Consider the following 57,671-nt stretch of genomic DNA (forward strand, 5'->3'; position numbering starts at 1 on the left):
GCGTCATCAACTCCTCCGGCGACAAGTGCACATAGCGCAGCATGTCTTCGATGGTGTCGTGGGTCTCGATCCCGGCGCTGTACACCGAACCGTCTTCACGCTGGTAGATGTTCACCGAGTCGGTGTCACCGAACAGGTTGTGCATGTCGCCCAGGATCTCCTGATACGCGCCGACCAGGAAGATACCCAGCAGGTAGTCTTCACCTTCGTTCAAGCCGTGCACCGGCAGGCTGGTCTCGATGCTCTGCTCGTCGACGTACTGCTTGATCTTGCCGTCGGAGTCGCAGGTCAGGTCTTGCAGCACGGCACGGCGCAGCGGCTCTTCGTCGAGGCGGTGCAGCGGCAGGATCGGCAGGACCTGGCCGATGGCCCAGGTGTCCGGCAGGCTCTGGAACACCGAGAAGTTGCAGATGTACTTGTCGGCCAACTTGTCGTTGAGCTCGTCCAGCACCTGGCGATGCGAACGCTGGCGGGCTTTCAACGAGTTGTGCAGGCGGCGGCACACGGCGAAGTAGCACTGTTCGGCCAGGGCTTTTTCGGCCAGGGTCAGTTTGCCGTCGGCGTACTGGGTGGCCACGTCGCTCATGTAGTGGGTGGCGCGCCAGTAGGTTTCGGTGACCATTTCGATGTCGGTCGGACCGAGCAGGTCCACCAGCCATTGCACGGTTTCCGGCAGGCTTTCCTTGTTTTCAATGGTCGGGATTTCGTCGTTGTGCTTCTCGACATCAGTGACTTGCACCACCAGCATGGCGTGGTGGGCGGTCAGGGAGCGACCGCTTTCAGAGAAGATGTTCGGGTGCGGCAGGCTCTGCGCATCGCAGAATTCCTTGAGCATGCCCACGACCACGCCGGCGTAGTCGTCCATGTCGTAGTTGATCGAGCTGGCGTTACGCGAGTGGGTACCGTCGTAGTCCACGCCCAGGCCGCCGCCGACGTCGATGTGGTCCACCGGCAGGCCGAGGTTGCGCAGTTCGCCGTAGTAACGAATAGCTTCCTTGAACCCGTGCTGGTAGTCGGCCAGGTTGGCGATCTGCGAACCCATGTGGAAGTGCAGCAGGCGGATGCCCTGGTCCAGGCCGGCCGCGCGGAAACGCTCGACCACCGACAGCAACTGCGCCGCCGACAAGCCGAACTTGGATTTCTCGCCACCGGTGTCCGCCCACTTGCTCGATGCCAGGGAAGACAGGCGCACACGCAGACCCACCTGAGGCTTGACCTTGAGGCTGGCGGCCTCTTCGATCACCAGCCCGACCTCGGATTCTTTCTCGATCACGATAAATACGTTGTGACCAAGCTTCTGACCCATCAACGCCAGGCGGATGAACTCGCGGTCCTTGTAACCGTTGCAGACGATCGTGCCACCCTTCGGCGCCAGGGCCAACACGGCCAGCAGCTCGGGCTTGGAGCCCGCTTCCAGGCCGATGGAAACGTTCTGGGTGGCGATGATGTTCTCGATCACCGCTTCCTGCTGGTTCACCTTGATCGGGTACAACGCGGTGTACTTGCTCTGGTATTCCAGGCGTTCGATATTCGAATCGAAGGCGCCGGTGAGTTGGCGTACACGGTCTTGCAGTATGTCGGGGAAACGCACCAGCAGCGGCAACGACAGGCCGCTTTTACGCAGTTGATCGACCTGCTCGTACAAATCGACCGGCGTGCTGTTCGGACCGTTGGGGCGGACTTCTACGCGACCGGCTTCATTGATCGCGAAATAACCGGCCCCCCAATGGCGGATCCCGTAAACACTGCGGCTGTCCGCAACTGTCCATTGGCTGCCATCGTCTTTGCGTGTGCGTCGTACGGACATCGAAGTCCCCTATAAATGAAGGCGAAGGCGCCACCTCAAGCGGAGGCTGGCGCAGTCTAAAGAATGAAAATGACGATTTGCCTGCAAGAAGGTCAGACCCCACTCGCAGGACAGAGTTTAGCCACAGGTTGGGAAGAGGCTTTCAGCCACCGGACTTCTTGGCCTTGTAACCGAGCTTGATCAACTCGGCCAACAGCAGTTCGACGTGATCACCCTGAATCTCGATGACCCCGTCTTTCAACGCACCACCGGTGCCGCAGCGCTTTTTCAGCGTGGTGGCCAGCTCCTTGAGGGCATCTTCGGCCAGGGGCACGCCGGTGATGATAGTCACCGTTTTGCCGCCACGGCCTTTGCTCTCGCGGCGTACGCGGGCAATGCCATCGCCTTCGGGGATCAGGGTCTGTTTGCAGGTACACGAATCCACGGGCTGACGACAGTCCGGGCAGTGTCGACCTGCGTCGGTGGAAAATACCAGGCCACCAAGGGCGGCGAAGGATGCGGCTTTTTTGGCCACCGGCAATCCTCTTGGGAGGATGAAGACTGATCGGCGCCGCAAAGGGCGGTGACCGACCGCGAAGCCCCACTCAGGCAGGGGCAGCGCTACCGAACCGCTAATGTGGTTCGGGTGAAAAGGCGCGCAGTGTAACGGCAAAAAGCGAAGTTGCTAAGAGCCAAATGGCGCCAATTTATGCAACTTTAGCGACGTGAGGCGAGATAGCGCCGCAGACCTTCTTGAGCATCCGGGCAATAGGGCTTTTGCTCGGCCTCGGCAAGCACCGTTTCGAGGGGCAGAAAGCGTGCATCCATGACCTCTTCAGGCTGCAAACACAACGGGCCGTCCCATACGGCAGAGTAGGAAGTGCACCACAGGCGGCTGTCACCATCTTCAAAGTAAAAATGATCGTGCTCGACCAACTCCACTCCACTTACGCCCAGCTCTTCGGCCAATTCTCGCTGTGCCGACAGGGCATAGCTTTCCCCCGCCGCCACCATGCCGCCAGCCGCCGTATCCCAGAACCCCGGATACAGGGCCTTGCTCAAGGTGCGCCGATGCACACACAGCTCGCCCTTGGAATTGAACAGAAAGATAAAGGTGCAACGGCCAATCAGGCCGCGCTGGCGCAGGTCGGACCTGACCAGGTGGCCGAGCAGCTTGTCCTGCTCGTCGACCCAGCAGATCAGTTCAGCATCGGAGGCCGCACGGTGTTCGGCCTCCTTTTGAGTAGCGTCCATCATCAACCCTGGTTGAGGAGCTGACGCAAGTCGATCACTGCAGCGTTTGCCCGGGAAATATAGTTGGCCATCACCAACGAATGGTTCGCCAGTACCCCGAAGCCACTGCCGTTAAGAATCATGGGACTCCACACCGGCTCCTGCGAGGCCTCCAGCTCACGAATGATCTGGCGCACGCTGACGGTGGCGTTTTTCTTGGCCAGCACGTCGGCAAAGTCGACTTCGATGGCGCGCAGCAGATGGGACAAGGCCCATGCCTGGCCACGGGCTTCGTAGAACACGTTATCGATCTGCATCCATGGGGTTTCCACCACTTCTTCATCGACTTGCGGCACTTCGCCCGGCGCCAGCGCCTCGGTTTTGAGCGCGGTGTTCAGTTTGACGCGGCCGACGCTGGCCGACAGGCGCTGGGACAGCGAGCCCAGACGGGTCGCCACATCGCCCAGCCAGTTGTTCAGGTTGTCGGCACGCGCGTAAAACAGTGCGCCGCGCTGGTTCGGGTCAGACAGGCGCGCTTCGTAGCGGCTCAGGGAGTTGATGCCTTCCTGGTATTCCGACTCGCTCGAAGGCAGCACCCAGCTCTTGTTATCGAAGTTAAACCGCGGTTCGGCCTTGGCCAGGTCCGCGTCTTCAGCCGACTGCGACTGGGAGCGAGCGAAGTCTTTGCGCAGTGCGCGGGTCAGGTCACGCACCTGCACCAGCACGCCATATTCCCAGCTCGGCATGTTGTCCATCCACAAGCCCGGCGGGAAACGGTCGTTGGAGATGTAGCCGCCAGGCTTGTTCAGCAAGGTGCCGACCACGGTCTTGAGGGTTTCGACCGTGGTGTAGCCCACGACCATCTGCTTGCCTTCCTTCTCGGCGGCAAGCTGGGCGTTCTGCTGGACCGGAAACAGCGCCGGCTCCTGGCTCCAGTACCAACCCAGGCCACCGGTGACCAGCAGGTACAGGCCGATAATGCTGAGCAAAGCCCGGCTCATCAGCAAGTTGCGAAAATAGCTGCGGTTGGCCGACTTGGGCTCAGGGGCGGGGCCTTTGGCACTGCCTTCACGGTTTTTCCAGTCCAGCATGGCGATATCCTTTCAATCACTTGAGTTCATGCACGTCAATTGTCCGGGTGCGTTCAGACACTCCGACCACAACCCTACCCCATCGTGCCCATCGTTGCGGGGCTTTTACGCGAAAGTGGCGCACAAGCAAGGTTGGACTATAAAGGATGCACGCTTTTTACGCTGCGCGACCCGCGGGTCAATAACTGAATATCCGGCACGCAGACTTAATTGACGTATGACACTCATGCAACAGAAAAGAGGTGCTAGCATAGAGCCATCAGTCGACCTCAGCATGCACCCTCACAGTAGTCAGGATATGACCGAGTCAGAAGACCCTAGCCGCGAGCGTCTCAAGCAGCATTTTGCCCAGCGGGTAATTCATCAGGCACGTCAAATTCTTGAGATCTGGCAGCGCCTGCAGCGCGGCGAATGGTCGAACGCCGACTTTTCCGAACTCAGCGAAGCCAACCTGCGCCTGCAGCGCTTCGCCGAGCGTTTTGAACAGCCCGAACACCGCCAACTGGCCCAGCATATTGGCCAAACCCTCCAGGCGGTGGACGAAAACCGTGGCCGTTTGAGCAGCCAACTGATCACCGAACTCAACCGCTTGATGCAGCGCCTGTCGCGCACCGGCCTGCGTCAGGGTGACCAGCTTGAGCAAACCCTGCTGCCACCGATGCGCAAACCGATCTACGTGATGCTGGCCGACCACGACCGCGCCGAGCGCCTGGCCAAGCAGCTGGAATTCTTTGGCCTGAGTGCCCAATCCCTGGACAGCGTCGCGGCTTTTCACACGGCCATGGCCGAGCGCCTGCCGTCAGCCATCGTCATGGACGTGGACTTTTGCGGCCCCGGCCTGGGCCTCACCCTCGCCGCGCAAGCCCAGGAGGGCCTGGAGCAAAAGCTGCCGCTGTTGTTTTTCAGCCTGCACGAAACCGACACGCCCACGCGCCTGGCCGCCGTGCGCGCCGGAGGTGAGGAGTTCCTGACCGGCACGCTGGAGGCTTCGAGCCTGCTGGAAAAGATCGAAGTGCTGACCTGCGTTGCCCAGTACGAACCGTACAAAGTGCTGATCATTGACGACTCGCGGGCCCAGGCGCTGCACACCGAGCGCCTGCTCAACAGCGCCGGGATTGTCACGCGCACCTTGATCGAACCGATCCAGGCCATGGCCGAACTGGCGGATTTCCAGCCCGACCTGATCATCCTCGACATGTATATGCCCGCCTGTACCGGCACCGAACTGGCCAAGGTGATTCGCCACAACGACCGTTACGTCAGCGTGCCGATCATCTACCTGTCGGCCGAAGACGACCTGGACAAACAGCTGGACGCGATGAGCGAAGGCGGCGATGACTTCCTGACCAAACCGATCAAGCCGCGCCACCTGATCACCACCGTGCGCAACCGCGCAGCGCGTGCGCGCAACTTGAAGGCGCGGATGGTGCGCGACAGCCTGACCGGGCTGTACAACCATACGCATATCCTGCAATTGCTCGAAGACTGCAGCTTTCGCGCCCGCCGCGAGAACAAGCCATTGAGCTTTGCGATGCTGGATATCGACCACTTCAAACGAGTCAATGACAGCCACGGCCACCCCATGGGCGACCGGGTGATCAAGAGCCTGGCGCTGTTTCTCAAGCAGCGCCTGCGCAAGACCGACTACATCGGCCGTTATGGCGGTGAAGAGTTTGCCATCGTGATGCCCGACACCGACGTGGAATCGGCCTGCAAGGTACTGGACGACATTCGGCGGCGCTTTGCAGAAATCCACTACCCCGCCCAACCGCAGGATTTGTGGTGCACCTTCAGTGCCGGCCTGGTGGAGTTGTGTGACGGGTGCGACAGCCTGACGATGGCCGCCCAGGCTGACGAAGCGCTATACCTTGCCAAGGACGCCGGACGCAACCGCGTGCAAGCCGCGCGCGCATCAAAGCAAAGTGCCATCTTTTCACCGGAATCCACCGAATCGGTCATAACTCTGTAACGCAAGCGCAATAACTTCAGGCACTTATCTTTTGCCGTCGGTTGAAACCCCGCATGCGCCTCAAGCTGCTGACCAATTTCAATACCCTTCTGCTGGTGGCCGTATGCCTGGCCCTCGGGGCGACGCTGTGGTGGTCGCAACGGGCGCTGGAGCGGCCTTATTTATTGATGGAGCGCTACCTGGGCCTGTCCCAGGGTTTTCAAAACCAGGCAGCGCGCAATATCGACGACTACCTGGCCAGCGGCGATGCCCTGCGCCTGAGCAGCGCCAGTCAAAGCCTGGAGAGCCTGTTGCAGCAACTCGCGCAATTGCCGGCCGAGTTAGCGCAAACCCTGCACCCCAGCCTTGCGGACCTGGAAACCTTCAGTAAGACCGACCTGCTGGCGGCAGGCAAGCTGGCCGGCGACCCGCAAGCACTGTTGGTTCAGGCCGAGCGCGAACTGGGCGCAAACCTGGAGCAACTGAGCCAGTACGCCAGCGGCGTCAACTCCACAGACGCAGCACGCTACCTGCCTCCCCTGCTGACCGCCTCGCAGCATCTGGGCAAATTGTCCCTGGCCCGCGACAAGCTGGTGAGCAGCGGCCGCGCCGAGCTGGCCGACGAGGTGGAGCGCGAGATTGCCACCATGCGCACCCAGGCCGACCTGTTGGCGCAGTTGCCATTGCTTGGGGTAAAGGCCAGCGCCGAATCCAACGTTGACGATTTCTCCGCGTTGATGGGCCTGGAAAACACCGAAAAAACCGCAGCCCAGGACACCGGCGTCGACCTCAAGCGCGAGCTCAACAGCCTGTTGACCCGCTACCCCGCCGAACTCCAGCGCACCCGCGAGCAGATCCAGCAGCGCGCCGACCTCGCCGCTGCCACCCACCTGAAGATCGCCAACGTGCAACAGGCCATCGCCGGCCTGGAGCCGGTAGTGCGTGCACAGCACGCCAGAATCCAGGGCGAGGTGCGTGTGCTGCAAGGCGTAATGATCGGCCTGATCCTGTTGATCGCACTGCTGATCGACACGCTGCAACGGCGCCTGGCACGGGTGCTGACCAATCTGGCACCGGCCTTGTCGACCTGGGCCGAAGGTAATTTCAGCCAGCCGATAGCCCTGGGCAAGACCAACCATGAACTGCACGCTATCGAAGCCTCCCTGAACCGCCTGCGCGCCTATCTGGTGGGCCTGGTAGGCACTATTCGCGGGAATGCCGAAGCAGTGGCCGGCAGCAGCCGCGCCCTCGCCGAACTGAGCAGCGGCCTGCACGACGGCGCCGAGCGTCAGGCCGGCGACACCGCGCAAATCCGTGACTCCCTGGGTGAACTGGAAGCCACCATCCAGCAAGTGGCCGGGGATGCCAGCCAGGCTGCCGGCGCCAGTCGCAGTGCAGGCTTTGCTGTGGAGCAAGGCCAGCGCGTAATCGGCCTGAGCCTGACCGGGTTGCACGCCTTGGTGGGCGAAGTGCAGCAAAATGCGCAGATGATCGAGAAACTCGCGGAAGAATCCGCCACCATCGGCGGCGTGCTGACCGTGATTCGCTCGATTGCCGAGCAGACCAACTTGCTGGCGCTCAATGCCGCTATCGAGGCGGCTCGCGCCGGTGAAGCCGGGCGCGGCTTCGCGGTGGTGGCCGATGAAGTACGTTCCCTGGCCCAGCGCACCGCTGGCGCTACTGCCGAAATCCAGGGCCTGATCGCCGGCCTGCAAACCGCCGCCCATCAATCGGTACAAGGCATGCGCGCCCAGGTTGAACACGCCGAAGCCACCGCCCAGCAAGCCCAGGCAGCAGATGGTGCGCTGGATGAAATCGTCGGCGCGATCCAGACGATTTCCGAGACGGCGGTACGCATTGCCGATGTGACTGCGCAGCAAAGTGGGGCCGTGAGTGAGATTCGCGATAACAGTGAGCGGATTCACCAGCTGGGTGAGGATAACTTGCTGCGCATAGGCCAGGGCCGTAGCCAGGGTGAGCACCTGTTGGTGCTCGGAGGGCAACTCAACACTGCCGTACAAGCCTTCCGCGTCTGACCCGCTCTCCCGCCCTATGGAGATCAAATGTGGGAGGGGGCTTGCTCCCGATTACAGTGTGTCAGTCTCAATACCTGTAGCTGATCCACCGCTATCGGGAGCAAGCCCCCTCCCACATTTGATCTTCAGTGGATTCAAGACCGTGTTCAGCATGACCGGATTCCGGGCCACAGTCACAAATTTCGCGCAATCCTCGCTAATCGTGCCGCCTACTGCATAGAACTGGACAGTCACAAAGCCTTTGCGGCATAGTCGCCGGGTTCTGCCGCACCCCTACCAATAACAAGGAACAGCCGATGGCGACCTTACTGGTTCTTCATGGACCCAACCTGAACCTGCTTGGCACCCGCGAACCGGGCGTCTACGGGGCAGTGACCCTCGACCAGATCAACCTCGACCTGGAAAGACGGGCCCGTGAAGCCGGCCACCATCTGCTCTACCTGCAAAGCAATGCCGAGTATGAATTGATTGATCGCATCCACGCCGCGCGTAACGAAGGCGTGGACTTTATCCTGATCAATCCCGCCGCTTTTACGCATACAAGCGTTGCATTACGTGACGCGCTGCTGGCGGTGAGCATCCCATTCATCGAAGTGCATTTATCGAACGTGCACAAACGCGAAGCTTTCCGCCATCACTCTTACTTCTCCGATGTAGCGGTAGGAGTGATCTGCGGCCTTGGCGCCAGCGGTTACCGACTGGCCCTGGAGGCCGCCCTGGAACACGTTGAAGAACAGGCTAAACGCCCCTGACCGACCCTTGGGAGTTGATGATTCATGGATATCCGTAAAGTTAAGAAACTGATCGAACTGCTGGAAGAATCCGGTATCGACGAGCTGGAAATCAAGGAAGGCGAAGAGTCCGTACGGATCAGCCGTCACAGCAAGACCCCGGCCCAACAGTTCTACGCACCGCAGATGCAAGCACCGGCTCCTGCCGCTGCTCCGGTCGCCGCCCCTGCTGTCGCTGCTCCTTCTGCGCCAGCCGCGCCTGTTCTGGAAGGTACAGTCATAAGGTCGCCAATGGTTGGCACCTTCTACCGTACCCCAGCACCGACTTCGCCAGCATTTGTTGAAGTGGGCAAGGTCGTCAAGAAAGGTGACACCCTTTGCATCGTTGAAGCGATGAAGATGATGAACCACATTGAGGCTGAACAAAGCGGCACTATCACAGCCATCCTGGTAGAAAACGGTCAGCCGGTTGAGTTCGACCAGCCGCTGTTCACCATCGTTTGAACCGCGGAGCGCCTTCGATGTTGAAACCTGCGAAGAAACTGCAAAAAGTCCTGATCGCCAACCGCGGCGAGATCGCGCTGCGTATCCTGCGCGCCTGTAAGGAAGAGGGCATCAAGACCGTCGCTGTTTACTCGACGGCCGATACCGAATTGATGCACGTGAAACTGGCGGACGAAAGCATCTGCATCGGCCCGCCACTGGCCACGAACTCGTACCTGAAAGTCTCGAACATCATCGCTGCCGCAGAAGTGACCGGCGCTGATGGCATCCACCCGGGCTACGGCTTCCTCGCGGAAAACGCCGACTTCGCCGAACAGGTGGAAAAATCCGGGTTTGCCTTCATCGGCCCCAAAGCCGAAACCATTCGCCTGATGGGCGACAAGGTCTCGGCCAAGGACGCCATGATTGCAGCGGGCGTGCCGACCGTTCCAGGCTCCGACGGCCCACTGCCTGAAGACGAGGAAACCGCTCTGCGCATTGGTCGCGAAGTCGGTTACCCGGTGATCATCAAGGCCGCCGGTGGCGGTGGTGGTCGCGGTATGCGCGTGGTGCACAAGGAAGAAGACCTGATCGAAGCCGCCAAGCAGACCCGCTCCGAAGCGGGCGCCTGGTTCGGCAACCCGATGGTCTACCTGGAGAAGTACCTGACCAACCCACGTCACGTGGAAGTCCAGGTGCTGTCCGACGGCCAGGGCCACGCCATCCACCTGGGCGACCGCGATTGCTCGCTGCAACGTCGTCACCAGAAAGTGTTGGAAGAAGCCCCGGCACCGGGCCTCGACGAAAAAGCCCGCCAGGAAGTCCTGGCACGCTGCGTCAAGGCGTGCATCGACATCAACTACCGTGGCGCCGGTACCTTCGAGTTCCTCTACGAGAACGGTCGCTTCTACTTCATCGAGATGAACACTCGTGTGCAGGTAGAGCATCCGGTTTCGGAGATGGTCACCGGTATCGACATCGTCAAGGAGATGCTGAGCATCGCCGCCGGTAACGTGCTGTCCTTCACCCAGGACGACGTGAAGATGCACGGCCACTCCCTGGAGTGCCGCATCAACGCCGAAGACCCGAAAACCTTTATCCCAAGCCCTGGCCTGGTCAAGCATTTCCACGCGCCCGGCGGCAACGGCGTACGTGTGGATTCGCACCTGTACAGCGGCTACAAGGTTCCGTCCAACTACGACTCGCTGATCGGCAAGCTGATCACCTGGGGCGCGACCCGCGACGAGGCCATGGCCCGTATGCGCAACGCCCTGGACGAAATCGTGGTCGACGGCATCAAGACCAACATCCCGCTGCATCGGGACCTGGTTCGCGATGAGGGCTTCTGCGAGGGTGGTGTGAACATTCACTACCTGGAACACAAGCTGGCCAACCAGTAAGTGCTCCACCCAACAAAGCCGCCTTCGGGCGGCTTTGTTGTTTCTGCCCCCCAGCTTTCAGGCCATACACAGTACAAATGTGGGAGGGGGCTTGCCCCCGATTGCAGTGTGTCAGCCTCAGTATCTGTAATTGATCCACCGCTATCGGGGGCAAGCCCCCTCCCACATTTGGTCCGCATTCATTCAGTAATGTCGTCTTATGCTGCCCGCTCGCGTAAACTTGCGCGCTTTCGCGGCCTACTCGCTGCACATTCATTTTTTCAAAGGTGCCCGCCATGCCTTGGCTGCAAGTCCGTCTCGCCATCAGCCCAGAACAAGCCGAAACCTACGAAGACGCTTTCCTCGAAGTGGGCGCTGTGTCGGTGACCTTCATGGACGCCGAAGACCAGCCGATCTTCGAGCCGGAACTCAACACCACGCCGCTGTGGTCCCACACCCACCTGCTGGCCCTGTTCGAAGACGGCACCGATGCCGCCGCCGTACTGGCCCATATGGAACTGCTCACCGGCGGCCCGCTGCCCGAGCATCACAGCGAAGTCATCGAAGACCAGGACTGGGAACGCAGCTGGATGGATAACTTCCAGCCCATGCGCTTCGGCCAGCGCCTGTGGATCGTGCCAAGCTGGCACGCTGCTCCCGAGCCAGACGCCGTCAACCTGCTGCTGGACCCGGGCCTGGCGTTCGGCACCGGCACCCACCCCACCACCGCCCTGTGCCTGGAATGGCTGGACGGCCAGGACCTGACCGACAGCAACGTACTGGACTTCGGCTGCGGCTCCGGGATCCTGGCGATTGCCGCGCTGCTGCTGGGCGCCAAGGAGGCCGTGGGCACCGATATCGACGTGCAGGCCCTGGAAGCCTCCCGCGATAACGCCGGGCGTAATAACATCGCTGAAGGCAAATTCCCACTCTATCTGCCTGAAGATCTGCCCCAGGTACAGGCCGATGTGCTGGTCGCCAATATCCTCGCCGGGCCGCTGGTGTCGCTGGCACCGCAACTGTCGAGCCTGGTCAAGCCGGGTGGGCGCCTGGCGCTGTCGGGTATCCTCGCCGAGCAAGGTGAAGAAGTGGCTGCGGCCTACGCCAGGGATTTCGAGCTGGACCCGATCGCCAACCGTGATGGCTGGGTACGCATCAGCGGTCGTCGGCGCTAGAATGAGCGCTTGTCTGAATCGGATGGCCGCATGACCGACAGTTTCGTCACCCAGTGCCCGCATTGCCAAGCCCGCTTCCGTGTCAACCACGCTCAGTTGAGCGTGGCCCGTGGCGTGGTGCGCTGCGGCTCGTGCCTGCAAGTGTTCAACGCCGCTCGCCAGTTGCTGGAGCAGCGCGCCCAAGTGTCGGCAGCCGAACCTGAACTGGCCGCTGTGGTTGAGCCAACGCCTGACCCCCCGCGAGCCATCAGCCAGAAACAGTGGACAGCCCAGGAGCTGGACCTGGACAACCTGGACCTGGACGAAGAACTGGCCAAGCTCGAGCGCCGCGATATTCAGCACACTCAACCCCAGGGCGCGGAGCGTCGGCAACCCGGCACCGATCGTCGGCACAAGGAAGACACCCTCAGCGCCAGCCGCGACACGGTCAAGGCCGAGGAAGAACAATGGGCCGCCAGCCTGTTCAGCGAGCCCGCGCAAGAGCGCGCAGGCGGCGACGAAGACGAGCCTGAACCAAGCAATACCCGGCAGCGCACCGAACCGTCCATGTCGCTGCACAGCGAAACCATCGACGACGAGCCAACCCTGCTCTCGCCCCTGCATGACGACGAGCCCGACCCGCCCTTCACGCCCCTGACCCCAGCGGCAGAAGAAGCCGATGAACGCCCGCAATCACGGCGTAAACGCCCACGCACCGAGGCCAGCGTGCACGACGCCGTGCTCCAGGACCTTGAAGACGACCCGCTGCACCTCTATGCGCAGAAACGTCCGTCGGGCTGGGGCCGCCGCCTGATCTGGATCCTGCTGGTGCTGATCACCGCCGCCGGCCTGGCAGGCCAGTACATCGCCTACCAATTCGACGAACTGGCCCGTCAGGACGCCTACCGTCCGTGGTTCCAGCAGCTGTGCCCGAAATTGGGTTGCACCGTGCCATCGCGGGTCGATATCGCCCATATCAAGAGCAGCAACCTGGTGGTACGCAGCCACCCGGAGTTCGCCGGTGCGCTGGTGGTGGATGCGATCCTCTATAACCGCGCAACCTTTTCCCAGCCGTTCCCGCTGCTGGAACTGCGTTTTGCAGATTTGAACGGCAGCCTGATCGCCAGTCGTCGCTTCAAACCCGCCGAATATCTGAGCGGCGAGTTGGCTGGCGTCAGCGAAATGCCTTCGCAGACACCGATCCACATTTCCCTGGACATCCTTGATCCCGGCAACAAAGCCGTGAACTACAGCCTGAGCTTCCACTCGCCCGAGTGAAACGCCACGCCCGAAGAGGTTTGACGGCGGATTATTGACTTGACCGACGTCAACCAAACCGGTGGCGATAAAAAAATAACTGTTCAGATTTTATCCAATTCAGCCTTTAACCCGTCATCGAGAGCGGGTATCATGCCAACCCTTTTTCGAACTCTAATGATCCGGCCCCACAACAGGGAAGTCCTATGTCGGCGGTACGCATCGGCCCATATACATTGCAGAACGGCTTGATCCTCGCCCCGATGGCGGGTGTCACCGATCAGCCCTTTCGTCAGCTGTGCAAGCGTTTGGGCGCGGGTCTAGTAGTCTCTGAAATGGTTACCAGCGACATGAGTTTGTGGAACACCCGCAAATCGCGGATGCGCATGATCCACGAAGGTGATCCCGAGCCACGCTCGGTACAGATCGCCGGGGGTGATGCGCAGATGCTGGCGGATGCGGCCCGGGCCAATGTGGAGTTGGGTGCACAGATCATTGATATCAACATGGGCTGCCCGGCCAAGAAGGTCTGCAACAAGGCCGCCGGTTCCGCCCTGTTGAAAGATGAGCAGTTGGTCGCCGAGATCCTGCAGGCCGTCGTTGGCGCAGTCGATGTGCCGGTGACCCTGAAGATTCGTACCGGTTGGGACCGGGACAACAAAAATGGCCTCACAGTGGCAAAGATCGCTGAACAGGCCGGGATTACAGCGCTGGCGGTGCATGGCCGTACCCGCGCCGACCTTTATACCGGTGAAGCCGAGTACGACACCATTGCCGCGATCAAGCAGGCCGTGTCGATGCCGGTATTTGCCAATGGCGACATCGACTGCGCCGAGAAAGCCCGGCGTGTGCTGCACGCAACCGGTGCCGACGGATTGTTGATTGGCCGGGCCGCCCAGGGGCGACCGTGGATTTTTCGCGAGATCGAGCATTTCCTGCGCACTGGTGAAGTCTTGCCGGCGCCGGAGTTGGTCGAAGTGGAACGTATTCTGCTGGAGCATCTGGCCGCCCTGCACGCCTTCTATGGGGATGTGATGGGCGTACGCATTGCTCGCAAGCATGTCGGCTGGTATCTCGCCACCTTGCCGGGCGCCAAGGAATTTCGCGCTCAGTTCAATCGTTTGGATGAAACGCAGGCACAGGTCGCCACCGTTCGTGAGTTCTTCGCCGAACGTGACAAGAGCCTGGGAACAGGGGATGGAAAAGGGGTGGCCGCATGACGATGATGACCGAGACTTTAGTGAGTGGAACAACACCCGTGAGCGACAACGTCAATTTGAAACAGCACCTCAACACGCCCAGCGAAGAAGGCCAGACCCTTCGCGGGAGTGTCGAGAAAGCGCTGCACAATTATTTCGCCCACCTTGAGGGTGCTTCCGTCACGGACGTGTACAACCTGGTGCTCTCCGAAGTCGAGGCGCCCTTGCTCGAAAGCGTGATGAACTACGTCAAGGGCAACCAGACCAAAGCCAGTGAGCTGCTGGGCCTCAACCGTGGCACCTTGCGCAAAAAGCTCAAGCAGTACGATTTGCTGTAAGCATTCAATCAAACCAGAAAGGCGCCCGCGTAAAACCGGTCGCCTTTTTTGCTGACTCCTTTGCTTTTGATGGAAATTGAAATGACCGACCAGACTACCCGCCTGCCGATCCGCCGCGCCTTGATCAGTGTTTCCGACAAGACCGGGATCCTCGAATTTGCCCGGGAGCTGGAAGCCCTGGGTGTGGAAATCCTCTCCACGGGCGGGACCTTCAAACTGCTGCAGGACAACGGCGTGGCCGCAGTAGAAGTCGCGGACTACACCGGTTTCGCAGAAATGATGGACGGTCGCGTCAAGACCCTGCACCCGAAAATCCATGGCGGCATCCTCGGCCGTCGCGGCATCGACGACGCCATCATGACCGAGCACGGCATCAAGCCGATCGACCTGGTGGCCGTTAACCTCTACCCATTCGAAGCCACCATCAACAAGCCAGGCTGCGACCTTCCCACCGCCATCGAGAACATCGATATCGGCGGCCCGACCATGGTGCGCTCGGCGGCCAAGAACCACAAAGACGTGGCCATCGTGGTCAACGCCAGCGACTACGCCAACGTGCTGGCAAACCTGAAAGCCGGTGGCCTGACCTACGCCCAGCGTTTCGACCTGATGCTCAAGGCGTTCGAACACACCGCAGCCTATGACGGCATGATCGCCAACTACATGGGCACCGTGAACCAAGCGGCTGACACCTTGAGCACAGAAGGTCGCAGCCAGTTCCCGCGCACCTTCAACAGCCAGTTCATCAAGGCCCAGGAAATGCGCTACGGCGAGAACCCGCACCAGAGCGCGGCGTTCTACGTGGAAGCCAAGCCTGCCGAAGTGGGCATTGCCACCGCGACCCAGCTGCAAGGCAAAGAACTTTCCTACAACAACGTGGCCGATACCGACGCCGCGCTGGAATGCGTGAAGAGCTTCGTCAAACCGGCCTGCGTGATCGTCAAGCACGCCAACCCGTGCGGCGTGGCCGTGAGCCCGGACGCTGAAGGCGGTATCCGCCAGGCGTACGAACTGGCCTACGCCACCGATACCGAATCTGCGTTCGGCGGCATCATTGCCTTCAACCGCGAGCTGGATGCCGAGACCGCCAAGGCGATCGTCGAGCGCCAGTTCGTCGAGGTGATCATCGCGCCAAGCGTCAGCGAAGAAGCCCGCGCCATTGTCGCCGCCAAAGCCAACGTGCGCCTGCTGGCCTGCGGCGAGTGGTCGGCCGACCGCGCCGCTGCCTGGGACTACAAGCGCGTCAATGGCGGCTTGCTGGTACAGAGCCGCGACATCGGCATGATCGGCAGCCAAGACTTGAAAGTGGTGACCAAACGCGCCCCGACCGAGCAAGAGATCAACGATTTGATCTTTGCCTGGAAAGTCGCCAAGTACGTTAAATCCAACGCCATCGTCTACGCCAAGAACCGCCAGACCATCGGTGTCGGCGCCGGCCAGATGAGCCGTGTGAACTCGGCGCGTATCGCCGCGATCAAGGCAGAACACGCCGGTTTGCAGGTGGTGGGTTCGGTAATGGCTTCCGATGCATTCTTCCCGTTCCGTGATGGCCTGGATAACGCCGCGAAAGCCGGTGTTACTGCCGTGATCCAACCGGGCGGCTCGATGCGTGATGCAGAAGTGATTGCCGCTGCTGATGAAGCCGGCATCGCCATGGTCTTCACCGGTATGCGCCACTTCCGCCACTGATCCCACTCGATCGAAATGTGGGAGGGGGCTTGCTCCCGATAGCGGTATTTCAGCAGGTTGATTATTTGACTGATACACCGCAATCGGGAGCAAGCCCCCTCCCACATAAAGCGCACTTGCGGCGCCTCACAGAATTTGCTTCATCCGAGGTTTTTGAAATGAATGTTTTGATCATTGGCAGCGGTGGCCGTGAACACGCCCTGGCCTGGAAAGTTGCCCAGGACCCACGTGTCCAGAAAGTCTTCGTCGCCCCCGGCAACGCCGGTACCGCCATTGAGGCCAAGTGCGAAAACGTCGCCATCGACGTACTGGCCCTTGAGCAACTGGCAGATTTTGCCGAGAAGAATGTTTCCCTGACCATCGTCGGCCCGGAAGTGCCACTGGTTGCCGGCGTCGTCGATCTGTTCCGCAGCCGTGGCCTGGATTGCTTCGGCCCGACCGCTGGCGCCGCCCAGTTGGAAGGCTCGAAAGCCTTCACCAAGGATTTCCTGGCACGCCACAAGATCCCCACCGCCGACTACCAGAACTTCACCGAGATCGAGCCGGCCCTCGCCTACCTGCGCGAAAAAGGCGCACCGATCGTGATCAAGGCCGATGGCCTGGCTGCCGGTAAAGGCGTGATCGTCGCCATGACCCTGCAGGAAGCCGAAGACGCCGTGCGCGACATGCTCGCCGGCAATGCCTTTGGTGATGCAGGTTCGCGCGTGGTGATCGAGGAATTCCTCGACGGCGAAGAAGCCAGTTTCATCGTAATGGTCGACGGCAAGAACGTACTGCCCATGGCCACCAGCCAGGACCACAAGCGCGTCGGCAATGGCGACAGCGGCCCGAACACTGGCGGCATGGGTGCTTACTCCCCGGCGCCAGTGGTCACCAGCGATGTGCATCAGCGCGTCATGGACCTGGTGATCTGGCCGACCGTGCGCGGCATGGCCGACGAGGGCAACGTCTACACCGGTTTCCTCTACGCCGGCCTGATGATCGACAAAGCCGGTAACCCGAAAGTCATCGAGTTCAACTGCCGTTTCGGCGATCCGGAAACACAACCGGTGATGCTGCGCCTGCAATCTAGCCTGGTGCTGCTGGTGGAAGCGGCGCTGGCCCAAGCGCTGGATAAGGTCGAAGCACAGTGGGACCCACGCCCGAGCGTCGGCATCGTGCTGGCGGCCGGTGGTTACCCTGCCGATTACGCCAAGGGCGATGTGATTGAAGGTCTGGACGCCGCCGCTGCGCTGGAAGGCAAGGTGTTCCACGCAGGTACCGCGCTCCAGGACGGCAAAGTTGTAACCGCAGGTGGCCGTGTGTTGTGCGCTACCGCAATGGGTGCCAGTGTCGATGCCGCACAACAGCAGGCGTACAAGCTGGCCGCGAAAATCGACTGGAAAGGTTGCTTCTACCGCACCGACATCGGCTACCGCGCCATTGCCCGTGAACGCGGCGAGAACAGCTGAGAGCTACACTTGCAGTAGCTATCCGTTCGGTTAGGTAAGGGCCTTTGGCCCTTGCCGTACACATGTCGCCCCGCGCATAGTTAACCCGTGCATCAACCTACGAAGGGATTTCGCCGTGCGCTGGCTCAGGATCGCCATAGGTTTCACAGTCAGCTTGCTGACCCTGCTCTGCCTGCTCCCGGCCCAGGCCGCCGCGCAAGGCAGTGGTTGGGCGGTATTGCTTGATGAACAGGCCGACCTGCAACTGAGCGACATCCGCTCCGCCCGCTACACCAATCAATTCAGCCCCATCGAACTGGACCGGATCACTGCCGCGCAGCCGGACGGTGCGTTGTGGGTGCGCTTCAGGCTGCAGCCCGGCAAGCACGAACAAGTGCTGCGGGTCTTTGCCCCGGATCTTTCCAGCCTGAGCCTGTATGTACTGGACGGCGATACCCTGGTGGAGCAACAAACCACCGGCACGCGCCAACCCCAGGTTGAACGCCCGCTGCCCAGCAGCGATTTCATGCTGCCGATGCCCCAGAGCCCACGGCCTCTGGAGGTGTACCTGCGCCTGGTCTCGGAACACGAACTGCGCCCCTACATCACCCTGGAACCTGCAGTACTGGCCGCCGCCAACCAGAACCAGACGCTGATCTACGGCCTGCTGTTCGGCGTGCTGCTGATGCTGATCCTGCACAACCTCACGCGCTTCGCCTACCACCGCTCGCGCAGCAGCCTGTGGCTGGCCGCCTGCGAATTGCTGTTGATGCTCAGCCTGGCGCTGCTGCTCAACCTGGTGGGGCCATGGCTGCCGAACTGGCACGCGATCCAGACCCCTGGCGCCTACCTCGCCCTGTTGCTGACCGCACCTTGCGGGTTGATGTTCGCCTACCGCTTCTTCATGCCCCTGGGCCCGCACCCGCTGAACAAGGTGTTGATGGCCGATATCCTGCTGATCGTGCTGTGCGGTCTGCTGTTGTTGTTCGTCAATACCCTGCCACTGAACATCATCACCTATGCCCTGGTGGCGCTGGCCGGCCTGAGCATGTTGTTTGTCTCGGCCTACCACTGGCAAAAAGGCTACCGCCCGGCGCGTCTGTTCGTGGCGGCGATGGTGGTGTTCAACATTGGCACACTGATCATTCTTCCCGCCCTGCTCGGCCTCACCCTGGTGGCGCCGCAGGGCCTGATCGTCACCCTGCTGGGTTTCATCTGCCTCAGCGGCCTGTTGATGAGCCTGGCCCTGGGCGAACGCCAGCGCGCGATTGTCGAAACGCGCTTCAGCCTGAGCCGCGACCTGGCCGCCAGCAACGCCGAAATCGCCGCCAAGGCCGAGTTCCTGGCGAAGATCAGCCATGAAATCCGCACGCCCATGAACGGCGTGCTGGGCATGACCGAACTGCTATTGGGTACGCCGCTGTCGGTGAAGCAGCGCGACTACGTGCAGACCATCCACAGCGCCGGTAACGAGCTGCTCACCCTGATCAACGAGATTCTCGACATTTCCAAGCTGGAGTCCGGGCAGATCGAACTCGATGATGTGCAGTTCGACCTCAACGCGTTGATCGACGACTGCCTGAGTATCTTTCGCGCCAAGGCCGAGCAGCAGAATGTCGAGCTGATCAGCTTTATCCAGCCCCAGGTGCCACGCGTGATCAGCGGCGACCCGACGCGCCTGCGCCAGGCGTTGTTGAGCCTGCTGGAGAACGCCCTGCACAAGACCGATGAAGGCGAAGTGCTGATCGTCGTGGCCCTCGACGAGCGCAGCACCAAGCCCCGTTTGCGCATTGCCGTGCAGGACAGCGGCGTGCCGATGGAAGCCGCCGAACGCGACGCGCTGCTGCACAGCGAACTGCACAGCAAGAACTTCCTCTCGGCGACACGCCTGAGCGGTCACCTGGGCCTGGTCATTGCCCGCCAGTTGATCCTGCTGATGAACGGCGAATTCGGTATCAAGAGTGGCAGCCATCAGGGCAGTACCTTGTGGCTGACCCTGCCGCTGGACCCGGAGCGCCTGGAGCACCCGACGTCGGATCTCGACGGCCCGCTCAAGGACGCCCGCGTGCTGGTGGTGGACGACAACGACACCTGCCGCAAAGTACTGGTGCAGCAATGTTCGGCCTGGGGCCTTAATGTCAGCGCCGTGCCGTCCGGCAAGGAGGCCCTGGCGCTGCTGCGCACCAAGGCACACCTGCGCGATTACTTCGACGTGGTGCTGCTGGACCAGAACATGCCGGGCATGACCGGCATGCAACTGGCGGCGAAGATCAAGGAAGACCCGAGCCTGAACCACGACATCCTGCTGATCATGCTCACCGGTATCAGCAACGCGCCGAGCAAGATCATCGCGCGCAACTGCGGGATCAAGCGCATCCTCGCCAAACCCGTGGCCGGTTATACGCTCAAGACGACCCTGGCCGACGAACTGGCCCAGCGCAGCAAAGGCGCAGCCATTCCACGCCCCGCCCCCAGCGCACCGGTGGCGGTGACCGTACCGAGCGATTTCCGCATCCTGGTAGCCGAAGACAACAGCATCTCCACCAAAGTGATTCGCGGCATGCTCGGCAAACTCAACCTCAACCCGGACACCGCCAGCAACGGCGAAGAAGCCCTGCAAGCGATGAAAGCCCAGCGCTATGACCTGGTGTTGATGGATTGTGAAATGCCAGTCCTCGATGGATTCTCTGCCACCCAGCAGCTGCGCGCGTGGGAAGTCAGCCACCAGCGCGTACGCACGCCGGTGGTAGCGCTCACGGCGCATATTCTTTCGGAACATAAAGAACGCGCACGCCAGGCCGGCATGGACGGGCATATGGCCAAGCCGGTGGAGCTATCACAGTTGCGCGAGCTGGTGGATTACTGGGTAGTGCAGCGCCAAAAGCTTCCTGAGCGCAGCACCATTTCCTGATTTGAAATACCATCCCCTGTGGGAGCGGGCTTGCTCGCGAAGGCGGCCTGACAGCCGACACAGTTATACCGAGTACATATCCATTCCTGCGGTAACGGCCACTTAGGGTTCCGCTTTTACAGCGGGTCACTTTTGAAAAGCGCAGAAGTAACCCAAACGCTCTTGCCCCACCACTCGGCACCTCGCTTAGGCTCGGTGTGCCCGTAATCCGCCATGGATTTGGGGGGCCGCCGCCACGCGCCATCCATGGCGAGGGGCGGCTAAACCGGCATCCCTGCCGGTTTACCCCCCAAATCCCTGTCGAATTCCGGCCAGCGTGGTTTAGCGGGGCGCCGAAGATCAAAAGCAGATCAAAAGCGACTCGCTTCGCATCGTGGTTACCGTCGGCTGCTACAACCTACAAAATTGTTTAGATACCTATGGCTATCGCAGTTCAAGCCAGCTCCCACATTTGATCTCTGTCGGATAGACTCCTCCACACTTCCCCCGCCCGCGAGCCGCCCCCATGCTCCATGTGTTATTCAGCGTTTACCTGAAGATGCTGGTGCTCTACAGCCCGTTTTTTGTGCTGTCCTGCTTTATCAGCCTGACCCGTGGCTATTCCAGCAAGGAACGTCGGCGCCTGGCCTGGAAAGTCGCACTGGCGACCCTGGTATCGAGCGTGTTGCTCTACCTGTTCGGCAGGGTGATTTTCAGCGTGTTCGGCATTACCGTGGACGCGTTCCGTATCGGCGCCGGCAGCGTGTTGTTTATCTCGGCCCTGGGCATGGCTCAGGGCAAGTCGGCGGTGCAGACCGACAACGTGCAGCAGGACGTGACCATCGTGCCGCTGACCATCCCGCTCACTGTCGGCCCAGGCACCATCGGTGCGCTGCTGGTGATGGGCGTGAGCCAGCCCCACTGGGACGACAAGCTCACCGCCATCCTCAGCATCGCCTTGGCCAGCCTCACAGTGGGTGTGGTGCTGTACCTGTCCAACCGTATCGAACGGATTCTCGGCGACCAGGGCTTGCAGATTGTCAGCCGGTTGATGGGCCTGTTCGTATGCGCCCTGGCCGCGCAAATCATTTTTACCGGGGTTCGCGGCTACCTGGTGCCTTAGATCCGGTATTTGGCAATCGCCAGCTGCACCTTGTCACCGGCGCTTTCGCGCATCAGCTGGATGGTTTTTTCGTTGACCACCGAGGTGTTCAGCACCAGGCAGGTTTGCCCGCTGAAAGCCTCGAACGATGAGCTGTCCCATTCAAGGAACGGCACTCCCACCTGTTTGTTCACGCCGTGGCTGCTGAAGGTCACCAGCACCATCATCACTTCACCATTGGTTTCGGCGCAGGACGCCACGCCGAAGTCACCGCCCTCATGCACCGCGCTATTGCGCTTGAACAAATCAAAAGACGCCGGCTGCCGCTTCAATGCCTCCAGCGCATCGGCGGCCAGTTTTGGCAGCGCGGTAACCAGCGGCCCCGACAGTGACATCGACGCCAGCAGCGCGCCGATAATATTCAGCGCAGCCAATTGCACCGTCAGCCCCTTGCCGGAGCGTGAGACCCGCTCGAAACTGCTGCGCACCGGCAGCCAGCCAAGACTGACCATGACCTTGATAAATTCGTCGTACCACGCCTCGGTGCCCCGATGTACTTTCAATACATCGCTCACGTAACTGCTGGCCAGCAGGTAACTCTTGCGAATGTATTCGCGGTTCAGCCCAGACAGCCCCTCGGCGAAGGAAATCACCCCGTTGTTGACCACCGCCGCATTGCAGTCGTCGTCAGTGTCCAGAGGTAACGCCGCGTGCACTCCTGGTGCCCCCGGCAACTTGTAGGCGGCAATCAGCTTGCGCCGTTTGATAGTGTTGATCCTTCTGTGACGTCGCTCCATTTTTCAGTTCTCCACAAGCACCCGACATGGGGCTTTCCTTCACACTAGTCCAGCGGGCGGAGGGCTTTCCATGCGACAAACATGCCTTGGTGGCACCGGTCAAAACCCAGTGCCCAGCAATCACAAGGCACAGCCGGCAGGCTTGCGGTTTTCACCGTAAAAAAAAGAAAAAGCCCCGAACAACATCAGGAGAATCCCTGGGTCATTCGGAGCTTTCCGACGGCCAGTGGGCCGTTTTCAGGAGGCGGGTTTGTCGCCGTACCAACGCGGCGTGTACACCCACGCCCCGCCACCGGCACGCGGGAACACGCAGGTGGTGGACGAGCCGATCAGCACCATGGTGCGCATGTCCACCTGCTCGGGCGTCAATTGGCCCAGGGTGGTGACGCGTAGCGTCTGGCCCGGGCGGCCGATGTCGCGGCCCAGCACCACCGGCGTATCGGGCGTGCGGTGCAGGCCGACGATCTCCAGGGCACGCCCCAGTTGCCAGGGCCGCGAACGCGAGATCGGGTTGTAGAACGCCAGGGCCAGATCGGCCTGGGAAGCCAGGTCCAGGCGCTTTTCAATGATCGACCAGGGCTTGAGGTTATCCGACAGCGACATGACGCAGAAGTCATGCCCCAAGGGTGCACCGGCCTGGGCAGCGGTGGCCAGGGAGGCAGAAACCCCCGGCAGGATTTCCAGGTCGACCTGATGCCAGGCCGGGTCCGTGGAGTCGTGCAGCGCCTCGATCACCGCGGCGGCCATGGCGAATACACCCGGGTCGCCGGACGATACCACCACCACCGAACGCCCCTGCGCAGCCAGCTCGAAAGCATGGCGAGCGCGCTGCATTTCTTCGCGGTTGTCGGTGCAGTGTTGCACTTGATCGTCACGGAACGGCCCGGCCATGCGCACATAGGTTTCATACCCCAGCACATCGGTGCAACGCGCCAGTTCCGCCTTGACCGCCGGCACCATCAACTCGGCCGCGCCGGGACCCAGGCCGATCACTGCGAGACGGCCACGGGGGCGTCCCACCTGCGACACGTCCAAGGGCTGTTCGGCCACTGTAATGCTGATGTCCGCAACGGGCGTCACCGGGGCAAAACGCAGCGGCACACCCAACGCCAGCGCAGCTTCATGCAATGAGGCGTCGGCCATCTGCAGGTCGCTGGCCAACAGGCAGGCCACGGCTTGCACCGCGATCCCCGCCTCATGCAGCGCAGTGCGCACGCGCTCGGCCAACCGCGCACCAGGCTTGCAGGTAATGCAGACGTTTTGCGGATAAATCAGCAGCTCGTTCGCTGCCGGTGGGCGCTCGGCACTGCCCACATGAATCGCCAGGCGCGCCTGTGGGTCCTGGGCCAGATTGGCTTGATCCAGCCACGGCGCCACGCCTTCGACGCGTACCGACTCACCGGCCAAAAGGTCCGAGACAAAGCGCTTGCCCAGTTCAATGTCCGCCAGTTGATAACCCGTCGGCGGGTTGAGCAGGCAGGTGCCAAAACGCAGTTCGCCACTGGTGGTGATTGCCGCGGATACGCCCAATGCCGCGGCGATGTCCCGCGCCATCACATTCACCCCGCCCAGGCCACCCAGCAGCGGCACCACGGCGCTGCCGTCTTCTGCCACGGCCAGCACGGCGGGTTCCTCGCCCTTTTCCAGCAGCAGCGGCGCCAAGGTGCGAATCACAATGCCGGCCGCGCACAGGGCAATCAGCGGCGTGCCTTGCTGGTAGAGCTGGCGCAGCGTCGCGCCGAACTCGCTGTAGCTCTGGTCCGCCCCTTCAACCCGAGCGGCCAGGCCGTGGATCAACGCGCCAGGGTAAACCTGCTGGATCTTGCGCGCCGTTGCCAAACTGCCTTGGCCCAGAATCACAATCGCCGGAGTCATCAACCTTGCCACCTTTCACCGGGCACGATGATCAGCGAGAAATACGGCGACGACATCGGCTCCACCTGGTCCAGCGGCACGATCTTCTGGTTGGCCATGGTGGCGCGCTCCACGTACAACGCACGTTCGGCCAGGCCCAGCTCTTCCAACACCTGGCGCACCTTCGGGAAGTTGCGCCCCAGCTTCATGATCACTGCGGCATCGGCATCCGCCAGGCGGCGCTTGAGGTCATCATGGGGCAACACGCCCGAGAGCACCGACAAGCTCTGGTTGCGATACACCAACGGCGCGCCGAGCACCGAAGCGCCACCGAGCATCGAACACACGCCCGGAATTACCTGGGCTTCGTAGCGCTCGGCAAGGCGGTCATGCAGGTACATGTAGGAGCCGTAGAAGAACGGATCACCTTCGCAGATCACCGCCACATCGCGGCCCGCCTCCAGGTGCGCGGCCACGTCGAGGCTGGCGTTGTCGTAGAAGTCGCTGATCACTTGTTCATAAGACAGCGGCGCCGGCAGCGCTTCAGTGGTGACCGGGTACACCAGCGGCATCAGGGTCTGCTGTGGCACCAGGTGGCCTTCGATGATGCCGAAAGCGTTGCCCTTCTTGCCCTTGGCCACGAAATACGCCACCACCGGCGATTCACGCAGCAGGCGCAGGGCCTTGAGGGTGATCAGTTCCGGGTCACCGGGGCCTACGCCCAGGCCGATCAAACGTCCGCGCACCTGCATTATTCGACCTCCGTGGCCAGGGCGTTGACGGCGGCGGCAGCCATTGCGCTACCGCCCAGGCGGCCTTGCATGATCACGAAGGGTACGCCACGGCTGTCGGCGGCAAGCATGGCCTTGGATTCGGCGGCGCCGACGAAACCGACCGGGAACCCCAGGATCAGCGCCGGTTTCGGCGCGCCGGCGTCGAGCATTTCCAGCAGGTAGAACAAGGCGGTCGGCGCGTTGCCGATCACCACCACGCTGCCTTCCAGGTACGGGCGCCACAGCTCCAGGGCGGCAGCGGAACGGGTGTTGCCCAGCTCCCGCGCCAGCTGCGGCACGCTGTCGTCGCGCAGGGTGCAGATCACTTCGTTATTGGCCGGCAGGCGCGCACGGGTCACGCCCTCGGAGACCATCCGCGCATCACACAGGATCGGCGCGCCAGCAGCCAGCGCATCGCGCCCGGCCTTGCCCGCCCCTTCGGAAAATTGCAGACCGTCGATGGCCTCGACCATGCCGCACGCATGAATCACCCGCACCGCGAGCTTTTCCAGATCGGCCGGGATGCGGTCCAGGTTGGCTTCCGCGCGAATAATGGCAAAGGAGTTGCGATAGATCTCCTGACCGTCGCGGATGTAATCAATCATCGGTGTTGCTCCGTGGGCGAGCGCGTAACAGGGCGCCCGCCGCTTCAATGGAAAGAGTGCGCGCGTGCAGCCGACCGAAACCCGAGTGGGCTGCATCGCGAAAATAGAGGTCGTAATGGCCGGGGCTCACCGCCAGCAACGTGACCGGCGCGGTGTGCGCGGCGGCGCATGAGCGCGGGCAGCCGGACAGGTGCGCTTCGACGCCGGGTTGCAGGGCGGCCAGTTGCACCGCGTCGGCCTTGGTATCGGCCAGGCCCTTGCCGCAACCGCTGGAACCGGTGCAGGCAATCATGCGCGCCAGGGGTTGGTCGATTGAACACACAAAGCCCAGTTGCGCCAGGCGTTCGGTCACGGCGCCAACGCGTTCAATGTTGGGCAGTAGCACGCCCTGCCAGGGCGTGAAGCGCAACGTGCCATCGCCGTACTCGCTGGCCAGTTGCGCGGCGCCCTGGAGCATCAGCGAATCCAGGCGGCCCAATGGCGCGACTGCCGCGACGTAAAACTGATTCTTTTGGGCCTGTGGATAACTGCCGATGTGCAACAACGCCCCACTGGCCGGGCGCTTGAAGCCCTGCGCCGACAACAGCGGCAGCCTCAGGCGGCCCAACAAGTTATCCACAGGCAGATGACGCATACGTGTTTGCTCGGGCGTCGCCAGGTCGAGAAAGGCCTCCAGCACCGCCACCACCAGCGCATGACCCTGGTCCAGCGGCACTGCCGCCACGGGCGCATCCAGCCCCGGACAACCGGCCAGGCCGAACGCCAACAGCGTCTGACCATCGCGCACAAACGCCGACAGCCACAGGTCATGGTGATGCTCCAGCATCGCCAGGGCTTCACCGCCATCGAGTTGTATCGCGAACTTGGCCGACAGCTGGTGGAACCGCGCATGGTTTTGCAAGGTGGCAAGAATCTGCGTGGCCAGCGGGCGGGTGTCGAACAGCATCTGCGGGTCGATACCAGCAGCGGGGCTGAGCATCAGGTTGCGCACGTCGTCACCGGCAGCGTTATTGGGGCCCAGACCGGCGGCAAGCAACCTGGCGATCAAGGCGTCCTGCTCGGCGCCAATGCCGCGGATCTGCAAGTTGGCGCGGTTGGTCGCCTCGATTATCCCGCCCGCGTACGTACGGGCCGCGTCGGCCACGGCGCTGGCCTGGGCTGCGGTGATCGAACCACCGGCCAGTTTGATCCGGCAAATGCCGCCGTCCAACGCCTGGACAATACGCAGCAACCCCGGACAAGCCGAGGGGCGCATGGTATTCACAGCGGGCGTTGGGTTCACGGGGCTACCGGTTGACGGGTAAAGGCGCGGTATTATGCCTGCTTTGTCCGGCGGCATGAAAAGCCTGCCCGTCGGATGTCGCTCAAGGAATTGATATGTCGCCCTGGCTGACGGTTGTAGGCATCGGTGAAGACGGCTTCAAGGGCCTGGGCAGGAATGCCCGGCACGCCCTGTTGCGCGCCACGCGGATTATAGGCGGCCAACGCCAGTTGGACCTTTTGCCGGTGTGTATTCGCGGCGAACGCCAGGTGTGGCCGAGCCCGTTTTCCCTGGAGCCGGTGTTGTCGCGGCGCGGGGAGCCTGTGTGCGTCTTGGCCAGTGGCGACCCGATGTTCTATGGCGTCGGCGCCAGCCTGGCCCGGCAAGTGGCAGCTGAAGAGTTGTTGATTTTGCCCGCACCATCGTCGGTGTCCCTGGCGGCAGCGCGCCTGGGCTGGCCGTTGCAGGAGGTGGTGACGCTATCGGTGGTCGCTCGTCCGTTGGCGGCACTTAATGCGCATCTGGCCGCTGGCGTGCGCTTGTTGGTCTTGAGCAATGACGGCAGCAGCCCCGCTTTGATGGCTGCGTTGTTGGCCGAGCGCGGTTTCGGCCCCAGCCGGATTACTGTGTTTGAACACCTGGGCGGCCCGGCTGAGGGGCGCATCGACGGGCACGCGCAATCGTGGGAACACGCCGAGGTTGCCGCTTTGAACCTGGTCGCCATCGACTGCCTGGCGGATGCGAACGCACCACGTCTGTCACGCCTTGCAGGTTTGCCCGACGCGGCCTTCAAGCACGATGGCCAACTGACCAAACGCGACGTGCGCGCCATGACCCTCGCCCGCCTCGCCCCCATGCCCGGCGAACTGCTGTGGGACGTGGGCGCGGGCAGCGGCTCCATCGGCATTGAATGGATGCGCACGCATCCAAGCTGCCGCGCCGTGGCAATCGAGGCCGACGCAGGCCGCCAAAGCCTGATCGAACACAACCGCGACGCCCTCGGCGTGCCCGGCCTGCAACTGATTCGCGGCAAGGCGCCGGAGGCGTTAAGCGGTCTGGAAGCACCGAACGCCATCTTCATCGGCGGCGGCGTCACCCGCGAAGGCGTGCTCGACACCTGCTGGCAACACCTGCGCCCCGGTGGACGGTTGGTGGCCAATGCCGTGACCCTGCAAAGCGAAATGACCTTGATGAACTGGCGCGCCGAGCATGGCGGCGAACTGACCCGCATCCACGTGGCCCAGGCGCAACCATTGGGCGAGTTCGATACCTGGCGCCAGGCATTGCCGATCACGCTATTGGAAGTGATCAAGCCCCTATGAAAAGGATTCTGTTGCTGGGTGGCGTGACGGAGGCGCTGGCCATTGCCCGCACCCTGGGGCCTGAGCATATCTACAGCCTGGCGGGCGTGGGCCGTGTGCCGACCGACCTGAGCTGCCAGGTTCGAGTCGGGGGTTATGGAGGCGCTGAAGGGCTCGCGCAGTTTGTTTGTGATGAACGCATCAGCCTGATCCTCGATGCCACGCATCCGTATGCGGCGCAGATCAGCCACAACGCGGCCCAGGCGGCGCGGTTGAGCGATGTGCCTTGCTGGGCGTTGCGACGTCCAGCGTGGCAGCCGCAGGTGGGGGATGACTGGCGAGAAGTGCCTGACTGGGCCGCCCTGATAGCCGCGTTGAAGCCCTTCAAGCGCCCATTGTTCACCCTGGGTCGCGAACCCTTGCAGCATCTGGATGAAATCCCCGCCGACCAGTTCTGGACGCTGCGCGCACTGGACGTTTATCCGGGGAATGCGCGGTGTGAAGTGATCGGCGCGCGCGGACCGTTTCTGATCGAGGATGAGCGGGCTTTATTCGAACGGCGCAGGATCGATGTACTGATCAGCAAGAACAGCGGCAGCACCGCCACCGAACCGAAGCTGGAAGTGGCGCGTGAGCGAGGGGTTCCGGTGTTGGTGCTGAAGCGGCCGGTGCTGGCTACCGTAGATCGAGAATTCACCAGCGTAGCTGCGGTGCTACAGGCAATACACCCCCTCTGAGCAACACCGACCTAATGTGGGAGGGGGCTTGCTCCCGATGGCGGCGGATCAGCCAACAAATCAGTAACTGACACACCGCGATCGGGAGCAAGCCCCCTCCCACATTTGACCTGCGCAGCCCTGAAGATCCTCATCCACTCAATTGCCGTCTATCCTCAAATCCAGCACTGCGACACCAAACCACACCGCCCCTTTTTACTTATCCCCCCCGATCAGGCTAAATACCCACTGATCGTTTAACCCTACGGATTATCCGCCATGGCCCGTCAACGCTTTGCAATTGCCTGGATCGCCTGCCTTGCAGTGCTGTTCAATGCGTTTGCCATGCCGTTGGCCAGTGCGATGCAGCAGACTGATGATCCGGTCAAGCGTCTGATGTGGGGTGGGTTCTGTTCGTCCAATGGTGCCAGCCTGAAGGCGATTGCCCTGGGCAAGCTGGAAATCCCGGCAGCGCCGGACGATCACTCTGCCATGCAGCATTGCTGGTGTTGCTCGGGCTCGGCGCCGTTGGTGGCGTTGCCGGGGCATGTGCCGCAGCTGTATGTGACGCGCTTCGAGGCGGTGCAGAGCCTGCCGCCACGCTTATTGCGCAATCCCACCCCGCGCCAGCAATGGCCAAGCCTTAACCCTCGCGCCTCCCCAACGGTCTGATCTTCTTCGCAAGTGAACTGCGTTTAGAACCGTTCTGGAGAACTGCCATGCTTAAATCTTCCCTGCTTCTGGCTGCGTTGCTGTTGCCGGTGTTCAGTGCTGCCAATGCCGATGACTACAAGGCCGGCGACCTGTTGGTGAGCGATCCCTGGTCCCAGGAGCTGCCACCGAATGCGCCGACCGTGGCGGCCTACTTTGTGATTCATAACACCGGGGCTGCTCCGGATCGCCTGCTCAGCGTTGAAACCAGCGTCGCGGAGAAAGCCGAGCTGCACGAGCATGTGATGCAAGGCGACTTGATGAAGATGCAGCAAGTGCCCAGCGTTGCCGTACCGGCCAAGGGTGAGCTGACCTTCGCGCCGATGGCTTATCACGTGATGCTGCTGGGCCTCAAAGACCGCAGCCTGTTGGCCGATGGCAAGCAATTCCCACTGACCCTGACCTTCGAGAAAGCAGGCAAGGTTCAGGTGCAAGTGTCGGTGCAGAAGGTCCCGCCGATGGCCACGCACGAGCATAAGCACACTCACTAGACCTACCCGATGGGCGCCCCCCGCGCCAGGTTGTCTCCGCACCGCCGTGTGATGCGCGGCAGTTGGATCAGCCTGTTCGCCATGCTGATGATCTTTATCGGTCCGCTGATTTCCCAAGCGATGCCGATGGATCATCACGCCGGTATGTCCATGGACATGCCCGCGTGCCACGGCGAGCCCAAGCCGACCAAAACCCCCGACGAACATCATGTCCTCTGGGAGAAATGCGGCTATTGCAGCCTGCTGTTCAGTTGCCCGGCCCTGCCCGGCAGCGTCTCCTACGTAACGCTCGGCACCCCGCCGCCAGCCAACGCACTCATCCCCGCCCCCCGCCTGGGCCATGCTCGGCAGAGCATCTTCCCTGGCGCCCGCAGTCGTGCGCCGCCCATCGTGTCGTAAGCGCTTCACCGCGTTACTTCACCCCGGCCGACTTCAATTAGACAGCCGCAGGCTGCTGGCCGTGTTGTTTACGATTGATTGATGGAATTTGTCATGTCCAGGTTTTCTGCTGACACCCGTTTGGGCGCTGCCCCTGTTTTCGCCGCTCTGTGCGGCGCACTGCTTGCCCCCTACGCCCATGCGCACGAACACGAGCTGAGCCCCACGGTGATCACCGCGATCGCTCCCAGTTCGCCCCTCACCGTTGTCACCAACCCCAAGGATCCACGCCAGCCGGTGCCCGCGAGCGATGGCGGCGACTACCTCAAGACCATCCCCGGCTTCGCCCTGGTGCGCAACGGCGGCACCAACGGCGACCCGGTGCTGCGCGGCATGTTCGGCTCACGCCTGAACATCCTTACCAACGGCGGCATGATGCTCGGCGCCTGCCCAGGCCGCATGGATGCGCCGACTTCGTATATTTCGCCGGAAACCTACGACAAGCTCACCGTGATCAAAGGCCCGCAAACCGTACTCTGGGGCCCGGGCGCGTCGGCCGGTACGATCCTGTTCGAGCGTGAGCCCGAGCAGTTCGGCGAGCTGGGCACGCGGGTCAACGCCAGTGTGCTGGCCGGTTCCAACGGGCGTTTCGACAAGGTCATCGATGCTGCTGCAGGAGGCCCGTTGGGCTATGTGCGGGTGATCGGCAACCAGGCCCATGCCGACGATTACAAGGACGGCAACAACGACACTGTCGCCTCGCGCTATGACAAGTGGAATGGCGATGTGGCGGTGGGTTTCACCCCCGACGCCGACACGCTGCTGGAACTCACCGCCGGCCGTGGCGACGGGGAAGCGCGCTACGCCGGACGCGGTATGGACGGCTCGCAATTCCTGCGCGAAAGCCTCGGGCTGCGCTTCGAAAAATCCAACCTCGGCGAGGTGCTGGACAAGGTCGAGGCCCAGGTCTACTACAACTACGCCGACCACGTCATGGACAACTACAGCCTGCGCGTCCCTTCGGGCACCGGCATGATGGCCGGGCCCATGGCCTCCAACGTCGACCGTCGCACCCTGGGCGGTCGCATCAAGGCAACCTGGCGCTGGGCCGATGTGCAACTGATCGGCGGTCTGGACGCGCAGACCAACGAACACCGCGCGCGCAGCAGCATGGGCATCGACACCTACAAGGACCTGCCGCGCAACAAGGACGCCAACTTCCACAACTACGGGGTATTCGGCGAGCTGACCTGGTACGCCGCCGACAACGACCGCCTGATCACCGGCGCCCGCCTGGACCGTGCCTCAGCCAAGGATTTCCGGCAACGCACCGGCTCGGCAATGATGAGCCGCCCCAACCCCACCGCCGACGACACCCGCGCAGACACCTTGCCATCGGGCTTTGTGCGCTACGAGCACGACCTGGCGGACACGCCCACGACCGTCTATGCGGGCCTGGGTCACGCTGAACGCTTTCCGGATTACTGGGAACTGTTCTCCCCCAACACCGGCGCGGTCGGCTCGGTGAATGCCTTTGATGGCGTGAAGCCCGAGAAGACCACGCAGCTGGATTTCGGCGCGCAATACAAAACCGCCGACCTCGAAGCCTGGGCCTCGGGTTACGTCGGCCAGGTGCGCGACTTCATCCTGTTCGACTACCGGCCCGGCATGATGGGCACCACCTCCCAGGCGCGCAATGTCGACGCGCGCATCATGGGTGGCGAGTTGGGTGCGGCCTACAAGCTGAGCCGCAACTGGAAAGCCGACGCCAGCCTCGCCTACGCCTGGGGCAAGAACAGCAGCGATGGCAAAGCCCTGCCGCAGATGCCGCCGCTGGATGCACGCCTGGGCCTGACCTACAGCGAAGACGACTGGAGTGCCGGCGCCTTGTGGCGCGTGGTCGCGGCGCAAAACCGCATCGACCAGAACAAGGGCAACGTGGTCGGCAAGGACTACGACAAGAGCGGCGGTTTCGGCGTGTTCTCGCTCAACGCTGCGTACCGCATCAATAAGAACTTCAAGGTCAGTACCGGAGTCGACAACCTGTTCGGCAAGGCTTATGCCGAGCATTTGAACCTGGCGGGTAACGCAGGCTTCGGTTACCCGGCGAATGACCCGCAAGCCATCAAGGAGCCGGGGCGTACGCTCTGGACCAAGGTGGACATGAGCTTCTAACAGCATCGGGAGCAAGCCCCCTCCCACACTTGAAACGCATTTCAAATGTGGGAGGGGGCTTGCCCCCGATAGCGGTGTAACCGACACAAAAAAATCAAAAGCCTTGCGGAGCCCCTGATGAGCACACCGAAGATCTCCTTCTACAACCTGGCCTGGCGCTGGCACTTCTACGCCGGTCTCTTTGTCGCCCCTTTCATGGTGCTGCTGGCCCTGACCGGCATCATCTACCTGTTCAAACCCCAGCTCGACCCGCTGATGTACGGCCACCTGCTCACCGTACCCACAGCCGAGCACGCTCTGAGCGCGGACGAACTGCTGCAACGCGCCAAAGACGCCTATCCCCAGGCCGCGATCAGCAAATACCTGCCGCCTGCCGACGCCACCAGCAGCGCGCAGTTCGTGATGCACAACCAGGGCCGCGAGATCAGCGTATTCGTCGACCCGTATCGCGGCACAGTCCTGGGTGAGCAGGACGCCAAAAACAACCTGCAGGCCATTGCCCGCGCCCTGCACGGCGAGCTGATGATCGGCACCACCGGCGACCGCCTGATAGAACTCGCCGCCGGCTGGGGCGTCATGCTGGTGGTGTCCGGCCTGTACCTGTGGTGGCCGCGTGGCAAGTCATCGGCTGGCATATTGTGGCCGCGCCTCAACAGCCGTGGCCGCTTGTTCTGGCGTGACCTGCACGCTGTCGCCGGCTTCTGGGGCGCGGCATTTCTGCTGGTCATGCTGCTCAGCGGCATGACCTGGACCGGTTTCTGGGGCAAGCAATACGCCGATCTGTGGAACACCTTTCCGGCGGCGATGTGGAACAACGTGCCGCAGTCCGACCAGCAGGCACGCGTGCTTAACACGGCCACCCAACAGACCGTGCCCTGGGCCATGGAAAACACGCCGATGCCGATGTCCGGCGACCACGCCGAACACATGAAGCATGGCGCCATGCACTCAGGCCCTGCCGCGCCAAGCGTGCGCCTGCAACAAGTGGTCGACCTGGCCAATGCGCGCGGCGTGGAGCCCGGCTACAGCATCGCCTTCCCCCCCACCGCCACGGGGGTATTCACCGTCGCGGTGTTCGCCAACGACCCGCGCAATGACGCCACCCTGCATGTGGACCAGTACACCGGCAAGGTCCTGGCCGATGTGCGTTGGGAACATTACAACTTGGTCGCCCGCGCCACCGAGACCGGCGTGATGCTGCATGAAGGCAAGATGTTCGGCTGGGTCAACCAACTGATCGTGCTGGTGATCTGCCTGATGATCCTGCTCAGTGCGGTCAGCGGCGTGGTGATCTGGTGGAAGCGTCGCCCTGCCGGTGGCGTGGGTGTTCCGCCGTTGCGTCATGACCTGCCAAAGTGGAAAACCGCGATGGTGATCATGCTGGGCCTGGCACTTGTTTTCCCGCTGGTGGGGGCGTCGCTGATCGTGGTGTGGGTACTGGATCGTCTGGTGCTGTCGCGCTTTTTTGGCCAAGGTGAATCCGCTTCAGGTTCCGCATGAAACAGGCGAGATGCCCAATCCAGGGGGCTTGTGTAGCCTTGCGCAGACTTTTGCCCCGCAGCCGATAAGTGTTAACTTATAACACTTTCTGCGCTATCGTTGCTCGCCGCGCCCTGCGGCGAGTACCTCTCAAGAAGCGACTGATCGACCGATGAACAAATACCTTGCGAGCGGCCTGTGCCTGCTCGCCCTGCATACCAACGCCCAGGCCCTGACCCTGCCCGCCAGCCCCATTACCGCACCGGCAGTGGATAGTGAGCGCGTTGACCTCAACACCCCGACCACCGCCGGTTCGCGCCTGAATCTCACAGCGCTGCAAACCCCCGGCAGCGTTGAAAGCCAGACCGGCGCCCAGATCCGCGAACGTGGCGACGCCAGCGTGCAGGACGCCATCTCCCGCGCCACCGGCATCAGCCGCACCGGCACGCCGGGCGACGGCGGCACCTCGTTGCAGGCCCGCGGCTTTACCGGCCAAAGCTCGGTTATGCAGCTGTACGACGGCAACCGCATGTACACCGGCATGGGCACCTCGACCTTCCCGGTGGACAGCTGGGCAGTGGAGCGGGTGGACGTGCTGCGCGGCCCGGCCTCGGTGCTGTACGGCGAAGGCGCCACCGGCGCGGTGATCAACACGATCTCGAAAAAACCCTTTGCGGGCGAGATCGAAAACCATATCCGCCTTGGCTACGGCTCCTACGACCGCCAGCAGCAAGCCCTCGACAGCGGCGGCTCGCTGACCGACACCTTGAGCTACCGCTTGAACCTCAACCGCCTGCGCAGCAACGGCTTCATCGACCGTGGCGATTCCAGCAGCGATTTCATCAGCGGCGCCCTGCGCTGGCAACCAGCCGACAACCTGAGTTTCACCCTGGCCAGCGACTACGGTGATCAGCGCCCACAAAACTACTTCGGCACGCCCCTGGTCAACGGCCAGTTGCACAAGGGCCTGCGCGACAAGAACTACAACGTCAGCAACGACACCCAGCACTACAACGACCAGTGGACGCGCCTGACCAGCGAGTGGCAACTCAACGACAACGTCAGCGCCACCAACGAGTTGTACTACCTGAAAAACCAGCGTCGCTGGCAAAACGCCGAGAACTACAATTTCACCAACGGCCAACTGACCCGCAGCGGCAACTTCGGTATCAAGCACGATCAGGAACAGGTGGGCGACCGCCAGACCTTCACCTTCAAGCACACCCTGTTCGGCCTCGATAGCCAGACCGTAGCGGGCGTGGAATACAACCGCATTCGCTTTCGCCTGGCGAGCAACACGCCATTTAATGATGTGTCGGGAACCGGCCAACCCATCGACCTGTATCACCCGGCGCCCGCGCCGTTTGCCAGTAAAGACCCGTTCAAACCGGTGTTTTCCACTACGACCAAAACCTTCGCAGGGTTTGCTGAAAACCGCTTGCAGTTGACCGACCAACTCACGCTGATCACCGGTATCCGCCGCGACTACGCGCATATCGACCGCGACGACCTGCGCACTGGCGGCCAATCCGACAAAACCCTCACCGGCAATAACTGGAAAGCCGGTCTGGTCTACGCGATCACCCCGGACACCTCGGTCTACGGCCAGTACGCCACCAGCACCGACGGCGTCGGCGGGCTGATCTCCCTGAGCCCGAGCCAGCAACAGTTCGACCTGTCTACCGCCAAGCAGACCGAGGTCGGCATCAAACAAGCGTTCTGGGGTGCCCGCGGAGAATGGACCCTCGCCGCCTACCACATCGTCAAAAAGAAACTGCTGACGGATGTGCCGGGTGAGCCGGACTTCAAACAGCAAGTCGGCCAACAATCCTCCAACGGCCTGGAAGCCAGCCTCGACTTGCAACTGCCCCACGCCTGGCAGTTGCAAGCCAACGCCGCCGTCGTGCGGGCGCAGTACGACGATTTCAAACAAGACGTCAACGGCGTACAGGTCTCCCGCGACGGCAACCGCCCGGTGGACGTTCCGCGCCGCACCGCAAACCTGTGGCTGAGCAAGGCCGTGACCGACAACGTGCGTGCCGCTGCCGGTGTGCGTTACGTCGACGCACGCTATGCCGATATGGCCAACCAGAGCGAGCTGCCGAGCTATACCGTGGTCGATGCCACGTTGTCGTGGAAAGCCATGCGCAACACCACGCTGGGCCTGCAACTCAATAACCTGTTCGATCGCACTTATGCGGTCAGCCAATACAACGATGGGCAGCAGTGGATTCTAGGTGTACCTCGCTCCATGTTCATTACCGCGGACTACACCTTCTAATGACCTCACTCACCCTCACCGACCTGGCTTGGACTCCACCCGGCCACAACCACTGCCATCACCAGTTCCAACTGCGTGACGCCAGCCTGCGCGTCGGTGCCGGGGAGTTTGTCGGGCTGATCGGACCTAACGGCAGTGGCAAGACCAGCCTGTTGCGCTGCGCCTATCGGTTCACCCGGCCAGAACACGGTGATGTATCGCTTGCACACCAGAATGTCTGGAAGCAAAGTGCAAAGTGGTGCGCGCAACGCATCGCCGTGGTGCTGCAGGAGTTTCCCGATACCTTCGGCTTACGCGTGGATGAGGTGGTCGCCATGGGGCGCACACCCCACAAGGGTTTGTTCGACAGCGACACACTGCACGACCAGCAACTGATCCTTCACGCGCTGGAATCGGTGGGCATGCAAGGCTTCGAGGACCATGCCTTTGCGACCCTGTCCGGCGGTGAAAAACAGCGCGTCATCCTTGCCCGCGCCCTGGCCCAGCAACCGCAACTGTTGATCCTTGACGAGCCGACCAACCACCTCGACCCGCGTTATCAACTTGAGTTGCTCAGGCTGGTCAGGCGTTTGAACATCGGCACCCTGGCGAGTATCCATGACCTCAACCTGGCCGCCGCCTTCTGTGATCGCCTGTACGTGATCCACCACGGGCGCATCGTCGCCAGCGGCACGCCCCACGAAGTGCTGACCGCCGCGTTGCTGCGCGACGTGTTTGGCGTCGAGGCCTTGATCGACACTCACCCCTTGGACGGCTACCCACGAATCACTTGGATAACCCAGCCATGATCCTGCGCATCCTGCTGTCTCTGCCTCTGTTGCTCGGCGCGGCTCAAGCACTCGCCGAAAGCACCCGATACCCGCTGACCATCAAAAGTTGCAACCGCGACGTAACCTTCCAGCAAGCCCCACAACACGCGGTCAGCCACGACATCAACATGACCCAGATGATGCTCGCCCTGGGCCTCAAGCCACGCATGGCCGGCTACAGCGGCGTGACCGGCTGGAAGTCAGTACCGCCGCAAATGGCCACGCTCCTCGACGGCCTGCCGGAACTGGCGAGCAAGTACCCGTCGGTGGAAACCCTGCTCAACGCCAACGTGGATTTCTTCTTCGCCGGCTGGGGTTACGGTATGCGCGTGGGCGGCGACCTCACGCCTTACACCCTGCAACCCTTGGGCATCAATGTGTATGAGTTGACCGAGTCATGTGCGTTCGTGATGAAGCGCCCAGCCGCAAGCCTCGACGATACCTATAACGACCTGCGCAACCTGGGCAGGATCTTCGACGTGCAGGATCGCGCCAATACCCTTATCGCCCAGATGCAGGCGCACGTGGCCGAGGTGCAAAAAGACCTGCCCGCCGACAAGCCACGGGTGTTCCTTTACGACAGCGGCGAAGACCGCGCCATGACCTCGGGCCGCCTGGGCATGCCCCAGGCGCTGATCGACGCCGCCGGCGGGCGTAACATCCTCGATGACATCGACGCCAGCTGGACCCGAGTCAACTGGGAAACCGTCGTTGAGCGCAACCCACAAGTCATCGTGATCGTTGACTACAGCGAGGTCACCGCCGAACAGAAGAAACAGTTCCTGCTTGACCACCCTGCACTGCAATCGGTGGAGGCCATCAAGCACCAGCACTTCATCGTGATCCCCTATATGCAAGCCACACCAAGCATCGACAACGTGCTAGCGGTTGAAACCCTGGCCAAGGGGTTTCACGGCGAATGATCACCCGTCACTACGTCCTGTTATTAAGCGCCCTGGGTGCCTTGTTGCTGGTCTCCTGCGTGATCTCCCTGGGGTTCGGTTCGGCGCAGGTGCCAGTGGACGTGGTGTGGCGAATTTTGCTGAACAAGGTGTTCGGCTTGGGTGTGGTGGACTGGAGTGTGGGCCAGGAACATATCGTCTGGCTGATCCGTGTGCCGCGTATGCTACTGGGGGCGCTGGTAGGCGCCGGGCTGGCACTGATAGGCGCGGTACTGCAGGCGGTCACGCGTAACTCGCTGGCCGACCCGCACCTGCTCGGTGTGACCTCCGGCGCCACCCTCGGCGCGGTGATCGTGGTGCTGCATGTGGGTGAAATCATCGGCCTGCTGACCTTGCCCCTCGCCGCCTTTATCGGTGCGCTGCTGAGCATGTTGGTGGTGCTGGCCGTCGCCAGTCGCAACGGTCGCCTGGAAAGTGATCGCCTGCTGCTGTGCGGTGTAGCGGTGTCGTTTGTGATGATGGCGGTGGCCAACCTGTTGCTGTTCATGGGTGACCACCGCGCCGCCTCGGCGGTGATGTTCTGGATGCTCGGCGGCCTGGGACTGGCCCGCTGGGAACTGCTGGCAATTCCCGCCACCACGGTGCTGCTGGGGTTGCTGTTGCTGCTCGGCATGGCCCGCCCGCTCAACGCATTGATGGCCGGTGAGCAGACCGCCGTGACCCTCGGTTTGAACGCACGCAATGTACGCTTGAAAGTCTTCCTGGTCGCCTCGCTGATGACCGGCGTGCTGGTGTCCATCAGCGGCTCTATCGGCTTTGTCGGGCTGATGGTGCCGCACATCGCCCGGCGCCTGATAGGTGCCGAACACCGGCGTTTACTGCCAGTGTGCGTGCTGCTGGGCAGTGTGTTCCTGGTGTGGGTCGATGTCGCCGCACGCACACTGATAGCGCCCGAAGACTTGCCGATTGGCGTGGCGACGGCGGCGATTGGCGGGCTGTTTTTTATCGGTTTGATGCGCAAGCGTTGAGCGCGCCCCGTTGTAGCGCACAGCCACGCACCTGGCAGACCGTCCCGCCATTTCATGGTGCATTTCCCATGCGCTGACCTGGGCGAAGCGACCATTTCATGCCTTTTTCCGACTCGGCACAGCGCTTGCAATCACCTGCTCAACTTTCCCCTCATAACAGTGTTGAGTCCACGGAGATCGCACCATGCAGCGTCGCAGCTTGATCAAGGCTTTCACTTTGTCGGCATCCATTGTCGCCATGGGTTTGACCTGGACCGTCCAGGCCGCCGAGACCATCAAGGTCGGCATCCTGCACTCGTTGTCCGGGACCATGGCGATCTCCGAAACCTCGCTTAAAGACATGGCGCTGATGACCATCGACGAGATCAACGCCAAGGGCGGCGTGAACGGCAAGATGCTCGAACCAGTGGTGGTGGACCCGGCGTCCAACTGGCCGCTGTTCGCAGAAAAAGGCCGGCAACTGTTGACCCAGGACAAGGTTGCCGTGGTGTTTGGCTGCTGGACCTCGGTGTCGCGCAAATCCGTATTGCCGGTGTTCGAAGAACTCAACGGTTTGCTGTTCTACCCGGTGCAATATGAAGGCGAAGAGATGTCGCCTAACGTGTTCTACACCGGTGCGGCGCCGAACCAGCAGGCGATTCCGGCAGTGGAATACCTGATGAGCGAAGAAGGCGGCAGTGCCAAGCGCTTCTTCCTGCTGGGCACCGACTACGTGTACCCGCGCACCACCAACAAGATCCTGCGCTCGTTCCTGCATTCCAAAGGTGTGGCGGATAAAGATATCGAAGAGGTCTACACCCCGTTCGGCCATGCCGATTACCAGACCATCGTCGCCAACATCAAGAAATTCTCCGCCGGCGGCAAGACTGCGGTGGTCTCCACCGTCAACGGCGATTCCAACGTGCCATTCTACAAAGAGCTGGCCAACCAGGGCTTGAAAGCCACCGAAGTACCGGTGGTGGCGTTCTCGGTGGGCGAAGAAGAACTGCGCGGCATCGACACCAAACCACTGGTGGGCAACCTGGCGGCGTGGAATTACTTCCAGTCGGTAGAGAACCCGGTCAACCAGAAATTCGTCGCCGACTGGAAAGCCTACGCCAAGAAGCGCAACCTGCCGGGCGCAGACAAAGCCGTGACCAACGACCCGATGGAAGCCACCTATGTGGGCATCCATATGTGGGCCCAGGCGGCAGAGAAAGCCAAGTCCACCGACGTCGACAAAGTGCGCGAAGCCCTGGGCGGCCAGACCTTCGCCGCACCGTCGGGCTTTACCCTGACCATGGACAAGACCAACCACCACCTGCACAAGCCGGTGATGATCGGCGAGATCCAGGCCGACGGGCAGTTCTCGGTGGTGTGGCAGACCGAAGCGCCGATTCGGGCACAGCCATGGAGCCCTTACATCCCGGGCAATGACAAGAAGCCGGATTACGCGGTGAAGAGCAACTAAAGCCCCACGACTCTAATGTAGGGCATGGTCAATGTGGGAGCTGGCTTGCCTGCGATGCAAACAACTCGGTGTGCCTGACACACCGCAGCGATGCCATCGCAGGCAAGCCAGCTCCCACAGACAACCAGCGCCCACACTGTCCCCGCATGATCAGGACATTTTTGTATGCCCACTGCCCTCCACCGCTTCATCCTCGCCGTGCTGTTGTTGCTGCCTTTGGCCGCACACGCCAGCGACGCCGAAGACTTCATCAACGCCAACCCGATGCAACAAGCCAAGCTGCTCCAGGACTGGGCCGCCCAGCCTGACCCGGCGCGCATCGAGCTGGTGGATGCCCTGCAACAAGGCCAACTTAACGTCAACGGCGAAACCAAGACCGTACGCCTGAACAACCGTCTGCGCGGCCTGATCGACAACGTCCAAGCCAGCCAGCAACTGCTCGCCGCCGATCCCAAGGTTCGCCTGGCGGCAGCTCGAACCCTGCAAAAAAGCGCTGTGCCTGCGCAGTTGAAATTCCTCGACCAGCAGGTCGCCGCCGAAACCGACGAGGATGTGCACAGCGCCCTCAGCCTGGCCCTGGCCAACCTGCAACTGGTGGACAGTGACCCTGCGGTGCGACTGGCCGCCGTGCGTCTGCTCGGCAGCACCGGCGACCCGCTGGCCCGCACGCGCCTCGAAGCGCTGCTCGCGCCGGGCGTGGAAACCGATGCCGCCGTGCACACCGCCGCCGAAACCAGCCTGGCCCAGGTCAAACGCAAACTGATGGTCGGCGAGATCCTCGGGCAGGCGTTCAGCGGCATGTCGCTGGGCTCGATTCTATTGCTGGCGGCACTGGGTCTGGCGATCACCTTCGGCCTGCTCGGCGTGATCAACATGGCCCATGGCGAGATGCTGATGCTCGGCGCCTACTCCACCTATGTGGTGCAGCTGATGATGCAGCGCTATGTGCCCCAGGCCATCGAGTTCTACCCGCTGATCGCGCTACCGGTGGCGTTCTTCGTCACCGCCGCCATCGGCATGGCCCTGGAACGCACGGTGATTCGTCACCTCTATGGCCGACCACTGGAAACCCTGCTCGCCACCTGGGGCATCAGCCTGATGCTGATCCAACTGGTGCGCCTGGTGTTCGGCGCGCAGAACGTCGAAGTGTCCAACCCCGCCTGGCTGTCCGGCGGTATTCAAGTACTGCCCAACCTGGTGCTGCCGTACAACCGCATCGTCATCATTGCCTTCGCGCTGTTCGTGGTGGTGCTCACCTGGTTGTTGCTGAACAAGACACGCCTGGGCCTTAACGTGCGCGCCGTCACCCAGAACCGCAACATGGCCGCCTGCTGCGGCGTGCCCACCGGGCGCGTGGACATGCTCGCCTTTGGTCTGGGCTCCGGCATCGCAGGCCTTGGTGGCGTGGCCCTGAGCCAGATCGGCAACGTCGGCCCGGACCTGGGCCAGAGCTACATCATCGACTCGTTCCTGGTGGTGGTACTCGGTGGCGTCGGCCAGTTGGCCGGTAGCGTAATGGCAGCCTTCGGCCTGGGTATCGCCAACAAGATTCTTGAACCGCAAATCGGTGCCGTGCTCGGCAAGATCCTGATCCTCGCGCTGATCATTCTGTTTATCCAGAAACGCCCGCAAGGACTCTTCGCACTGAAAGGACGGGTGATCGACTGATGAACCAGCCATTGATGCTTACGGCCACGCAAAAGGCCGGCCCCAAAGTGACGATCGCCGTCGGCGTGGTGATCCTGTTCCTGCTCCTGGCGCTGCCACTGTGTTCGCTGCTGGCGCCGGACAATCCACTGCATGTATCGGCCTACACCCTGACGCTGGTGGGCAAGATCCTCTGCTACGCCATCGTCGCGCTCGCGCTGGACCTGGTGTGGGGCTATGCCGGGATGTTGTCCCTGGGCCACGGTCTGTTCTTCGCCCTGGGCGGTTATGCCATGGGCATGTACCTGATGCGCCAGGCGTCGGGCGACGGGTTGCCGGCGTTCATGACCTTTTTGTCCTGGACCGAATTGCCCTGGTACTGGGCGGGCACCGACAACTTTCTCTGGGCGCTGTGCCTGGTGGTGCTGGCCCCGGGAGTGCTCGCGCTAGTGTTCGGTTTCTTCGCCTTCCGCTCGCGAATCAAAGGCGTGTATTTCTCGATCATGACCCAGGCCCTGACCTTTGCCGGAATGCTGTTGTTCTTTCGCAACGAGACCGGGTTCGGCGGCAATAACGGCTTCACCAACTTTCGCAGCATCTTAGGCTTTGGCATTACAGAACCTGGCACACGGGCGGTGTTATTTGTGGCCACGGTGCTGTTGCTGGTAGCCAGCCTGTACATCGGCTGGCGCCTGGCGCAGAGCAAGTTCGGCCGCGTGCTGACCGCCTTGCGCGATGCCGAGAACCGCCTGATGTTCTGTGGTTACGACCCGCGTGGCTTCAAGTTGTTCGTGTGGGTGTTGAGCGCAGTGTTGTGCGGGTTGGCGGGGGCGCTGTATGTGCCGCAGGTGGGCATTATCAACCCCAGCGAAATGTCGCCGACCAACTCCATCGAGGCCGCCGTATGGGTCGCCCTCGGCGGGCGGGGCACACTGATCGGGCCATTGCTCGGCGCTGGGGTGGTCAACGGCATGAAGAGCTGGTTCACGGTGGCGTTTCCCGAGTACTGGCTGTTCTTCCTGGGGGCGCTGTTCATCATCGTCACCCTGTACCTGCCCAAGGGCGTTATCGGCCTGCTGAAGAAATGAGGAACGTCATGCTTGAACCTATTTTCGATGCGGGCAGCGGCCGCGATGCGATCGGTATCGGCCAGGCCGCAGGCAAAGGGCTCAACACCCGCCACGGCACCATCCTGACCCTGGAAGATATCAGCGTCAGCTTCGACGGTTTCAAAGCGTTGAATGACCTGAACCTGTATATCGGCGTCGGCGAATTACGCTGCATCATCGGCCCCAACGGCGCAGGCAAGACCACGTTGATGGACGTGATCACCGGCAAGACCCGGCCCAGCCACGGCAGGGCCTGGTTCGGCGAAACCCTGGATCTGACCAGCATGAGCGAAGTGCAAATCGCCCAGGCCGGTATCGGCCGCAAGTTCCAGAAGCCTACGGTGTTCGAAGCCCTCAGCGTGTTCGAAAACCTTGAGCTGGCGCAGAAGACCGACAAGTCGGTGTGGGCCAGCCTGCGGGCGCGCCTGAGTGGCGAGCAAAAAGACCGCATCGATGAAGTACTCGACACCATCCGCCTGACCGCCTCGGTGCATCGGCCCGCGGGTTTACTGTCCCACGGCCAGAAGCAGTTCCTGGAAATCGGCATGTTGCTGATGCAAGACCCGCAACTGTTGCTGCTCGACGAACCGGTGGCCGGCATGACCGACGCCGAAACCGAATTCACTGCCGAACTGTTCAAGCGCCTGGCTGGTAAGCATTCGTTGATGGTGGTGGAGCACGACATGGGCTTTGTCGGCTCCATCGCTGATCACGTCACCGTGTTGCACCAGGGCAGCGTATTGGCCGAAGGGTCGCTGGAACAGGTGCAGGAAAATGAGCGGGTGATCGAGGTCTACCTCGGTCGCTAACGCTGACACGAACTGCTTTATGTGGGAGCTGGCTTGCCTGCGATGGCGTCACCTCAGTGTCACACAAACACCGAGTCGCCTGCATCGCAGGCAAGCCAGCTCCCACATTTGATCCGGTTCCCGCAGGGGGATTGAAGAGGTATTGAGAATGCTGCAAGTCGACAAACTGCACCAGTACTACGGCGGTAGCCACATCCTGCGCGGGCTGTCCTTCGACGTGAAAATCGGCGAAGTCACCTGCCTGCTCGGCCGCAACGGCGTGGGCAAGACCACCCTGCTCAAGTGCCTGATGGGCTTGCTGCCGGCCAAGGAGGGCGCGGTGAATTGGGAAGGCAAGGCCATCACCGGCTTCAAGCCGCACCAGCGTGTCCATGCCGGGATCGCTTATGTGCCTCAGGGCCGGGAGATTTTTGGCCGGCTGACGGTGGAAGAAAATCTGCTGATGGGGCTGTCGCGCTTCCCCGGTTCCGAAGCCAGGGAAGTGCCCGCGTTCATCTACGAGCTGTTTCCGGTGTTGCTGCAGATGAAGCATCGACGCGGCGGCGATTTGTCCGGGGGCCAGCAGCAACAGTTGGCGATTGGCCGCGCCCTGGCCAGCCGCCCGCGCCTGCTGATCCTCGATGAGCCCACCGAAGGTATCCAGCCGTCGGTGATCAAGGAGATCGGTGCGGTGATCAAGAAGCTTGCCGAGCGTGGCGACATGGCGATCCTGCTGGTGGAGCAGTTCTACGACTTCGCTGCCGAACTGGCCGACCACTACCTGGTGATGTCACGCGGTGAAATCGTGCAGCAGGGCCGCGGTGAAAATATGGAGAGCGAAGGTGTACGCGGCCTCGTAACCATCTAATCTGTGGCGTCACGACATTAAGCCAAAAACCATGAACCTGCCCGTTTCCCCTGCCCTGTTCACCCCCAGCTGGCACGCCGCGCTGGAACTCGGCTACGCGCGTTTCGGCGACACCACGCGCCCGGTATTGCGCCGCCACCTGGGCCCGCTGCGCGTGCAAAAGCACCTGTACGCCGAAGGCCCCCAGGTGTGCCAGCACATCATCGTGCACCCGCCCGGCGGAATTGCCGGCGGCGATCGCCTGGACATCAGCGCCCACGTCAGCGCCGGTGCATGGGCGCAGTTGACCAGCCCCGGCGCCGCCAAGTGGTACCGCGCCAGCGGCCCGGCATTTCAGCAACTTGAGTTGACCGTCGAGGCCGGCGCGACGCTGGAATGGCTGCCCCAGGAAACCATCGTGTTCAGCGCCGCCCAGGCCGAACTCACTACGCGCATCGAGCTCTCGGGCGATGCGCGGTTGTTCTACTGGGACGTGGTCGCCCTGGGGCGCCCGGCCAGCGGCGAGCGGTTCGACCTCGGCCACTTTCAATCACACCTGGATATTCGCCGCGACGGCCAGTTGCTCTGGCATGAGCGCCAGCGCATTGTGGGCGCCGATGGGTTGCTGGATTCGCCCATCGGGCTGGATGGGCAGCCGGTGTTTGCCACGTTGCTGGTGACGGGTGAGGTCGATCCTGAATTGCTTGAGCGTTGCCGCTCGCTGCCCCACGCGGTGCGCGGAGATTTGACCCAACTGCCTGGGTTGCTGGTGGCGCGTTGTCTGGCCGAGGAAGCGCTGTTGGCGCGGGGGTGGTTGATTGATTTATGGCGGCTGTTGCGCCCGGCAGTGCTGGGGCGAGAAGCCGTCGCACCACGAATCTGGAGCACATGAAGATCAACAAGTGAAACTGAGTTTATGTGGGAGCTGGCTTGCCTGCGATGGCGGTGTGCCTGATACACCGCTATCGCAGGCAAGCCAGCTCCCACACCGGCCTGTTTCCACAGGGGATCTGCGGTGTTTTTATGAATGCTGTTTGAAGGACCTTGAACCATGGATTTGACCCCACGGGAAAAAGACAAACTGCTGATCTTCACCGCCGGCCTGGTGGCCGAGCGCCGCTTGGCGCGCGGCGTGAAGCTCAACTACCCGGAAACCATCGCCTATATCTCGGCCGCGCTGATGGAAGGCGCTCGCGATGGCCGCACCGTGGCCGAGTTGATGCACTTCGGCACCACCTTGCTCAGCCGCGAGCAAGTGATGGAAGGCATCCCGGAAATGATCCCGGATATCCAGGTGGAAGCCACCTTCCCCGATGGCACCAAGCTGGTGACTGTCCACCAGCCAATCGCGTGAGGCCCGGCCATGATTCGTGATGCTACCGAGCAAGACCTGCCGGCGATCCGCGACATCTACAACGACGCGGTGCTCAACACCACGGCGATCTGGAACGAACAACCGGTGGACCTGGCCAACCGCCAAGCCTGGTTCAGCGCACGCCAGGCGCAGCAGTACCCGATCCTGGTCGCGGTGGAAAACGACGAAGTCACCGGCTACGCCTCATTCGGCGACTGGCGACCTTTCGAAGGCTTCCGCTACAGCGTCGAACACTCGGTGTACGTGCGCAATGACCAGCGCGGCAAAGGCCTCGGTTCACTCCTGATGCAGGCCCTGATCGAGCGCGCGCGCAGCTGCGGCAAGCACGTCATGGTCGCCGCCATCGAAAGCGGCAACCTGGCCTCGGTCCACCTGCATGAACGCCTGGGTTTCATCACCACCGGGCATATGCCGCAAGTGGGCATCAAGTTCGGCCGCTGGCTGGACCTGACCTTTATGCAACTGACCTTGAACCCGGGCGCCGAACCGCCCAAGGAGTGAGATCGATGAACGCTACACAACTGCGTCGAGTCAATGCTGAAAGTTTTGCCCATTACCGCCTGGGCTTGATCGAGTTGTTGCTGGACGCGGTGCAGCATGGCGCGTCGGTGGGCTTTATGGCCGACTTCGATGAGGCCCAGGCCCGCGAGTATCTGGCCGGCGTGCAAGCCGGTATCGAAGACGCCAGCCTGCTGTTGTGGGTGGTGGTACGTGAAGAACGGGTAGTCGCCAGTGTACAACTGGCGCTGTGCCAAAAGGCCAATGGCCTCAACCGCGCCGAAGTGCAAAAGTTGCTGGTGCACAGCAGCGCCCGCCGCCATGGCCTGGGCCAGCAATTGATGCACAGCCTGGAGCTCGCCGCACGCCAGCACAAGCGCGGCCTGCTGTATCTGGACACCGAGGCCGGCTCCGGCGCCGAAGCCTTCTATCAGTCGCTGCGCTACATCAAGATCGGTGAGCTGCCCGATTACTGCCAAAGCCCGGACGGGCGCTACAGCCCGACCGCCATCTACTACAAGACCCTGGGGCAACCGGCATGATTCCTGGTGAATATCAGATCCAGCCTGGCGAGATCGAACTGAATGTCGGCCGCCGCACCGTCACCTTGAGCGTGGCCAATAGCGGCGACCGGCCGATCCAAGTGGGCTCGCATTACCATTTTTTCGAGACCAATGACGCGCTGGAATTTGACCGTTCAGCGAGCCGCGGTATGCGCCTGAATATTCCGGCAGGCACGGCGGTTCGGTTTGAGCCGGGGCAGCGTCGGGAGGTGGAGTTAGTCGATTTGAGCGGCGGGCGCCGGGTGTTCGGGTTTGCCGGTCGAATTATGGGCGACCTCTAGGGCCTCATCGCAGGCAAGCCGGCTCCCACCTTTTGACAGTGCTCACAAATCAAAATGTGGGAGCGGGCTTGCCCGCGATAGCGATCTCACATTCAACACAATTAATCAGGGCAACCACATGAAAATCAGCCGCCAAGCCTACGCCGACATGTATGGCCCAACCGTCGGCGACAAAGTCCGCCTGGCCGACACCGAGCTGTTTGTCGAAGTCGAACAGGACTTCACCGTCTATGGCGAAGAAGTCAAATTCGGCGGCGGCAAGGTGATCCGTGACGGCCAGGGCCAGAGCCAGTTGCTCGCCCATGAGGTAGTGGACACCCTGATCACCAATGCGCTGATCATTGACCACTGGGGCATCGTCAAGGCTGACGTTGGCTTGAAGAACGGTCGCATCCATGCCATCGGCAAGGCCGGCAACCCGGATATCCAGCCCGGCGTGACCATGGCCATTGGCGCCAGCACCGAAGTGATCGCCGGTGAAGGCATGATCCTCACCGCCGGCGGCATCGACTCCCATGTGCACTTCATCTGCCCGCAGCAGATCGAAGAAGCACTGACCAGCGGCGTCACCACCATGATCGGTGGCGGCACCGGGCCGGCCACCGGTACCAACGCCACCACCTGCACGTCGGGTCCGTGGCACCTTGCACGGATGCTGCAGGCCAGTGATTCGTTCCCGATGAACATCGGGTTCACCGGCAAGGGCAACGCCAGTTTGCCCGAGCCGTTGATCGAGCAGGTCAAGGCCGGTGCCATTGGTTTGAAGCTGCATGAAGACTGGGGCACCACGCCCGCCAGCATTGATAACTGCCTGAGCGTCGCCGACCAGTACGATGTGCAGGTGGCGATCCACAGTGACACGCTCAACGAGTCGGGCTTCGTCGAAACCACCCTCGCCGCGCTCAAGGGCCGCACCATTCACACTTACCACACTGAAGGTGCCGGTGGCGGCCACGCACCTGACATCATCAAGGCGTGCGGTTACCCGAACGTGCTGCCCAGTTCTACCAACCCGACGCGGCCATTCACCCGCAACACCATCGACGAGCACTTGGACATGCTGATGGTGTGTCATCACCTGGACCCGAGCATCGCCGAAGACGTGGCCTTCGCCGAGAGCCGCATCCGCCGCGAGACCATCGCCGCCGAAGACATCCTGCATGACCTCGGCGCGTTCTCGATGATCAGTTCAGACAGCCAGGCCATGGGCCGTGTCGGCGAGGTGATCACGCGCACCTGGCAGACCGCCGACAAGATGAAAAAACAGCGCGGCCCACTGCCAGGTGACGGCCCCGGCAACGACAACTTCCGCGCCAAGCGCTACATCGCCAAGTACACCATCAACCCGGCGATCACCCACGGCGTGAGCCATATCGTCGGTTCCGTCGAAGTCGGCAAATGGGCGGACCTGGTGTTGTGGCGCCCGGCGTTTTTCGGTATCAAGCCGACCCTGATCCTCAAGGGCGGCGCGATTGCGTCGAGCCTGATGGGCGATGCCAACGCCTCGATTCCCACACCGCAACCGGTGCATTACCGCCCGATGTTCGCCAGCTTCGGCAGCTCACTGCACGCCACCAGTCTGACGTTTATCAGCCAGGCGGCACAGGACGCCGGCCTGCCCGAGGCCCTGGGATTGAAGAAGCAGATTGCAGTGGTCAAGGGCTGCCGCGATGTGCAGAAAAGCGACCTGATCCACAACGATTACCTGCCGGATATCGAGGTTGATCCGCAGACCTATCAGGTCAAGGCCGATGGCGTACTGCTGTGGTGTGAACCGGCTGAAGTCCTGCCGATGGCGCAGCGATATTTCCTGTTCTAGCTCAAACTCATGTGGCGAGGGAGCTTGCTCTCTCGCCACAGGACCTTAGAACTGCTCGCGTGGGTTAAAAGCGGCTTTTTGCGCCAGCTCCTGCCACAACGCTTTCACATCCTCATTGCCCGCAGGGGGCATGACCGCCTTCAACTGGATGAACAGGTAGCCACGTTGCCCGGCCTTGTTCAGCAAGCCATGGCCCTTGGCGCGCATACGCTGGCCATTCTGGCTGCCGGCAGGCACCTTGAGGTTGATCTTGCCGGTCAGGGTCGGCACTGCCACTTCCGCACCCAAGGCCAACTCCCACGGGGCCAGCGGCAGGTTGATGACCAGGTTCTCGCCATCGACCTCGAACTTGGGGTGCGGCGCAAACTTGATGATCAGGTACAGGTCGCCATTGGCGCCACCGCCAATGCCTGGCGCGCCCTGGGCCTTGAGACGGATGCGCTCGCCGTCGGCTACACCGGCGGGGATCTTCACATTCAGGCTCTTGACGCTATTGCTGACATGCCGGCCAGAGGCGTCGTATTGCGGCACCTGAAAGCTGATCTGCTTGGACTCGGCCGACAGGGTTTCCTCAAGGGAGACCGACAGCTGCATCTCCACATCCTGGCCCTTGCGCCCGGTAGGACGACGTTGGCCACCACCAAAAGCATCGCCGCGCGAGCCAAAGATCGAGCTGAAAAAGTCCGAGAAATCGCCCGCGTCCTGGCCTCCGCCAAAGCCGCCACGGCTCTGCCAGCCCGGCGGGCCCTGGAACGGCTGGCCATGCTGGCCGTATTTGCGCAATTCGTCGTACTCGGCTCGCTTGTCGGCGCTTTTAAGCGCTTCATAGGCTTCGGACGCGTCCTTGAATTTCTCTTCGGCGTCTTTTTCCTTGCTCACATCGGGGTGATATTTGCGCGCGAGCTTGCGATAGGCAGCCTTGATTTCCTTGTCATCGGCCGTCGGCTCGACACCCAGAATCTTGTAGTAATCTTTGAAATCCATCGACGGTTCACCATCCTTTATCGAGATCGCACTGCCCGGGGCGCAACGTGCGCTGGTTTGCACCTGGTGAGGGTTGCGGCCTGGGGGTACGTCAAAGTGTTATCGGCATCAGCCGTATGCAACAGATGTGGGGGCAAATCCCGTACTTTCAAGCACGATTTAACGGATGGTTGGCCTACGCAAGCGCTTGCGACTGGCATACACTGCGCGGCCGTTTTTAAACCGGAACCCGATAGACATGAAAAACCCATCCCCAGCCCGTGCCTGCGGCATTGACTTCGGCACGTCTAACTCCACCGTCGGCTGGATCCGCCCCGGCATGGAAACGCTGATCGCGCTGGAGGACGACAAAATCACCCTGCCGTCGGTGGTCTTCTTCAACTTTGAGGAGCGCCGCCCGGTGTACGGTCGCTTGGCGCTGCACGAATACCTGGAGAACTACGAAGGCCGCTTGATGCGCTCGCTCAAGAGCCTGCTGGGTTCCAAGCTGATCAAGCACGACACCAGCGTGCTTGGCACTGCAATGCCTTTTACCGACCTGCTGGCGCTGTTTATCGGCCAACTCAAGAGCCGCGCCGAAGCCAACGCGGGGCGTGAGTTCGAAGAAGTGGTATTGGGCCGCCCGGTATTCTTCGTCGATGACGACCCGATGGCCGACCAGGAAGCCGAGAACACCCTGGTGGACGTGGCGCGCAAGATCGGCTTCAAGGACATCTCGTTCCAGTACGAACCGATTGCGGCGGCGTTCGACTACGAGTCCACCATTGAAAAAGAGGAGCTGGTGCTGATCGTCGACATCGGCGGTGGTACCTCCGACTTCTCCCTGGTGCGCCTGTCGCCGGACCGCCGTCACAACGACAACCGCCAGAGCGACATCCTCGCCACCGGTGGCGTGCACATCGGCGGTACCGACTTCGACAAGCAGCTGTCCCTGGCCGGCATGATGCCGCTGTTCGGCTACGGCAGCCGCATGAAGAGCGGCGCCTACATGCCTACCAGCCATCACATGAACCTGGCGACCTGGCACACCATCAACTCGGTGTACTCGCAAAAGTCCCAGCTGGCCCTGGGCAGCATGCGCTACGACATCGAAGACACCGGCGGCATCGACCGCCTGTTCAAGCTGATCGAACAGCGCGCCGGGCACTGGCTGGCGATGGAAGTGGAAGAAACCAAGATCCAGCTGACCCAGGCAGACAGCCGCCATGTGCCATTGGACCGTATCGAAGCCGGCCTGAGCGTGGACCTGAGCCGGGCGCTGTTCGAGTCCTCCATCGACAACCTGCTCGAACGCGTGCGCGGCAGTGTCACGCAACTGCTCAATGACGCCTCGGTGAGCGTGGCCCAGGTGGACACGGTGTTCTTCACCGGTGGTTCCAGCGGCATCCCCGCGTTGCGCCACAGTATCTCGGCGATGCTGCCGAATGCGCGGCATGTGGAAGGCAATATCTTTGGCAGTATCGGCAGCGGGTTGGCGATTGAAGCCAGCAAGCGTTATGGGTCTTAAGCGGTAAGTTTTCAGCTGCAAGCGGCAAGTAAAAGCCAATCTGCTTCCACTTGCCGCTTGCAGCTTGTAACTCGCATCTGCGCCTAAACCATCCCACCCAACTTCAGCTCACTCTTCAGATACGCATAATAAATCGGCCCTGCCACCACCCCCGGCAAACCGAACGCGGCTTCAAACACCAGCATCGCCAGCAGTAACTCCCACGACTTGGCACTGATCTGCCCGCCGACGATGCGCGCGTTGAGGAAGTACTCGACCTTGTGGATCACGATCAAATACCCCAGCGCCGCTACCGCCACCCAGATCGACAGCGACAGCGCGACGATGGTGATCAGGGTGTTGGACATCAGGTTGCCGATCACCGGCAGCAAGCCGAGCAGGAAGGTCAGCACGATCAGGGTTTTGGTCAGCGGCAGGTGGATGCCGCACAGCGGCAGCACCACGGCGAGAAACACGGCGGTGAAAGCCGTGTTGAGCGCGGCGATTTTGATCTGGGCGAAGACGATGTTGCGAAACGCCTGGACCAGCAGGCGCAAACGGTCGAACAGCGCGGCGGCCAGGGGTTTGCGTTTGGTCAGGTCGGGCACCCGTTGCAGGGCGATGATGGCGCCGAGCACCATGCCGATCAGCAAGGTGACGAACATATGGGCGGCGTCTTTGCCGACCAGTTGCAGTTCGCTCAAGTGCTTGCTCATCCAGTCGCCGATGGCCACGCGAAACTCGGCGGCGCTGGCGGGCAGGTAGGCGTCGATGAACGGCGGTAACTGGCCGCGTGCGCGGTCGACCACGCCCATGAATTTATCCAGGGAAGCCCCGGGGTTTTCAGCTTCGTGGAGCAGGAAGCTGATGGCGCCGGCGAAGATCAAGGTGAGTACGCTGACGATCAGGGTGCCGAGCAAGGCCACCGCCAGCCAACGGGCGCGCCGGCCTTCGATCAGTCGTTGCAGTTGGGGGGTGAGCATGTTGACCAGTTCATAGACCAACAGGCCGGCCAGCAGGCTGGGCAGCAACTTCAGCGGCAGCACCAGCAGCAACCCGCCGAAAATGATGATGTAGCTGGCCAGCAACAACACATGACGCTGAGAAAACGTTGGCATACAGCCTCAAAACGAACGGCGTTAAAGGATGGGCAGTCTGCCAGCGTTGCAGGCATCAAGCGAGGGGGGACGACTGTGAATGCGATCAAGTGTGGGAGGGGGCTTGCTCCCGATTACGGAGGATCAGCCAATGAATCGATTGACTGACACGGCGCTATCGGGAGCAAGCCCCCTCCCACATTTGATCTGCAGCGCCTGCGAAATCGTGATTAACCTTTGAGGCAGGTGCTCATGAATGTTTTACGCGCATCGCCGGTCAACGCTTTGGTTTTAGCCGACGCATTGCAGTCCTTCATCTTCTGCTGCTGCGGCGTCAGGGTCTTGGCATCGTTGGCGGCAGGCGCCGACAGGCAGGTCTTCATGAAGGCCTTGCGGTCATCGCCCTTGAGGGTCTTGGTGGTGGCTTCGGCATTACAGGTGGTCATTTTGTTCTGCTGGGCAGTGGCGGCAAAACCTTGTGAACACAGCAGCAGGCCCATCATCAACAACGGAATACGCAGCATCTTCATGGAGTTTTCTCCCTGTTACCGTGCCGACGGGCACGGCCTACAGCGCAGTGTAGTCAAAAGCTGTTACAACTTCACCGGCCACGAATATTCGTCCGTCGGTAGTGCTCCGGGGTGCAACCAGCATGGCGTTGGAACATGGCGATAAATGCCGAGGCGGTGCTGTAGCCCAAATCAAACGCCACGTGCTGCACGCTGCGATCACTGTCCAGGGCTTCGATGGCCGCCAGGTAGCGCAGGCGCTGGCGCCATTCACCAAAACTCATACCCAGCTCGCGCACAAACTGACGCGCCAGGGTGCGTTCGCTCACATGTACCTGCTCAGCCCATTGCCCGAGCGGGCGATTGTCGGCGGGCTGCGCCTGCATACCTTCCAGCACCCCCAGCAGCCCGGGGTGGCGGGCGTAGGGCAGGAAGCCATCATGGATCGGCGCCTGCTTGAGTTGGTCCACCAGCACCTGGGCCAGGCGGATATCCGCGTCCGATTGCGGGATATTCACGTCGCGCTGGGCGAAATCGCTGAGGATGGCCTTGAGAATATCGCTGATCGTCAGCGTGCACGGCGCTTGCGGCAGCTGCTCGCAGAGCGTCGGCGCCAAGCCCACCGAACGATAGACAATCGCCTGGGCGTTGTAGGAGCTGTGTTCGGTATTGGGCGGAATCCACACCGCGTACTGCGGCGGCGACATAAAACGGCTTCCAGCCACCTCCATGCGCATCACGCCGTTGGCTGAATAGTCCAACGCCCCCCAGCTGTGCCGGTGCGGGGTGCACTCGGTATCGGGTGCGAAATCGGAATAGCGAAAGTACACAGGGCTCGGCAGGCTGGGGAAATCCGCCAGGCGTACGGTATGTCGGGGCATGTTGTCTGGATTCAGAGGTCGGTTGTCTGGATCGCAGTATAGGCTTCGATCCAGACAGAGGATAATCGCGCCTCGTCAACACAGTGGGTTTCTTTCAATGCAATACGCGTATCCGCTGCTGGCCATTTTTATCTGGGCTGGCAACACCGTGGTCAACAAATTGGCCGTGGGCTCGATTTTCCCGGCTGAAATCGGCTTTTACCGCTGGCTGTTCGCAGCACTGCTGTTCACCCCGTTCATGCTCAAGCCGGTCGTTGCCAACTGGGCGCTTATCCGCCCCAACCTGGGCAAGATCTTCATCCTCGGCGTGCTGGGCATGGCGGTGTATCAAAGCCTGGCCTATTACGCCGCCACGCTGACCAGCGCCACTAACATGGGCATCATTCTCTCGCTGATGCCGCTGATGGCGTTGACCGCCGCGATTATCAGCCTGGGGCAACGCCTGACCTTCGGCGCGCTGACCGGCGCGGTGCTGTCGTTCGCCGGTGTCGTGGTGGTGGTATCGTCCGGCAGCCTGGGCGCGCTGTTGCAACACGGGGTCAACCTGGGTGACGGCATGATGCTGGTGGCGACGCTGGCTTATGCGGTCTACAGCACCCTGCTGAAAAAATGGCAACTGCGCCTGCCACCGTTGGTGCTGCTGTATTTGCAGGTGCTGGTGGCGGTGGTGGTGCTGCTGCCGCTGTACCTGTTCTCGGCCAAGGCCGGTTTGGGCTGGACGAATATTCCGCTGGTGCTGTACGCCTGCCTGCTGGCTTCAATGCTGGCGCCGCTGGCGTGGATGCACTCGGTGAAGACCCTGGGGCCAAGCCGTACCACGCTGTTTTTCAACCTGCTGCCGTTGATTACCGCACTGATCGCAGCAGTGGTGTTGAAGGAAGAGTTGGCGCTGTATCACCTGGTGGGTGGCTTGCTGACCCTGGGTGGAGTGATCCTGTCGGAGCGCTGGACCACACCGGTCAGACGTGCTCATGACACATCCTGTTAAATCCGATAAAACTTTTCGCCTGGCCCGGGACTCACAACCTATAGCGATCACGCCGGCAGAGCGTGGCGTACAACCGGATTAGCCCCAGGAGATTGAAATGACTGAAGCACACTTGACTGACATTGCGACCCTGCGCAGCCGCGCCCGCCAGAATGTCGAAAACGGTGCCGTGACCGAAGGCTACGACGCCGACCGTCAGGAAATCATCCGCCTGCTCAACGAGTCGCTGGCCACTGAGCTGGTTTGCGTGTTGCGCTACAAGCGTCACTACTTCATGGCCAACGGCCTGAAAGCCAGCGTGGCTGCCGATGAGTTCCTTGAACACGCCACCCAGGAAGCCGAGCACGCCGACAAACTGGCCGAGCGTATCGTGCAACTGGGCGGCGAGCCGGAGTTCAACCCCGACCTGCTGTCGAAGAACTCCCACGCTCAATATGTGGCAGGCAACTCGCTCAAAGAGATGGTCTACGAAGACCTGGTAGCCGAGCGCATCGCGGTGGACAGCTACCGTGAAATCATCCAGTACATCGGCGATAAAGACCCGACTACCCGTCGCATCTTCGAAGACATCCTGGCCCAGGAAGAAGAGCACGCCGATGATATGGCGGATATTCTGCAGGACCTCTGACAGGTCGCAGTTCAAACCCCAGGTGCAAGCCGAGCGCTTCCACCTGGGGTTTTATTCTGTCTATATGCCCACCACCGACCTGTCAGGTTTGACAGTAGATTTTCCAGCGCACCAGCGCTAATTAATACTTCCAACGTTCGCTGACAACACTGTCAGCCGAATGAAAAGGGAGTAACCGCCCATGAAAAACACTTACCTCTTTGCAACGGCGATGGCCACGCTGCTGATCAGTCATGGCGCCTTGGGCCTGGATGCGAACGAGGAGATAACCCCCAGCAGCAAGGGTTACCAATATTTAGTCTACGCGGTGACCTGGCAGCCCAGTTTCTGCAAGCTCAAGCCGAAAACGTCGGGCTGCGATAAACCGCCGCAAAAGTTTCTGACCCATGGCATCTGGCCCTATAACAACAGCATCGGGCAAAAAACCAATCGTCATCCGGCCAATTGCAATACCGCGCCCAGCTGTAAATCATCCACAGAGTGCGATATCAGCGAGGACAAACTCAACCAAATTTCCGACACCCGCGCAATTGCCGGGCTAGTAACCGCCTCCCCGCAAGAAATGTTCAGATACGAGTGGAAGAAACACGGGACCTGCTCCAATCAAACTGAGACGGACTATTTCAATGACATTGTCAGACTGCGAAAAGCAGTGATGTACCTCGAGCCAATGTTTAATACCTGGATAGGTCGTAGCGTGAAGTTCGATCAACTCAAAAATGCATTCCCGACCCATGCATCTTTCCGCTGTTTTACCCTGGACGGTAAGCAGTACTTGCATGAAGTGTTCTACTCGATCTATCCGGACGGCACCCCCTATAAAGGCGATCCGTCCCTCCAGATCGGTATTCCCTGCGCGCCCGGGGAAACGCTTATCCCCAGTGGCAGTTAACCTTTCACCGTCTTGGGTGCCTTGCCTTCCTTCATCTGCTGCAGCAACGGTGCGCACTCATTGGGCTCTCCGCCACTTGGAGCGACCAACGCGAGCAAGCCGGCGGCCGGCCCGGCGATGACGCCCAGGGCAACCATACCTGCGCCACGTAGCGCCAGCGGAATGGCTTTCACGCCAGCATTGGGCTTGATAAACGGCCCATTGACGTACAGCGGCGAGCGCAGCGAAAACAAGCGAAAGCCCTTGGACTCCGGCGTGATGGTCAGGTCCAACTGCTCCGTGGCCATGTTCGCGGTGCCGTCGATGTAGATGATGGCGTTCTCGGTATCGAACACAAACAACCGCGTGGTCGCCAGGCCCGTCTTGATGCCGAAGTCCGCCGCTGCGCAGTTGATCTTCACTTCCTCGTCGCCGAACAGGCGCCCCACGACGTAGTTGCCCACGTTGAGCCCGGCGATTTCCATCAGGCTGCGGCTGATGGCGCCATCGTTGATCAGCATCTTCAGGTCGCCGTTGGAGGTT

General features: G+C 61.7%; 52 protein-coding genes and 1 pseudogene (2 of these 53 cut by a window edge). 39 read left to right on the top strand and 14 right to left on the bottom strand.

Annotation, left to right across the window (positions count from 1 at the left end):
* The 4 genes from speA to TK42_RS06600 form a co-directional block, all read right to left on the bottom strand.
* Positions 1–1,807, bottom strand: partial view of an arginine decarboxylase gene (gene speA, locus TK42_RS06585; RefSeq protein ID WP_005784410.1) — the 5' portion only. The gene continues 107 nt to the left of window position 1, outside the view; only the first 1,807 of its 1,914 coding nucleotides appear in the window; it begins with the start codon at positions 1,805–1,807; its stop codon lies off the left edge, out of view.
* Positions 1,808–1,949: 142 nt separating this feature from the next.
* Positions 1,950–2,321 carry a translation initiation factor Sui1 gene (locus tag TK42_RS06590; RefSeq protein WP_103733874.1) on the bottom strand — a complete coding sequence of 124 codons (372 nt, stop codon included), beginning with the start codon at positions 2,319–2,321 and terminating at the stop codon, positions 1,950–1,952.
* A gap of 182 nt (positions 2,322–2,503) precedes the next feature.
* Positions 2,504–3,040 (bottom strand): NUDIX hydrolase, encoded by a 537-nt coding sequence (locus TK42_RS06595; protein ID WP_103733875.1) that lies wholly within the window; start codon positions 3,038–3,040, stop codon positions 2,504–2,506.
* A gap of 2 nt (positions 3,041–3,042) precedes the next feature.
* A complete protein-coding gene (locus TK42_RS06600) occupies positions 3,043–4,110 on the bottom strand; it encodes a DUF2333 family protein (RefSeq protein WP_003188197.1) in 1,068 nt (355 codons plus the stop codon).
* A gap of 298 nt (positions 4,111–4,408) precedes the next feature.
* Between TK42_RS06600 and TK42_RS06605 the strand changes: the two genes are divergently transcribed.
* The 13 genes and pseudogenes from TK42_RS06605 to TK42_RS06675 all read left to right on the top strand — a co-directional run bounded on the left by TK42_RS06605 (position 4,409) and on the right by TK42_RS06675 (position 21,767).
* Positions 4,409–6,079, top strand: a complete 1,671-nt coding sequence (locus TK42_RS06605) for a PleD family two-component system response regulator (protein WP_005784403.1) — start codon at positions 4,409–4,411, stop codon at positions 6,077–6,079.
* A gap of 1,499 nt (positions 6,080–7,578) precedes the next feature.
* A pseudogene (locus tag TK42_RS27280) lies at positions 7,579–8,094 on the top strand (methyl-accepting chemotaxis protein); the annotation flags it as partial.
* A gap of 296 nt (positions 8,095–8,390) precedes the next feature.
* Entirely contained in the window at positions 8,391–8,846 is a 456-nt protein-coding gene (aroQ, locus tag TK42_RS06615) for a type II 3-dehydroquinate dehydratase (protein ID WP_032878109.1), read from the top strand.
* Between the two features lie 24 nt (positions 8,847–8,870).
* A complete protein-coding gene (gene accB, locus TK42_RS06620) occupies positions 8,871–9,329 on the top strand; it encodes an acetyl-CoA carboxylase biotin carboxyl carrier protein (protein ID WP_103733877.1) in 459 nt (152 codons plus the stop codon).
* A gap of 17 nt (positions 9,330–9,346) precedes the next feature.
* A complete protein-coding gene (gene accC, locus TK42_RS06625; protein WP_003188188.1) occupies positions 9,347–10,708 on the top strand; it encodes an acetyl-CoA carboxylase biotin carboxylase subunit in 1,362 nt (453 codons plus the stop codon).
* A gap of 275 nt (positions 10,709–10,983) precedes the next feature.
* Positions 10,984–11,862 (top strand): 50S ribosomal protein L11 methyltransferase, encoded by an 879-nt coding sequence (gene prmA, locus TK42_RS06630; protein WP_032878110.1) that lies wholly within the window; start codon positions 10,984–10,986, stop codon positions 11,860–11,862.
* Between the two features lie 30 nt (positions 11,863–11,892).
* The gene (locus TK42_RS06635) at positions 11,893–13,119 is read left to right on the top strand and encodes a DUF3426 domain-containing protein (protein ID WP_103733878.1); all 1,227 of its coding nucleotides are present in this window, start codon (positions 11,893–11,895) and stop codon (positions 13,117–13,119) included.
* Positions 13,120–13,304: 185 nt separating this feature from the next.
* Complete coding sequence (dusB, locus tag TK42_RS06645; RefSeq protein WP_032878112.1) at positions 13,305–14,318, top strand: tRNA dihydrouridine synthase DusB; 1,014 nt, start codon at positions 13,305–13,307, stop codon at positions 14,316–14,318.
* Entirely contained in the window at positions 14,315–14,635 is a 321-nt protein-coding gene (gene fis / locus TK42_RS06650; protein WP_002555375.1) for a DNA-binding transcriptional regulator Fis, read from the top strand. Before dusB ends, fis begins: the two co-directional genes overlap by 4 nt.
* A gap of 81 nt (positions 14,636–14,716) precedes the next feature.
* Positions 14,717–16,324: a bifunctional phosphoribosylaminoimidazolecarboxamide formyltransferase/IMP cyclohydrolase gene (gene purH, locus TK42_RS06655; RefSeq protein ID WP_032878113.1), complete on the top strand. Its 1,608-nt coding sequence runs from the start codon at positions 14,717–14,719 to the stop codon at positions 16,322–16,324.
* 158 nt (positions 16,325–16,482) lie between these two features.
* Positions 16,483–17,775 (top strand): phosphoribosylamine--glycine ligase, encoded by a 1,293-nt coding sequence (purD, locus tag TK42_RS06665; protein WP_103733880.1) that lies wholly within the window; start codon positions 16,483–16,485, stop codon positions 17,773–17,775.
* A gap of 115 nt (positions 17,776–17,890) precedes the next feature.
* Complete coding sequence (locus TK42_RS06670) at positions 17,891–20,665, top strand: hybrid sensor histidine kinase/response regulator (protein ID WP_032878117.1); 2,775 nt, start codon at positions 17,891–17,893, stop codon at positions 20,663–20,665.
* Positions 20,666–21,170: 505 nt separating this feature from the next.
* The gene (locus TK42_RS06675; RefSeq protein WP_003171467.1) at positions 21,171–21,767 is read left to right on the top strand and encodes a MarC family protein; all 597 of its coding nucleotides are present in this window, start codon (positions 21,171–21,173) and stop codon (positions 21,765–21,767) included.
* On the opposite strand, the gene TK42_RS06680 is transcribed toward TK42_RS06675, so the two are convergent.
* From TK42_RS06680 to cobG, 5 genes are all read right to left on the bottom strand, one after another.
* Positions 21,764–22,543 (bottom strand): hypothetical protein, encoded by a 780-nt coding sequence (locus tag TK42_RS06680; protein ID WP_032878118.1) that lies wholly within the window; start codon positions 22,541–22,543, stop codon positions 21,764–21,766. The two genes, TK42_RS06675 and TK42_RS06680, sit on opposite strands and share 4 nt — an antisense overlap.
* Positions 22,544–22,780: 237 nt before the next feature.
* A complete protein-coding gene (gene cobJ, locus TK42_RS06685; RefSeq protein ID WP_078820176.1) occupies positions 22,781–24,418 on the bottom strand; it encodes a precorrin-3B C(17)-methyltransferase in 1,638 nt (545 codons plus the stop codon).
* Positions 24,418–25,149, bottom strand: a complete 732-nt coding sequence (locus TK42_RS06690) for a precorrin-2 C(20)-methyltransferase (RefSeq protein ID WP_032878120.1) — start codon at positions 25,147–25,149, stop codon at positions 24,418–24,420. Before TK42_RS06690 ends, cobJ begins: the two co-directional genes overlap by 1 nt.
* Positions 25,149–25,775, bottom strand: a complete 627-nt coding sequence (locus TK42_RS06695) for a precorrin-8X methylmutase (protein ID WP_032878122.1) — start codon at positions 25,773–25,775, stop codon at positions 25,149–25,151. The genes TK42_RS06690 and TK42_RS06695 overlap by 1 nt, the downstream gene beginning before the upstream one ends.
* Entirely contained in the window at positions 25,768–27,114 is a 1,347-nt protein-coding gene (gene cobG / locus TK42_RS06700) for a precorrin-3B synthase (protein WP_103733881.1), read from the bottom strand. Before cobG ends, TK42_RS06695 begins: the two co-directional genes overlap by 8 nt.
* Before the next feature lie 38 nt (positions 27,115–27,152).
* Between cobG and cbiE the strand changes: the two genes are divergently transcribed.
* The 22 genes from cbiE (at position 27,153) to ureC (ending at position 49,684) form a co-directional block, all read left to right on the top strand.
* Positions 27,153–28,358 carry a precorrin-6y C5,15-methyltransferase (decarboxylating) subunit CbiE gene (gene cbiE, locus TK42_RS06705; protein WP_103733882.1) on the top strand — a complete coding sequence of 402 codons (1,206 nt, stop codon included), beginning with the start codon at positions 27,153–27,155 and terminating at the stop codon, positions 28,356–28,358.
* On the top strand, positions 28,355–29,074 hold the full coding sequence (locus tag TK42_RS06710) for a cobalt-precorrin-6A reductase (protein WP_103733883.1): 720 nt from the start codon (positions 28,355–28,357) through the stop codon (positions 29,072–29,074). Before cbiE ends, TK42_RS06710 begins: the two co-directional genes overlap by 4 nt.
* Positions 29,075–29,332: 258 nt before the next feature.
* Positions 29,333–29,725, top strand: coding sequence for a DUF2946 domain-containing protein (locus TK42_RS06715; protein ID WP_005784364.1), 393 nt, complete (start codon positions 29,333–29,335; stop codon positions 29,723–29,725).
* A gap of 47 nt (positions 29,726–29,772) precedes the next feature.
* A complete protein-coding gene (locus TK42_RS06720) occupies positions 29,773–30,255 on the top strand; it encodes a copper chaperone PCu(A)C (RefSeq protein WP_032878127.1) in 483 nt (160 codons plus the stop codon).
* 9 nt (positions 30,256–30,264) lie between these two features.
* Positions 30,265–30,654, top strand: a complete 390-nt coding sequence (locus tag TK42_RS06725) for a DUF2946 domain-containing protein (protein WP_032878129.1) — start codon at positions 30,265–30,267, stop codon at positions 30,652–30,654.
* Between the two features lie 93 nt (positions 30,655–30,747).
* Positions 30,748–32,808: a TonB-dependent copper receptor gene (locus tag TK42_RS06730; protein WP_032878130.1), complete on the top strand. Its 2,061-nt coding sequence runs from the start codon at positions 30,748–30,750 to the stop codon at positions 32,806–32,808.
* A gap of 117 nt (positions 32,809–32,925) precedes the next feature.
* The gene (locus tag TK42_RS06735) at positions 32,926–34,308 is read left to right on the top strand and encodes a PepSY domain-containing protein (RefSeq protein WP_103733884.1); all 1,383 of its coding nucleotides are present in this window, start codon (positions 32,926–32,928) and stop codon (positions 34,306–34,308) included.
* 151 nt (positions 34,309–34,459) lie between these two features.
* Positions 34,460–36,568, top strand: coding sequence for a TonB-dependent siderophore receptor (locus tag TK42_RS06740; protein ID WP_103733885.1), 2,109 nt, complete (start codon positions 34,460–34,462; stop codon positions 36,566–36,568).
* A complete protein-coding gene (locus tag TK42_RS06745; protein ID WP_103733886.1) occupies positions 36,568–37,356 on the top strand; it encodes an ABC transporter ATP-binding protein in 789 nt (262 codons plus the stop codon). Before TK42_RS06740 ends, TK42_RS06745 begins: the two co-directional genes overlap by 1 nt.
* Positions 37,353–38,300 (top strand): ABC transporter substrate-binding protein, encoded by a 948-nt coding sequence (locus TK42_RS06750; RefSeq protein WP_103733887.1) that lies wholly within the window; start codon positions 37,353–37,355, stop codon positions 38,298–38,300. Before TK42_RS06745 ends, TK42_RS06750 begins: the two co-directional genes overlap by 4 nt.
* A complete protein-coding gene (locus TK42_RS06755) occupies positions 38,297–39,307 on the top strand; it encodes an iron ABC transporter permease (protein ID WP_032878137.1) in 1,011 nt (336 codons plus the stop codon). The genes TK42_RS06750 and TK42_RS06755 overlap by 4 nt, the downstream gene beginning before the upstream one ends.
* 184 nt (positions 39,308–39,491) lie before the next feature.
* Positions 39,492–40,757 carry an urea ABC transporter substrate-binding protein gene (gene urtA / locus TK42_RS06760; RefSeq protein ID WP_103733888.1) on the top strand — a complete coding sequence of 422 codons (1,266 nt, stop codon included), beginning with the start codon at positions 39,492–39,494 and terminating at the stop codon, positions 40,755–40,757.
* Between the two features lie 165 nt (positions 40,758–40,922).
* The gene (gene urtB / locus TK42_RS06765; protein ID WP_032878141.1) at positions 40,923–42,425 is read left to right on the top strand and encodes an urea ABC transporter permease subunit UrtB; all 1,503 of its coding nucleotides are present in this window, start codon (positions 40,923–40,925) and stop codon (positions 42,423–42,425) included.
* The gene (gene urtC / locus TK42_RS06770) at positions 42,425–43,492 is read left to right on the top strand and encodes an urea ABC transporter permease subunit UrtC (RefSeq protein WP_032878142.1); all 1,068 of its coding nucleotides are present in this window, start codon (positions 42,425–42,427) and stop codon (positions 43,490–43,492) included. The genes urtB and urtC overlap by 1 nt, the downstream gene beginning before the upstream one ends.
* On the top strand, positions 43,489–44,322 hold the full coding sequence (gene urtD, locus TK42_RS06775) for an urea ABC transporter ATP-binding protein UrtD (RefSeq protein WP_087149500.1): 834 nt from the start codon (positions 43,489–43,491) through the stop codon (positions 44,320–44,322). Before urtC ends, urtD begins: the two co-directional genes overlap by 4 nt.
* Positions 44,323–44,470: 148 nt before the next feature.
* Positions 44,471–45,169 (top strand): urea ABC transporter ATP-binding subunit UrtE, encoded by a 699-nt coding sequence (urtE, locus tag TK42_RS06785; protein ID WP_078820165.1) that lies wholly within the window; start codon positions 44,471–44,473, stop codon positions 45,167–45,169.
* A gap of 31 nt (positions 45,170–45,200) precedes the next feature.
* Positions 45,201–46,040, top strand: a complete 840-nt coding sequence (locus TK42_RS06790) for an urease accessory protein UreD (RefSeq protein WP_032878148.1) — start codon at positions 45,201–45,203, stop codon at positions 46,038–46,040.
* Positions 46,041–46,199: 159 nt separating this feature from the next.
* Positions 46,200–46,502, top strand: a complete 303-nt coding sequence (gene ureA, locus TK42_RS06795) for an urease subunit gamma (protein ID WP_032878149.1) — start codon at positions 46,200–46,202, stop codon at positions 46,500–46,502.
* A 9-nt stretch (positions 46,503–46,511) separates the two neighbouring features.
* A complete protein-coding gene (locus tag TK42_RS06800; protein ID WP_103733890.1) occupies positions 46,512–47,024 on the top strand; it encodes a GNAT family N-acetyltransferase in 513 nt (170 codons plus the stop codon).
* 5 nt (positions 47,025–47,029) lie between these two features.
* On the top strand, positions 47,030–47,563 hold the full coding sequence (locus TK42_RS06805) for an N-acetyltransferase (protein WP_103733891.1): 534 nt from the start codon (positions 47,030–47,032) through the stop codon (positions 47,561–47,563).
* Positions 47,560–47,865, top strand: a complete 306-nt coding sequence (locus TK42_RS06810) for an urease subunit beta (protein WP_032878152.1) — start codon at positions 47,560–47,562, stop codon at positions 47,863–47,865. The genes TK42_RS06805 and TK42_RS06810 overlap by 4 nt, the downstream gene beginning before the upstream one ends.
* Before the next feature lie 118 nt (positions 47,866–47,983).
* The gene (gene ureC / locus TK42_RS06815; protein WP_078820161.1) at positions 47,984–49,684 is read left to right on the top strand and encodes an urease subunit alpha; all 1,701 of its coding nucleotides are present in this window, start codon (positions 47,984–47,986) and stop codon (positions 49,682–49,684) included.
* A gap of 45 nt (positions 49,685–49,729) precedes the next feature.
* Here ureC and TK42_RS06820 read toward each other — a convergent pair whose 3' ends face one another.
* Positions 49,730–50,668 (bottom strand): DnaJ C-terminal domain-containing protein, encoded by a 939-nt coding sequence (locus TK42_RS06820; protein ID WP_032878155.1) that lies wholly within the window; start codon positions 50,666–50,668, stop codon positions 49,730–49,732.
* A 238-nt stretch (positions 50,669–50,906) separates the two neighbouring features.
* Between TK42_RS06820 and TK42_RS06825 the strand changes: the two genes are divergently transcribed.
* Positions 50,907–52,175 carry an Hsp70 family protein gene (locus TK42_RS06825; protein WP_078820160.1) on the top strand — a complete coding sequence of 423 codons (1,269 nt, stop codon included), beginning with the start codon at positions 50,907–50,909 and terminating at the stop codon, positions 52,173–52,175.
* 83 nt (positions 52,176–52,258) lie between these two features.
* On the opposite strand, the gene TK42_RS06830 is transcribed toward TK42_RS06825, so the two are convergent.
* The 3 genes from TK42_RS06830 to TK42_RS06840 form a co-directional block, all read right to left on the bottom strand.
* Positions 52,259–53,272: an AI-2E family transporter gene (locus TK42_RS06830; RefSeq protein ID WP_103733892.1), complete on the bottom strand. Its 1,014-nt coding sequence runs from the start codon at positions 53,270–53,272 to the stop codon at positions 52,259–52,261.
* Between the two features lie 209 nt (positions 53,273–53,481).
* Positions 53,482–53,781 (bottom strand): PsiF family protein, encoded by a 300-nt coding sequence (locus TK42_RS06835; RefSeq protein WP_005784310.1) that lies wholly within the window; start codon positions 53,779–53,781, stop codon positions 53,482–53,484.
* A gap of 71 nt (positions 53,782–53,852) precedes the next feature.
* Entirely contained in the window at positions 53,853–54,641 is a 789-nt protein-coding gene (locus tag TK42_RS06840; RefSeq protein ID WP_103733893.1) for a helix-turn-helix transcriptional regulator, read from the bottom strand.
* A 97-nt stretch (positions 54,642–54,738) separates the two neighbouring features.
* Between TK42_RS06840 and TK42_RS06845 the strand changes: the two genes are divergently transcribed.
* From TK42_RS06845 to TK42_RS06855, 3 genes are all read left to right on the top strand, one after another.
* Positions 54,739–55,629: a DMT family transporter gene (locus tag TK42_RS06845; protein WP_103733894.1), complete on the top strand. Its 891-nt coding sequence runs from the start codon at positions 54,739–54,741 to the stop codon at positions 55,627–55,629.
* A 97-nt stretch (positions 55,630–55,726) separates the two neighbouring features.
* Positions 55,727–56,257, top strand: a complete 531-nt coding sequence (locus TK42_RS06850; RefSeq protein ID WP_005784304.1) for a bacterioferritin — start codon at positions 55,727–55,729, stop codon at positions 56,255–56,257.
* A gap of 181 nt (positions 56,258–56,438) precedes the next feature.
* Entirely contained in the window at positions 56,439–57,149 is a 711-nt protein-coding gene (locus TK42_RS06855) for a hypothetical protein (protein ID WP_050549358.1), read from the top strand.
* Here the strand turns inward: TK42_RS06855 and TK42_RS06860 are convergent.
* On the bottom strand, positions 57,146–57,671 hold the 3' portion of the coding sequence (locus TK42_RS06860) for an AsmA family protein (RefSeq protein ID WP_103733895.1). 1,544 nt of this gene lie beyond the right edge of the window; 526 of the gene's 2,070 nt are visible here — the last part of the coding sequence; the start codon falls outside the window, past its right edge — the gene reads right to left on this strand; it ends in the stop codon at positions 57,146–57,148. The genes TK42_RS06855 and TK42_RS06860 overlap by 4 nt on opposite strands.

The organism is Pseudomonas sp. GZJR-8, from assembly GCF_002916705.1.
Classification (GTDB): domain Bacteria; phylum Pseudomonadota; class Gammaproteobacteria; order Pseudomonadales; family Pseudomonadaceae; genus Aquipseudomonas; species Aquipseudomonas synxantha_A.

What these genes read in the sequence shown, in the direction of transcription:
- urtE (WP_078820165.1), top strand. Translation starts at nt 44,471, where the DNA reads ATGCTGCAAGTCGACAAACTGCACCAGTACTACGGCGGTAGCCACATC.
- purD (WP_103733880.1), top strand. Translation starts at nt 16,483, where the DNA reads ATGAATGTTTTGATCATTGGCAGCGGTGGCCGTGAACACGCCCTGGCC.
- TK42_RS06750 (WP_103733887.1), top strand. Translation starts at nt 37,353, where the DNA reads ATGATCCTGCGCATCCTGCTGTCTCTGCCTCTGTTGCTCGGCGCGGCT.
- dusB (WP_032878112.1), top strand. Translation starts at nt 13,305, where the DNA reads ATGTCGGCGGTACGCATCGGCCCATATACATTGCAGAACGGCTTGATC.
- TK42_RS06805 (WP_103733891.1), top strand. Translation starts at nt 47,030, where the DNA reads ATGAACGCTACACAACTGCGTCGAGTCAATGCTGAAAGTTTTGCCCAT.
- prmA (WP_032878110.1), top strand. Translation starts at nt 10,984, where the DNA reads ATGCCTTGGCTGCAAGTCCGTCTCGCCATCAGCCCAGAACAAGCCGAA.
- TK42_RS06635 (WP_103733878.1), top strand. Translation starts at nt 11,893, where the DNA reads ATGACCGACAGTTTCGTCACCCAGTGCCCGCATTGCCAAGCCCGCTTC.
- TK42_RS06800 (WP_103733890.1), top strand. Translation starts at nt 46,512, where the DNA reads ATGATTCGTGATGCTACCGAGCAAGACCTGCCGGCGATCCGCGACATC.
- TK42_RS06845 (WP_103733894.1), top strand. Translation starts at nt 54,739, where the DNA reads ATGCAATACGCGTATCCGCTGCTGGCCATTTTTATCTGGGCTGGCAAC.
- TK42_RS06745 (WP_103733886.1), top strand. Translation starts at nt 36,568, where the DNA reads ATGACCTCACTCACCCTCACCGACCTGGCTTGGACTCCACCCGGCCAC.
- TK42_RS06600 (WP_003188197.1), bottom strand. Translation starts at nt 4,110, where the DNA reads ATGCTGGACTGGAAAAACCGTGAAGGCAGTGCCAAAGGCCCCGCCCCT.
- TK42_RS06715 (WP_005784364.1), top strand. Translation starts at nt 29,333, where the DNA reads ATGGCCCGTCAACGCTTTGCAATTGCCTGGATCGCCTGCCTTGCAGTG.
- urtC (WP_032878142.1), top strand. Translation starts at nt 42,425, where the DNA reads ATGAACCAGCCATTGATGCTTACGGCCACGCAAAAGGCCGGCCCCAAA.
- TK42_RS06725 (WP_032878129.1), top strand. Translation starts at nt 30,265, where the DNA reads ATGGGCGCCCCCCGCGCCAGGTTGTCTCCGCACCGCCGTGTGATGCGC.
- TK42_RS06695 (WP_032878122.1), bottom strand. Translation starts at nt 25,775, where the DNA reads ATGATTGATTACATCCGCGACGGTCAGGAGATCTATCGCAACTCCTTT.
- cobG (WP_103733881.1), bottom strand. Translation starts at nt 27,114, where the DNA reads ATGCCGCCGGACAAAGCAGGCATAATACCGCGCCTTTACCCGTCAACC.
- TK42_RS06850 (WP_005784304.1), top strand. Translation starts at nt 55,727, where the DNA reads ATGACTGAAGCACACTTGACTGACATTGCGACCCTGCGCAGCCGCGCC.
- TK42_RS06840 (WP_103733893.1), bottom strand. Translation starts at nt 54,641, where the DNA reads ATGCCCCGACATACCGTACGCCTGGCGGATTTCCCCAGCCTGCCGAGC.
- TK42_RS06810 (WP_032878152.1), top strand. Translation starts at nt 47,560, where the DNA reads ATGATTCCTGGTGAATATCAGATCCAGCCTGGCGAGATCGAACTGAAT.
- cbiE (WP_103733882.1), top strand. Translation starts at nt 27,153, where the DNA reads ATGTCGCCCTGGCTGACGGTTGTAGGCATCGGTGAAGACGGCTTCAAG.
- TK42_RS06735 (WP_103733884.1), top strand. Translation starts at nt 32,926, where the DNA reads ATGAGCACACCGAAGATCTCCTTCTACAACCTGGCCTGGCGCTGGCAC.
- TK42_RS06825 (WP_078820160.1), top strand. Translation starts at nt 50,907, where the DNA reads ATGAAAAACCCATCCCCAGCCCGTGCCTGCGGCATTGACTTCGGCACG.
- TK42_RS06595 (WP_103733875.1), bottom strand. Translation starts at nt 3,040, where the DNA reads ATGGACGCTACTCAAAAGGAGGCCGAACACCGTGCGGCCTCCGATGCT.
- TK42_RS06690 (WP_032878120.1), bottom strand. Translation starts at nt 25,149, where the DNA reads ATGCAGGTGCGCGGACGTTTGATCGGCCTGGGCGTAGGCCCCGGTGAC.
- TK42_RS06790 (WP_032878148.1), top strand. Translation starts at nt 45,201, where the DNA reads ATGAACCTGCCCGTTTCCCCTGCCCTGTTCACCCCCAGCTGGCACGCC.
- TK42_RS06740 (WP_103733885.1), top strand. Translation starts at nt 34,460, where the DNA reads ATGAACAAATACCTTGCGAGCGGCCTGTGCCTGCTCGCCCTGCATACC.
- ureA (WP_032878149.1), top strand. Translation starts at nt 46,200, where the DNA reads ATGGATTTGACCCCACGGGAAAAAGACAAACTGCTGATCTTCACCGCC.
- TK42_RS06830 (WP_103733892.1), bottom strand. Translation starts at nt 53,272, where the DNA reads ATGCCAACGTTTTCTCAGCGTCATGTGTTGTTGCTGGCCAGCTACATC.
- urtD (WP_087149500.1), top strand. Translation starts at nt 43,489, where the DNA reads ATGAGGAACGTCATGCTTGAACCTATTTTCGATGCGGGCAGCGGCCGC.
- TK42_RS06820 (WP_032878155.1), bottom strand. Translation starts at nt 50,668, where the DNA reads ATGGATTTCAAAGATTACTACAAGATTCTGGGTGTCGAGCCGACGGCC.
- accB (WP_103733877.1), top strand. Translation starts at nt 8,871, where the DNA reads ATGGATATCCGTAAAGTTAAGAAACTGATCGAACTGCTGGAAGAATCC.
- urtA (WP_103733888.1), top strand. Translation starts at nt 39,492, where the DNA reads ATGCAGCGTCGCAGCTTGATCAAGGCTTTCACTTTGTCGGCATCCATT.
- TK42_RS06675 (WP_003171467.1), top strand. Translation starts at nt 21,171, where the DNA reads ATGCTCCATGTGTTATTCAGCGTTTACCTGAAGATGCTGGTGCTCTAC.
- cobJ (WP_078820176.1), bottom strand. Translation starts at nt 24,418, where the DNA reads ATGACTCCGGCGATTGTGATTCTGGGCCAAGGCAGTTTGGCAACGGCG.
- accC (WP_003188188.1), top strand. Translation starts at nt 9,347, where the DNA reads ATGTTGAAACCTGCGAAGAAACTGCAAAAAGTCCTGATCGCCAACCGC.
- urtB (WP_032878141.1), top strand. Translation starts at nt 40,923, where the DNA reads ATGCCCACTGCCCTCCACCGCTTCATCCTCGCCGTGCTGTTGTTGCTG.
- TK42_RS06710 (WP_103733883.1), top strand. Translation starts at nt 28,355, where the DNA reads ATGAAAAGGATTCTGTTGCTGGGTGGCGTGACGGAGGCGCTGGCCATT.
- ureC (WP_078820161.1), top strand. Translation starts at nt 47,984, where the DNA reads ATGAAAATCAGCCGCCAAGCCTACGCCGACATGTATGGCCCAACCGTC.
- TK42_RS06730 (WP_032878130.1), top strand. Translation starts at nt 30,748, where the DNA reads ATGTCCAGGTTTTCTGCTGACACCCGTTTGGGCGCTGCCCCTGTTTTC.
- aroQ (WP_032878109.1), top strand. Translation starts at nt 8,391, where the DNA reads ATGGCGACCTTACTGGTTCTTCATGGACCCAACCTGAACCTGCTTGGC.
- TK42_RS06680 (WP_032878118.1), bottom strand. Translation starts at nt 22,543, where the DNA reads ATGGAGCGACGTCACAGAAGGATCAACACTATCAAACGGCGCAAGCTG.
- TK42_RS06835 (WP_005784310.1), bottom strand. Translation starts at nt 53,781, where the DNA reads ATGAAGATGCTGCGTATTCCGTTGTTGATGATGGGCCTGCTGCTGTGT.
- fis (WP_002555375.1), top strand. Translation starts at nt 14,315, where the DNA reads ATGACGATGATGACCGAGACTTTAGTGAGTGGAACAACACCCGTGAGC.
- TK42_RS06755 (WP_032878137.1), top strand. Translation starts at nt 38,297, where the DNA reads ATGATCACCCGTCACTACGTCCTGTTATTAAGCGCCCTGGGTGCCTTG.
- purH (WP_032878113.1), top strand. Translation starts at nt 14,717, where the DNA reads ATGACCGACCAGACTACCCGCCTGCCGATCCGCCGCGCCTTGATCAGT.
- TK42_RS06720 (WP_032878127.1), top strand. Translation starts at nt 29,773, where the DNA reads ATGCTTAAATCTTCCCTGCTTCTGGCTGCGTTGCTGTTGCCGGTGTTC.
- TK42_RS06605 (WP_005784403.1), top strand. Translation starts at nt 4,409, where the DNA reads ATGACCGAGTCAGAAGACCCTAGCCGCGAGCGTCTCAAGCAGCATTTT.
- TK42_RS06855 (WP_050549358.1), top strand. Translation starts at nt 56,439, where the DNA reads ATGAAAAACACTTACCTCTTTGCAACGGCGATGGCCACGCTGCTGATC.